The sequence below is a fragment of the Burkholderia sp. RF7-non_BP4 genome (assembly GCF_001521935.1).
Classification (GTDB): domain Bacteria; phylum Pseudomonadota; class Gammaproteobacteria; order Burkholderiales; family Burkholderiaceae; genus Burkholderia; species Burkholderia diffusa.
Genome location: NZ_LOTA01000001.1, coordinates 57,672 through 115,342 on the forward strand (window position 1 = coordinate 57,672; position 57,671 = coordinate 115,342).

Below are 57,671 nucleotides of genomic sequence, written 5' to 3' on the forward strand. Positions count from 1 at the left end.
TCGACACCGAGATCGACGATCCCGTCGAACGGCCCCGACTGCGCGACGAACGCGCTCGCGGCGGTCGCCGGATCGATGCCGTCGGCCGGCGCGAACACGCTCGGCTTCGCACAGGCGCGCGTGAGCGTCGCCACCATGCGCTCGACCGTGCGACCGAGGCCATTGACGATCGCGATCCGCTTGCCGCTCAGTTCGGCCGCCGGCAGGTCGGGCAGCGGCTCGATCTCGACCGGCCGCCATGTGAAGCGGTGCGTCGGCGTCGCGTCGGTGCATGGCGGCGCTTCGTCCGCGATCGCGTCGCGCTGCAGAAAAGCCAGCACGTCCGGCGCCAGCGCGGGGCCGGCCGAACGGACGGGCGTCGGCGATGCCGCATGCGCCGGTCGCCCGGCGTCGGGGGCCGGCGCGGGCGCTTGCTCTTGCACTTGCGTTCCCGCTTGCGTGCCCGTGAACGGGCACACCGACGCCCGGGCAACCGGCACGCTTGCGTCCCGTCCCGTCTGTCCCCTCGACACCCGCTCACGCGATCGCGGTTTCGCGATCAACCGGATGCCGTCGCGCGGACGCAGCGAGATCGTCGCGCCGGTGTCGAGCGAATGACCGGGCACCGCGCTCAGATCGACGTGTTGCGCCACCACCGCGATCAGCACGCGCATCTGCAGCAACGCGGTCTGGTAGCCGATGCATTTGCGCATCCCGCCGCCGAACGGAAAGTACGCGTACTTGTGACGCGCCGGCGCGTGCGATCCGAAGTTCTCCGGATCGAATGCGTCGGGGTTCGCCCACAGCGCCGGATGACGATGCGTGACGTATGGCGACATGAACACCGACGAGCCGGCCGGCACGTGATAGCCGCCGATCTCGTCGTCGTCGACCAGATCGCGCGTGAAGCCCCAGATCGGCGGATACAGGCGCAGGATCTCGTCGACGGTCTGCACCAAGTATGGCAGGCGTTCGAGATCGGCCGCGTCGGGCGCACGGCCGCCGAGCACCGCATCGAGCTCCTCGCGCAGGCGGCGCAACACGTCCGGATGCTGCGCGAGCGCGTAGAGCCCCCATGCCATCCCGCTGCCGGTGGTTTCGTGGCCGGCGAGAAACACCGTCATCACCTCGTCGTGCACCTCGCGCTCGGTCAGCGGCACGCCCGTTTCCGGATCGCGCGCGGCGAGCAGCAGCGAGATGACGTCGCTCGTTTCGCAGCGCCCCGCGCGATGCTCGGCGACGATCGCGTCGACGATCGTGTCGATCCCGCGGCGGGCATGCGCGATCCGGCGATTGAACGGCGTCGGCATCCAGCGCGGCACGAAATCGTTCAGGTTGCCCTGCGGCATCATCGCCGCGATGCCGAAGCGCACGGCCGGCCCGACGTCATCCGCATGCCGCGAGATGTCCGCATTGAACAGCATCAGCCCGAGCATGCGCAGGCTCACGCGCATCATTTCCTCGACGACGTCGAACGGCGCATGCGTCGGCTGCTTCAGCCAGCGCTCGACGAGCGCGAGCGCCGCATCGCCGAGCGCGGCCGTATGCGACTCGACCTGCTTGCGGTGAAACAGCGGCTGCACCACGCGGCGATGACGCCGCCAGAACTCGCCGTCGGTCGTCAGCAGGCCATCGCCGAAGAACATCTTGAAGTTGTCGTAGAAGCGGCCGCGCACGTAGTTACGGTGGTTGTCCTGCAGCACGTGCTGGACACCGTCGGGATGCGCGAGCGCATGCGTGAGAAACGGGCCGAGACGATTGCGCGCGATGTCGCCGTACTGCTGCTGCAGCTTCAGCAGCATCGTGACGGGATTGCGCTTGTACTCCGCGAGGTTGCCCATCACGACGCTGCCGCGCGGGCCGGGCGCGAGTCGCTTCATGGTCATGCGCTCACCTGCTCGGAAGGCGCGGGGCCGGCGAGCTGCGCGTCGACCTCGCCGCGCGCGGCGAACGCGCCGGTCAAGCGATGCACGTAGCCGATCACGATGCCCGTCACGTCGCGCATCTGCATCAGGATCCTGCCGTCCGGGCGCACCGCGACGAACCGGTTGCCGCTGCTCGCCGGCCCTTCGAGCGCGAACGCGCGCGGCGTCACGCGCAGCGCGATCGACGCGTGGCGGTTCGACAGCTCGCAGTCGTTGCCGGCTTCGTAGATGTCGATGCGGCCGATCGACATCGGCGCCGCGAGCGGGATGTAGTCGTCGGCAACGTGATCGAGCGCGGCCACGCGCGCGAGCCCGTCGAGCAGGATGCTTGGCACCACGAAACGTGAGAACACCGGATCGTCACCCGGCACATTCAGCCGGAAACGCGCCTGCTTGCCCGCGTCGCTCATGCCGGTATCGGTCGTCGACACGAACATGCCGGTCAGCCGCACCGGCGCCGCGTCGAAGTGATACGGATCGGCGACGGGCGTGAACGTCGCCATTGCCGGTTCGTGCCACACCGGCGCCGGCGCATATGCGTCGGCCAGGCGAACGGTGATCTCGAAGTGCGGCTTGTCGCGCACGAGCACCTGCCCGCCCGGCGCCAGCACGTCGCCGGAGATCCGCACGTGCACGTGCACCGCGTCGCCGTCGCGCGACGCGATCCGCGCATGGATGCGCTTCACGCTCGGCCGCTTCGCATCGTAGACGCGCAGGAAATGCAGGAACGCCGCGTCCGCGAAGCCGATGACCTTGAGCCCCGGCACGAGCCGCAGCGCGGCCTCGGCGGCCACCTCGGGCACGAAGGTCCCCGGCAGCGTCGGAAAACCGTTGACGACGTGATGCTGCAGATACGCGTCGCGTTCGAGGTCGAACACGCGCTCGAACGTCACGCTGTCGTCGGTGCGCGCGAGTTCCGCGCCGAGATAGAAATCCGGATCGCGCGATGCGTCGGCGGCGGCCGGCGCGCTTTCGTCAAGATCGAAGTAACCGGGCAGGTGCGTCTCGATCGCGCGCCGCTCGGCCTCGCCGAGATGCACGGACATCGCCGCGCGCTCGCCGAGACCGAGCTCGCGCATGAAGTGATGCTGCCCTTCCGCGGTGCGCATGCTCGTGAACAATCCGCTCTTCTCGAGAAACGCGCGCGTGACCGGATTCGCGCCGAGCCCGACCGAGCGCCACAGCGTCCAGCCGATCGTGAATTCGTCGTGACCGAGCGCCGCGCGGTGATACGACGCCTGCGTGTTCAGGAAGTCGTTGCCGGACGCGTAGTCGGTTTCGCCCGCCTGCCCGGTCAGCCCGATGAACGAGCCGAAGTTGCACCACAGGCGCGGCTGCCGCGTGCCGAACGCGCCGCGCAAATTCCAGTAGCCGCGCACCTTGATGTCGCGCACCGCGACGAAATCGTCCAGCGACTTCACGCTCACCGACGCCGAACGGTTCAGCCCGGCCGCGTTGACCAGCAGGTCCACGCGCGGCTCGCGCGCGAGAATCGTGTCGATGGCCGTCTTCACGCTGTCGGGATCGAGCACGTCGGCGCGCAGGTAGGTCACGCGATGCGCGCCGCAGAACGCGCGCATCGCCTCGATGTTCATGCACGCCGTGCGCGCGTCGGCACGCCGCTCGAAGGCGCGGATGATCTCCGGCAACGGCCGTTCCGGATGCCGCGCCTTCTGCTGGCGGATGTAGTCCGGGCGGCTCTTCGCGAACGTTTCGTCGTCCATCGCGAGCAGGTCCGCGTCGATCGCGTCCAGCGCACTGCTGCCGATCAGATACAGCGTCGGACGCACGTGCGCGGCCAGCGTTTTCATCAGTTCGCCGGTGATCCCGCGCGCACCGCCGACCGCGACGACGACCGAATCCTGACCGAGCGACAGCCGCTCGTCCGCGCGCAGTTCGCCCGCATCCGCGATCACGCGCGGCGTGCGGCGACGACCGCCGCCCAACGCGACGACCGGCAGCCAGTGACGTGCACCGCTTTCGCGCTCGGCATCGCGCAGCGCGTCGGGCAGCGCGCACGTATCGGTCAGCACGGCAACCGGGCGCGCTTCCGGCATCTCGATCGCGAGTGCCTTCACGAGGCCCGTGAACAGGCCGGCATCCGGATGCGGCACGTCGCCGGCGAGCGCGTCGAGCAGCAATGCGATGAAGGTGCCGCCGCGCTCGAGTGCCGCATGGCAGCGCTTGACCGCGAGGAACGCCAGGTCGTGCAGTGCGAGCCGCTCGGGCGTGGCCGGCGCGGCGGCGCCCGTGGCGAGCGTGCCGGCGTCGAGCGACGTGAGCACGCGCACGTGGCCGATATCGTCGGGCACGATGTCGAGCGCCGCTGCGTCGATCCGCTCGATCCAGTGCCAGCCCGGCCGGTGCGCGGCGAACGGCCGCGTCGACAGCACCACGCAGCCGGGGCCCGGATTCGCCTGGGCGGCCAGCGCGTCCGGCATGTCGGTCACGATCACGCAGCGCGGCGCGATGAACGGCGTCGACCGGCCCGCCGGCCGCCACGGCGCGTCGCGCCATTCGATCCGGTAACGCGCGACGCCGAGCGGTTCGCCGTCGGCCGCGACGCCGGTCCGGCGCAACGTGCCCGGTATCAAGGTTCCAGGTTCAACGGGTGCGGCCGCAACGGTCGTCGATGCGGCCGGTTCGACGGACGCAGCGACCGGAGCCGCCTCATGTGTCGGCGGCAACGGCCGTGCCTCGCGATCCGGCTCGCGCGGCGTGGCCCGTTCGCATGCAACATGCAGCGCGTAGCGCGCACGATCGCCGCCGCCGTCTCGCGTGAGCGTCGTGCCGGCTTCTCGCGCGACGATCGCACGCAGCACGTCGATCGCCGAATCGGCACCCGCATACGTGACCGCCCGCCCCATCGCGTCGCGCGGCGCGGCCGGTTCGACCGCGGCTCGCGCGTCGCCGCCGCCGACCACCGCGAGCACCGGCAGCCCTTCCGTGTGCGCACGCCGCACCGTCGTGACCGCGAACAGCACGATGCCCTCCGCGAGCGGCAGCCCGAATGCCGGGCGCACTTCTTCCGCCGAGTTGCCGTTGATGCCGCCGACGATCGCCATGTCGAGTTCGCCGCTGCACAGGAAGCGTTCGGCCGCCTCGAACGCGGCCAGCGTCGATGCATGGCCCGCATCGACCGTCATGTTCATGCCGTGCAGGTCGTGATAGTTGGCGACGCGCGCGGGGATCACGTTCGGCATCATCCCCGGAAACGAATTCTCGGTCGTCGGCGCGACGAGCCGCTTCGTCGCCGCGCGCAATGCCTCCAGCACGCGTTCGGTTGCCGCGCGTTCGTCCGGCCGCGTCGCGTCGAGCACCGCGGTCGCGATGTCGTCCAGATAACAGCGGCTCGCGTAAAGCGCCGCATTGCGCGTCGGCCCCATGTGCCCCATCACGAGGCCGATCGTATCCGCGTGCTCGCGCCAGAATGCGCCGAGGCGTTCGCGCAGGTCGTGCGCCGCATCGAGCGCCATCAGCTGGCAGCGATCGAGCGCGCGAAGCACCGCCGGCGGCATCTTCACGCGCGCGAAGCTCGGCAACGGGTAGCCGATCCCGAAGCTCGCGTCGGGCGCGCGGCCTTCGCCGCGCAGCCACGCGGCAACCTGGGTGTCGTCGTCGAGGCCCGGAAACTTTGCGGACCATCCGACGATCGCGAGCGGCTCGCGCTCGAACCGGCCGTTCGCCTCGCCGGCGGGCAGATCCGCGCGGTATTCCGACACGATCAGGTGGCCGTTCGTGCCGCCGAAGCCGAACCCGGACACCGCCGCGACGCGTGCCGAATCGCGCCGGACCGGCCATGAAACCGGCGCCACCGGAATCCGCAGGTTCGTCCCGGCGATGTCGAATTCCGGCGGCGGCTCGCTGAAGCGGTGCTGCGGCGGGATCACCTGATGCCGCAACCCGAGCAGCACCTGAATCACCGACACGACACCGGCCGCCCAGCCCGTATGCCCGACCAGCGACTTGTTCGACGTCACCTGCACCGGGCGGTCGCGCCGGATTGCATCGCGCAGGCTCTGGAACTCGGCGAGATCGCCGGCCGGCGTGCCCGTTGCGTGCGCAACCACCCAGTCGACGTCGGCCGGCACCGTCGCGGTGCGTGCATACGCGCGATCGATCGCGATGCGCTGGCCGGCCGAGTTCGGCGCGTAGATCGCCTTGCCCTTGCCGTCGGACGACGAGCCGAACGATTTCAGCACGCCGAGGATGCGGTCGCCGTCGGCGCGCGCCCGCGCGACGCGCTTCAGGATCACGACGCCCGCGCCGTCCGCGAACAGCACGCCGTCGCAGTTGCGGTCGAGCGGCCGCACTTCGCCGCTGCGCGACAGGCCGTGCAGCTTCGAGAACAGGATCGAGCCGCGCGGCGCGAGCGCGAATGCGCCGCCGCATGCGACCACGTCCTGCTTGCCGAGCAGCAGCGCCTTGATCCCGAGATCGATCGAATACAGCGACGACGAGCACGCGGTGTCGACCATCATGCATTGCGCGTCGTCCGGCAGCACGCCCTTCATCGCGTTCAGGCCGACCCGGTGCGGGAAGAACGATGCGAGATCGCCGGCGCCGCGCGCATAGCGCGCGCTGAGCACCGCATCGATCGCGGCCACGCGGCGCTCGCGCTCGGCCGCGTCCATGCCCGCTTCGATCAGCACCGCGTTCAGGCGCTCGCGCGCGGCGGCCAGCACCATCGCTTCCTCGAGATGCTGGCTGCCGTCCGCCGTGTAGCCGACGAGGAACGCCACGCGATCGGCATCGCGCAGCGTCACGCCATCGAGCGACTGGCATAACGCGTGACGCAGCCACAACGTCGTCAGCTCGCGCGGCGCGATGCCCGCGTCGAGCTCGGCGCGCACCGTCGGGCACGGGTCGAAATGCTCGATGAAGACCGAGCGCGACTGATAGCTCTTGTCCTCCGCCGACGTGTCGGACGAATAGAACGAGCGGTAATCCCAGCGATCGGGCGGTACGTTGCCGAACAGCTCGGGGCCGTCGAGCAGCGCGCGCCAGAATGCGTCCGGGTCGCTCGCGCCGGGCAATGCGAGACCCATGCCGACCACGGCGATGTCGTCGCTGTCCGGCGCGTCGTCGGGCGATGCGGCGGGTCGACCGGTCAGCGCCGAGGCCGGTGGCTGCCGGGTCGTTGCAGGCGCCGTCGGCACGGCAGCGGGCACGGTCTCGCTCGCGGCACGCTCCGCGCTCGCCCATTCCGCGCGCGGCGACAGCCCCTCGCTGCACAGCGACAGCCCGCCGTCCGCGACGACCACCTGACCGGTGATCCAGCGCGCCGCGTCCGAGGCGAGAAACACGACGAGATCGGCGAGGTCCTCCGCCCGTGCGAGCCGCTTCAGCGGCGTCGCCGCGATGCTCGAACGCTTCGTGTTCTCCGGGTCCGGAAACTGCGCGGCGACGTCGCCGTCGATCAGCGTCGACGATGCGCCGTTCACGCGAATGTCGCGGCCCGCGTATTCGACCGCGAGATAGCGCGTCAGCGATTCGAGCGCCGCCTTCGCGGTGCCGACGACCAGATAGTTCGCAGGCACGAGCGTCGCGCCCACCGACGACACGTTGACGATCGCCCCGCCGCCCGAGCGCGCCATCAGCGCCGCGGCCCGACGCGCGCACCAGAACGCGCCCTTCAGGTTGGTGTCGAGCGCGCGATCGAAATGCTCGGCGCCGATCTCGTCGACGCCGAGCAGCGCACCGGACGCCGCATTGTTGACGAGCACGTCGAGCCGGCCGTAGCGCCGTTCGATCTCGTCGAACATCCGGTCGACCTGCGCCTGCTGCGCGACCGACGCGCGGATCACGTCGACGGTCGCGCCGAGCGCGCGCAGTTCGTCGGCCGTCTGCTTCGACGCGTCGAGCGAGTGGAAGAAATTCAGGATCACGTGCGCGCCCTGCTCGGCGAAACGCCTGCAGATCGCCTTGCCCACGTTTTTCGCACCGCCCGTCACGAGAACGAGCTTGCCGCGCATGCTGGTATTCGACATGGATCGCCTGCCTATCGAGAACTTGTCATTACGGGCAGGGCCCCCCCTGCCGACCAACGTTTCGGCCAACGGCCGTCAAGCGACTGCTTTTCCCTGGTTGTCGTAGACGAAATCGACGATCTGCCCCATCGCCTTGAAATCGCCGCTGCGGAAATTGGCCGGCAACGGCGGCAGCGCGTAGCGCGCGGTAATGCGCTGGATGATCTCCGTCTGCTTGACCGAATCGATGCCGAGTTCGGCTTCGAGCTCGATCGTTTCGGAGAACACCTCGGCCGGATATTCCATCGCTTGCGCGTAGATATCGACGAGCTCCGCGAACAGCCGATCGCGCGGCACGTGTGCGGGCTTCGCCGCCGCGAGCGGCTCGTGCGGCATCGACGGCGACGGTACCGCCGTCAGTGTCGGCGCGGCCACGGCCACCGCCGCAAGACGCGGCGCGCCCGCACCGAGCGGCTCGGCCTGCGGCGCGAATGCGGCGACCGTCGGTGCCGCGGCCGGCGCGGCGCCGGCCGATGCCGTGCTCGCCGCGTCGAACGCGTGACGCAGCTCGCCCTTGAGCCAGTCGACGATGTGCGGCCCGCGCGCATGCCAGAACGCGTCGAACCCGGAGCCGGCGTTGCCGATGCGAATATCGTCCTTCATGATGTTGTCCTCCTGGAAATAACGGGTGATCGTCGTGACGACGCTCGATTCCTCTGCCGCGTTCGACGGGCCGCCGAACGTCCTGACCGTGCCGGGCCCCGCGATGCGCACGACGATGCGCGCCAGCGCGTTGAGCGCGCCGCATTCGACATAGCGTCCGATGCCGTCAGCGCACGCGGCGCGAATCGCATCCGCGAACCGCACCGGCAGCACGAAGTGCGACGCGAGCCGCGCGCCCGGATCGTCGGCGCCGCTGTAGCGGCGGCCGAGGATCGGCGAATACACGGGAATCGCGAGCGGGCCGTGCCGATACGCGGCAAGACGCACGGCGAACTGCTCGCGCGCGCCGGCGAGATCGGGGTGATGAAAGCCATACGGAGACCTGAGCGTCTGCGCGGCGACGCCGCGTGCCGCACAGGCCGCGACGAAGCGCTCCACCGCATCGCGCGGCCCGGACACGACGGTCTGCGACGGATGGTTCTCGACCGCGACGCACACGTTGCGCACCGCATGCGTGACGGCGCTCGCGTCGATCAGCTCGCGCGTCGCGTCGGCACCCGCGGAGATCGCCGCCATCATCCCGTCGGGCGGCGCCGCGGCCTGCAACGACGCGATCCGGTCGCAGACGATCCGCGCGCCCTGCTCGATCGAATACATGCCGCCGCACACGAGCGCCGCGATCTCGCCGAAGCTGTGTCCGATCAGCACGTCCGGCACCACGCCGTGCGCACGCAGCACGCCGAACATCGCGACCGATGCGCCATAGATTCCGAGCTGCAGCAGATCGGGCGCTTCATGCAGCCACGCATCGAGCCCGGCATCGTCGCGCCACAGCGCGCCCGTCAGCGGGCGGCCCAGGCGCTCGCTCGCGACCGCGTCGAGCATGTCGAGGGTCTGCTGCACGCTCCCGTGTTCACGTGCGAGCTGCCGCAGCGCGCCCGCATAGAACGCCCCCTGCCCCGGGAACAGGAACGCGCATCCGCGCGCGTGCGGCCCGGCGTCGTTCAACCCGCGTCGTTCCATAATCCCAATCTCCCAAGGCTCTCGGCCAGCTTCAGTCTCGCGATCCGCCACTTCGACACCGCGAGCACGCGCTGCCGCCGCGCATCCGCGAGCGCCGACTGGGCATTCAGCAGTTCCGTGAACGTGCCAACGCCGGCCTTGTAGCGGCCACGCGCGATGTCGAGCGAATGCAGCGCGGTGTCCAGCAGATGCCGCGAGTTGTCCAGGTTCGTCGTGTCGGTCTGCAGGCTCTGATAGCTCTTCCATACGTCGAGCGACACCTTGAGTTCGGTGTTGCGCACGTCGGCTTCCTGCGCGTCCGCCTGCGCCTTCGCCTCGGCGACGCGGTAGCCCGACGCGAACCCTTCGAACAGCGGAATCGAGATCTGGATACCGATCGAGTTGCTGTGACTGCTCTGCAACTGGAGAAACGACGCCTGCTGCTGGTATGACGGGTTGTTGCGCGCGAGGCTGCCCATCAGTGAAACGGTCGGCAGCGACTGCGCGCGCACCGCGCGCACTTCGTCGCGCGCCGCTTCGAGCTTTTCGCGCGCGGCGATCAGTTTCGGGTGATGGCGCTTCGCTTCGGCGATCAGGTCGGCGACGCCACGCGTGAAGTCGTCGCGATCGGGCGACGGTTCCGCGTCGGCGATGCGCAGCGGCGTATCGGCGTCGGCGCCGAGCGTGGTCGCGAGCGTGCCGATCGCGCTCTGCAGGTCGCCTTCCGCGCTCACGCGATCGAGCAGCGCCTTGCGGTAGGTGGTCTGTGCCTGCAATGCATCGCCGAGCGTGCCGGCGCCACCGTCGTGCCGCGCGCTCGCCTCGGCCAGGCTTTCCTGCGCCGCGTGCTCGACCGCCTGCGCGGCGGCGAGCGCCGCCTGCGCGTCGCGCAGCGCGTAGAACGCCTGCGCCGCATCGTAGAAGACGCTCTGCAGCGCATCGTCGTGCGCCGCGTTCGCCGCGCGCAGCAGCGCGCGCGCACGGTCGAGCGTCGCGCCGCGCTTGCCGAAATCGAACAGCACCCAGCTCAGGTTGAGCATGCCGTAGCGGCTGGTGCTGCGCTGGTCCTGCGAGTAGCCGCCGCTGTAGTTCGTCGTCAGGTTGTCGCGCTCGATACCCGCCGTCGCATTGAGCGTCGGCCAGTACGCGGCCTTCGACACGCCGACCTCCGCCGCCGCCGCGCGCGCATCCGACCACGTGCGACTCAGTTGCGGATGCGAGCAGATCGCGAGCAGGATCGCGTCCTCGAGCGCGAGTGGCCGCTCGTCGACATGCCGCGCGCCGCATGCCGTGGCCGACGCCATCGACCCGGACGGCGTGGCCGCGACATCATTGCTCGTGCCGTAGACGTCGAGCATCTGCGCGCATGCCGTCGGCACGCACGCAGCGAGCGCGACGACAGCCAGCACGGTAGCGAGTGGACGCTTCATCGCTCAACGCCCCGCGACCGGTTCCGCGGCGCCGGCGTCATGCGTCGTCGGTGCCGCCGGCGCGCTGGCGGACGTTCTTGCCGCCATCGCCGTGCGCATCGCGGCGGTCGACTGGTCGAGCACGACCTTGCCGCCCTGCAGCATGATGACGCGCTGCGCCGACGCGATCGTCTCCGGCCGGTGCGCAACGATCAGCCGCGTCATCGCGAGTTGCGTGACGGCCGCATTGACCTGCATCTCGCGCTGAATGTCGAGATGGCTCGTCGCCTCGTCGAGCACGAGAACGCCCGGCCGCTTGTACAGCGCGCGCGCGAGCAGCACGCGCTGCTTCTGCCCGCCGGACAGCACCGTGCCCATGTCGCCGACCAGCGTGTTGTAGCCCATCGGCATCGCGGCGATGTCGTCGTGCACGGCGGCGATGCGCGCGCATTCGGCGACCCAGCGCGGGTCCGCATCCGGATCGAAGAAGCTGATGTTGTCCGCGATCGAGCCCGCGAACAGCACGTCGTCCTGCAACACGGTGCCGACGAGCCCGCGCAACCGCTCGATGCCGAGCCGGCCGACCTCCAGCCCGCCGATCCGCACCGTGCCGCCCGTCGGCTCGTGGATGCCGAGCAGCACGCCGATCAGCGTCGTCTTGCCGCAACCCGACGGCCCGACGATCGCGACCGACTCGCCCGCCGCGATCTTCGCGCTCACGCCGTCGAGCACCAGCGGCTCGCCGTCCGCATAGCGGAACGACAGCCCGTCGATCTCGATGCTCGCGTCGAGCGCATCGGCCTCGCCCGGCACGCTGCGCAGGCTCGCGTCCGGCTCGCTTTCCGCGAACACGATGTCGGCCAGCCGCTCGCCCTGGAGCTGCAGCATCCTGACTTCGAAATACTTGTCGATCAGGCTGCCGACCCGGCTGTCGAACTGGTTCTTGTACGCGTTGAACGCCATCAGCACGCCGACCGTGAACTGACCGTCCATCACCATGCGCGCGCCGAGCCAGATGATCAGCACATTCTCGATGCCGAACAGCAGGCCGTTGAGCTGCTGGTAGAAGATCTGCAGCTTCTGCACGTGCAGGCTCGCATTGACCTGCTCGACCAGCAGCGTGATCCAGCTCGCGCGGCGCTCCGTCTGGCGGTTGAACAGCTTGATCGTCTTCACGCCGCGCACCGTTTCGAGGAAATGGCTTTGCTGCTTGGCCGCGTGCACGATCTGGTCCTCGGTCGCGCGCCGCAACGGGCCGTACCACAGCCACCGGACGAGCGCGTACAGCGCCATCGTCGCCAGCGCGACGAACCCGAGCACGCGGCTGTAGACGAACATCATCGCGAGCGTGACGACCGTCATCAGCCCGTCGATCACCGCGCCGAGAAACGACGTCGTCAGCGTCTGCTGGATCGTGTCGATCGAACCGAAGCGCGACACGACGTCACCGAGATGGCGCCGCTCGTAATAGCGCACCGGCAGGCTCAGCAGGTGCGTAAACACGTTCGCGCGCCACTGGATGTTCAGCGTGACGCCAACGTACATCAGCGCCCACGCGCGAATCGTGCCGGTCGCCTGCTGCATCAGCAGCAACAGGCCGAAGCCGAGCGCCAGCACCGTCAGCAGGTCGCGATCGGCGCTGACGATCACTTCGTCGATCACCCACTGCAGGAAGAACGGCTGCACCAGCATGAAGACTTCGAGCGCGACGGCGAGCGCGAGGATCTGCGCCAGCGAGCGTGACAGCCCCGACACCGGGCCCAGCAGCTCGCGCAGCTTCACCGCCGGACGCGCCGCACGCGGCGCGAATCCGGCGGCCGGCCACAGTTCGAGCGCGACGCCGGTAAACGCACGCGACACTTCGGCGAGCGGCACCTTGCGAATGCCGTGCGACGGATCGTGAATCGTCGCGCTCTTGCCGTTCACTTCCTTCAGCACGACGAAGTGGTTGAAATTCCAGTGCAGCAGGCACGGCAGGCGAAGCTGGCCGAGCTGCGCCATGTCCAGCTTCACCGCGCGCGTGCCGAGCGAGAGGCGCTGCGCGACTTCGATCACGCGCCCGAGTCCCGCGCCCTTCAGCGATACGGGGAATTGTCCGCGCAGCGTCGCGAGATCCACGTGATGGCCGTGATAGCCGGCCACCATCGCGAGACACGCGAGCCCGCATTCCGCGGCTTCGGTCTGCAGGATCATCGGCAGCCGGCGGCCGAGGCCGAACGAGAGTCGATCGAGTAATGCCATGCGCGACCTCGTCAGAGTTTGCCGGTCAGGCTGTAAAGCGGCTCGAGCACCCACTCGTACAGGCGCCTGCGCTCCTGCAGGATGTCTGCCTGCAGCGTCATGCCGGCCTGCAACGGTTGCCGCGCGCCATACGCGGTGACGTGCTGCGCATCGAGCGCGACGATCACGCGATAGAAGGTCGCGTCGCGCCCCTCGCCCGGCGTCGCCGCCGGGCCGCCATCGTTCGCGAGTTCGGCCGCCGACAGCGCCGTGCGCGCGATCGACACGACCACGGCGCGATACTGGCCGAACTTCTGATACGGGAACGCCTGATAGCGGATCAGCACCGGCTCGCCGACCCGCACGAAGCCGATCGCCGTGCTCGGCACGAATAGATGCGCCTGCCAGCGCGCGCCGCCCGGCACCACGCTCGCGAGCGGCCGGGACGTATCGACCGACTGGCCGACGTCGGCGATCGCCGCCGTCACGACACCCGTTTCCGGCGCGGTGACGACGATCCGGCGCTTCGCCTCGCTTTCGATCAGGTTCTGGTCGACGTCGATCACGTTGCGATCGATCTGCGCGAGCTGGTTCTGCTGCTTGAGGTCGAGGCCGGCCAGCTGGTTGTTCGCTTCCGTCAGCGACTGCGCCGTCGACGCGCGCTCGCGCAGCAGCCCGTTCAGCTTCGACTGCTGGTCGAGCAGGTCGGCCTCGCGCTGCTGCGCCTGATCCTTCGAAATGTAGTCCTGGGCCAGCAGGCCGCGATACCGTTTCGCGCCGTCGGCCGCGATCGACGTGCGCAACCGCTGCGCCGAAAGCTGATCGTCGATCTGCGCAAGCTCGCCGCGCAGGCTCGCGATCTTCGCGCGCACCGTCGCGCGTTCGTCCTGCTGCAGGCTGCGCGTCTTGTCCATTTCCGCGAGCAGCGATGCCTTGCGTTGCCGCGCCTGCGCGATCAGCGCGGCCTGCGTCGCGCCTTCCGCCGCGCTTTGCAGGTCGGTGGACACCGTATAAAGCGTCTGCCCGCGCGCGACGTGCTGCCCTTCCTTCACGTCGCGCTCGACGACGATACCCGGCTGCAACGCATAGACCTTCACCAGCCCCGCATCCGGCATCACGACGCCGCTGACCGTCGTACGACGCGTGTAGGTGCCGAACACGAAGAACAGCAGCACGCATGCGGCCATCGCGACCGCAGACGCCGCCAGCAGCGTCAGCGGCACGGGGCGCGCCAGCACGATCTCGCCCAGCGCGCCGGCGCGCTGCGCCTGTTGCGCTTCGTGCCGGAAGAGAGAAGTCGGGTTCGTCAAGATACGGGATTACAGACAGTCAGTTGGGTTCGACGGATGCGTCCCGGTTGCCCGGGAAGATCGCCGCGGCGCCCCGCTCCGGTGCCGCGGCGATCCGCGATTCACGCGATGGCGACGCAGCGCGCGCCATCGCACGGAAATCGCGTCCGGCTTACGCGTGCTGGCCGGTCAGCAGGCCGAGCAGTGCATTGCCCGTGCCGACGACGGCCGTCGTCAGTGCTTCGCCGACGTTGTAGAGCGTCTGGCCGTACAGCTCGACCACGTTGCCCAGCGTGTCGAAAATCGAGCCGCCACTGTAGTAGCCGCCGGAAACTTGTGCGATTTCCTGTTGATTCAGTTCTTGCATTGCGTTTCTCCAGATTGAGAATGCTAGATAACCCATCTAGCGAGGCATCGAACCACGCCGCGATCGCGACGCAGATCAATACGTTAAATATGTTAAATTCTCTGGCAAGACGATTGCATCGCGCAGTCACACTTCATTAACCAAGTCGACAAAACGGCGCACATCGCTCCGTCCACTCGAATATCTCGAGCTACCTTTTCGCAATACTCGCGAGGTCAATCCGCATTCGATAATGCATTCCGCTTTCGATATACCGTCAATTCCTGCGACACCGGCCATCCGGCTCGGCGGTTTCGATCTGCAGACGAGCGGGCGCTACAGATCAGGCGCCACCATAGCTGGAACGCCATGAACCGTCGGAATGAAAACGATAATGAATGCCCGCCTTAGGACTGACCGGTAACAAGCATGCGCCAAATGCCCCACCCAATCGGTCATTACCGAATGGCTGAATCACGCCCGATTTTTCTCATTGAATTTTTTACAAAATTGAATTCGACGCGCCAATGATCCGACAGTTTCCGGTCGCTCTTTGTACGATACCGCACCATCGGGCAAACCCGATATCCGACGGCAATTGATTCTATTTCCACGGGGAATTACGGGCTTGAATGCCGAGATTGAATTTCCGTGGTTGATTCTGGAAAGCAGTTGTCCCGGCGGCCGAACGGCCGGGTGGTCCCGTTGAATTTATATGCAAATGAAATGCATGAATGGATCGCGTGCAATGGCCTGGGTGTGCGAGCGAATGCGCACCGGGCCATGCAGACGGCCCGGCGCGCGGCACCGCATCACCCCGCTTTCGGCTTCGCGAGTTGATCCGCGACGGGCAGGCTGCGGATGCGCGTACCCGTCGCCGCGAAGATCGCGTTGGTCAGCGCCGGCGCGACCGGCGGCAGGCCCGGCTCGCCCACGCCGCCGAGCGGCGTCGCGTAGTCGTCCGGCGCGACAAGGTGCACGCGGATTTCACGCGGCGCCTCGTTCATCCGCAATACCTGGAAGCCGTTGAAGTTGCTCTGCTCCGGGCGTCCGTCCTTGAACGTGATCTCGCCGTGCAGCGCAATGCCGAGCCCCATCACCACCGCACCTTCGAGCTGCGAGCGCACGCGCTCCGGGTTGACTTGCGGCCCGCAGTCGATCGCAATGTCGACGCGCGGCACCGCGATCGCACCGTCCGCGCCGACCTGCACTTCGCACACGGCCGCCGTGTACGACACGAAGCTGCGATGCGCGGCGATCCCGAGCCCGTGCCCCTTCGGCAGCTTGCGCCCCCAACCGGCTTCGCGCGCGACCGTCTCGATCACGCGCCGCAGCCGTCCGGTATCGACCGGATACAACGCCGGATCCTCGCCGTAGTTCACGTTCTTCACCGTGATGTGCGGTTCGAATCGTCGCGCCGGCCCGATCAGGTCGAGCAGGAAATCCTTCGGATCGCGGCCCGCCGCATGCGCGAGCTCGGACACGAAACTCTGAATCCCGAACGCGTGCGGAATGTTGTACACCGAACGAAACCAGCCGATCCGCGTGTGCGCTTCTGCGGCCGGATTCTCGATCCTCACGTTCCGGACTGCGAATGGAAGATCCGCGATGCCTTGCGCGAGCTCGCCCGGCTGCTCATGCACGACGCCGGCCCTGAAAGTCGACTGGATCGAAGGCGCGACCGTGCGATGCTGCCACGCGACCACCTTCCCCGCCGCGTCGAGGCCGCCTTCGAACGCCTCCAGCGACACCGCGTGGAAATAGTCGTGCGCGATGTCGTCCTCGCGCGTGAACGTCAGCTTCACGGGCGCGCCGACCGCCTTCGACAGCAACGCGGCCTCCACCACGTAGTCCGGCTTCGACTTGCGGCCGAAGCCGCCGCCAAGCAGCGTCACGTTGACCGTTACCCGCTCGGTCGGCAACGCGAGCGCCTTCGCGATCTCGTCGCGCGTGGTCTGCGGCGCCTGCGTGCAGGTCCACACCTCGCAGCGGCCGTCGGCCACGCGCGCGACTGCCGCCGGCGGCTCCATCGTCGCGTGCGCGAGATGCGGAACGTAGTACGTCGCGCGCACCCGCTTCGCGGCGCCCGCGAGCGCCGCGGCCGTATCGCCGTCGTTGCGGATCACGTCGCCCGGCTGCGCGGCCGCCGCTTCGAGCGTCTTGCGGTAGGCGGCCGAATCGTAGCCTGCGTGCGGCCCGTGCTTCCAGTCGATCTTCAACTGCGCGCGCGCCTGGATGGCCGTCCACGTGTCGCGCGCGATCACGGCCACACCGCCCAGCGGCTGGAACCCGGACGGCAGCGGTGCCGACGCAAGCTGCACGACCTTGACGACACCCGGCAGCTTCTCCGCGGCCGACGCGTCGAACGACGCGACCGTATCGCCATAGGCCGGTGGACGTGCGACCACCGCATACAGCATGCCGTCGAGCCGCGTGTCGATCCCGTAGCGCGCGCGGCCACCGACGATGTCGCGTCCGTCGATCAACGCCGTCTTGCCCTTGCCGATATAGCGGAACTCGGCCGGCGCCTTCAACGGCACGCTCTTCGGATCGGGCACCGGCAGCGCGGCTGCCTTCGCGGCCAGTTCGCCGAAGCCGAGCTTGCGTCCGGTTTTCGTATCGACGACCTCGTGGACCGCCGCCTTCACCTGACGCACGTCGACGCCCCACGTCGCCGCGGCGGCCTGCTCGAGCATCGTGCGAGCAGCGGCGCCCGCGCGGCGCAGCGCCGCGAAACTCTGGCGCAGGCTGCGCGAGCCGTCGGTGTTCTGGTTGCCGTAGCGCGGCTCGTCGCCGACCGCCTGCGCGACCTTCACGCGCGCCCAATCCGCGCCCAGTTCGTCGGCGACCACGAGCGCGACGCTGGTGCGTACGCCCTGCCCCATCTCGGAGCGGATGCAGGTCACCGTGACCGTGCCGTCCGGCGCGATCGCGACGAACAGGTTCGGATCGTCGCGCAATCCGTGCGGCATACCCGCGCCGCCGTACTGCGGATTCGGGCTGACCGGCGGCTGCACCGGCGCGGCCGCGCGCGCGAGCGACGGCACACCGAACGCGAGCAGCAGCCCGCCGGCGGCGAAGCCGAGCAGCAATGCGCGGCGGCTTTCGTTGTGGACGGAGAGTTCCGGCGCGTTCATGCGGCACCTCCACGGCGCACCGCCAGCCGGATCGCCGCGCGAATGCGCGTATAGGTGCCGCAGCGGCAGATGTTGCCGGACATCGCGTCGTCGATGTCGGCATCGCTCGGGTGAGGATTGGTCTTCAGCAGCGAGGCGGCCTGCATGATCTGTCCGGACTGACAGTAGCCGCATTGCGCGACGTTCAGTTCCTGCCAGGCTTGCTGCAGCGGGTGGGTCAGGTCGGTCGACAATCCTTCGATCGTCATCACGCGCTTGCCGGCGGCGACCGCGACGGGCGTGATGCATGCGCGGATCGCTTCACCGTCGAGATGCACGGTGCATGCGCCGCACAGCGCCATCCCGCAGCCGAACTTGGTGCCCGTGTGACCGAGGACGTCGCGCAGATACCAGAGCAATGGCATCTCGGGATTGCCGTCGAAATGCTGTTCGCTACCGTTGACGGTCAGCGTGATCATCGTTCATCTCCTGTTGGCGGCGCCGCGTCGCGCGGGCGTCGTGTGGGGATTTGAACGGCGCTGGGCACATTCCGAACGACCAGGTGGGCCTGACGCCGTTTCGTTTCCGGATTGCATCGGGTGGCGATGCAATCACGGCGATGGAGCCGTCTGGTTGCCCGTGCAACGGTTCGGCGGGATTCGGGCGATTGCTCGTAGCGGGGATCGCCGCAGGTATTATCAGACGAATTCGCGATTGTCGTCGGGTCGGGTGATTCAGGGGGGTTGTGTGGTCGGTGCGGCACGACCTATCACGATTGAGCGTCGCCACATCCTGCTTCTGGTTCGCCTTGTCCGTGATCGTGATGTTGCCGGCACTGATCGCGCTCTTCGTGGTTGCATTGCTGCTATCGCTCTCGCTCACGTAGAGCGGCAATGCACCGCCTGCATTCTTACCGCTCGCCTGGCCGTGCGTGGCGTAGTTATTCCCACCGTCGCCAACGCCGCCACCGGCACCGATCCCAAAGCTGCTCGCGTTGTAGCTCGAGCTGTTCTGAATATCCGAGAAGGACAGCGTCCCGGTCGTCAGCTGGTTCTTGTCCGGCGTCGCCGTACTTGCGATGTACGCACCCTTCAGGTCCGTATTGCCTTTCACGCTGATGTCGAATCCGCCGTCGCCAGCCTGGATACCGGCCTGCTCGTTCACGCCCGCGTAATTGCCGCTCGCATGACCGCTCTGCGCGCTGAAACTCGCGCTGCCGCCGCCTTGACTGACGCTGAACCCGCCGCCCGAACTGCTCTGGTGGGCCTCGCTATGGCTCGTATCCTGCACCGACGCGAGATTCAGGTTGCCGCCCGTCGCGATCTGCGTGCCCGTATCGCCACCTGCGTGTAAATCTGCATGCTTGTCAGTTGTGCGTGCCCCAACATCACGTGCACGAACCGCACGTCCGCTCCGTTCTCCAGCATCTCCGTCAATTACCGCTTCCAGCAATTGACCATCTCCCCGATCACCGCTACCGGATCGGCAATCGCGAGATGACCGAACAGGAGATTCAGGACTGCATCCACCACGACGAACAATTCGCCGTTGAACAATAGCCTCGACGTCGCTCTCGCTCCCCGCGTTCATAAACACCGAGCCCGGCATCCGCCAGGCTCGGTCGTTCAACTAAAGAAAAGGTTCTTCAGCACCACATACACAATGAAACTCATCATCGCGGCAAAACAACACCACCAGATAATTTTCTGTGCCCGCGTCTTCGGTGTTTGGCCCGGGAAGCTCATCATAATTACCACCTGACTCCTGTTTTACCCTGATCGACTGTATAACCCGTTCCAACCGACGCCGGATTGGAAGTCTTTCCAAGATTTGCACCAGCACCAACGCCAATGACCGTCGCAGTTCCATTGCCCGGTGAATACACAACACCGCCACCAACGGCAGAGAATGCAGCCGTTCCATTACCAGCGTACCCAGATAAAAAGTTGTTGGTCTGTCCAGGTCTTACCGAAGCTTGATTAAGCCAACCAAATTGCATGCTCGCCGCAGCATTAACAGAGTTCGGCACTGCTTTGTTCACGCCATAACCAAAATACGAGTTCCCATCTCGAGAGAACGTCCCCCACGCACTCCCAACGAAGTAATCAATCTGGAAGTTCACGAAGTCCGGCAACCTGAACAAGCCCGGATTCTTCCCCGTCGTCGTCACCTGATATGAGAACCCGCTACCCTGCGCTCCCTTCACAATATACGCCTGCAAATCAGGATCGCCCGGACCCAACGATTGCGTCCACACCGTCTGACCCGCCTTGTTCACACCATACCGCGTCCACTCCGTACCGTCCTGCGGCATCTCTCCCGACGCTACTCGAACATTGCCCGGCAACACCCCTCCATCACTCATCACCAGATCCATTTGCGCCATCTGGTCTTGAATCTGCTGCACCGTGTATTTCCCGTCGCTTTCCGCTGCCAGCTTGTTCGCCAGCGTCTGCTCCTTCGCCTTGCTGTCCTCGTGCAACTGCCGATTAAACCGGATTTCACAATGGCATCACGAATCATTTTTTTCGCACAAAAGCCACCGTTGCGAAAACGCAAAAAACAAGCCCCAACAGAATGCCATTCACTAAAACGAATCTCGTATCGTTGCTCGCCCACAAGAAACCACCACCGTAAAAATAGGCCACAAAAATCATTACAAATGCCTTGATGGAGGCAAAGCACAGAAACGACAGCAAGAAAGCAGCTAAATATAAGGCAATCAATCTAAGCATTTCTTCATTTCCCAATCCGATATTTGGCATCGTTTATCGCTTTCGTTCCTGCCTCAGCGCCGGCAGCCCCCCCTATATCGGCACCAATTGCAGGAACATTGTTCGGATTGAACAGATTTTGTCCTGATGATCCCGCCCAAACACCAGTCCCGGACCACCCAAAACTACCCATCCCGGACTTCGACAACGCGGAAATTAGATTTTGCATGGCGAGTCCCGTACCATAACCGATAGCCGCCGCACCCGCGTTCACCGCTGCACCGGTTGCAATGCTATCGTGTTTGCCAGAGATTGCATTATTAGTGACGGTATCAAGAGCACCTGTCACTGCGTTTATTACGACATTCCCAAAGAATTTGGTGTAAGTGCCAGATCCACCGGCCAATGCCGCATACCCAACATCGACTGGATTCACTGTGCCATTCTGGATGTATTGCGATGTCGCGTTTACACTGCCAGTTAGGACGCCAATCCCAATAGGCGACGCCCACGCGCTGGACCCCAAAGCTCCGGTCGAACCAAAAATTGGCGCGCCAGGGATAGCGGCTAACCCGGCAGCAATCTCTGGTGCCAGTCCGGCAGTTACCAACCCTCCGGCAATGACGAGGCCGGCCTTTGGATTAGCCACCGCGCCAGGCAACGCTCTCTGCTCCGGCGTCAGCGAACCATCCTTGTTCCCAGATAAGAACGGACTGTTGTACTCTGCCGACGTCGCATGGAACAGCCCGCCACCATTCTGACTGATATAGGCCACCGCGGTTGCGTCCCCTCCCGGCCCCTTGCTTGCCGCTGCATCCACCAAACGATAGCCGTTTGCCAGCAACATATTCTGCGCCTGATCCGCGGTGAGTGATTTACCGGTTTTTTCTTCGTAGAACTTCGCGAAGTCCTTCGCCTTATCCTTCGCCCACTGCCGCTCATCAGGGTGCAGTTGCCGGTTGAACCGATCCACACTCGCCCCGCTCAACGCCCCCGTTCCACCACCCACCAAAGCACCCGCACCGCCCGCCAGCACGTTCGACGTCAGGTTCCCCAGCAGTTCATCCACGTTCTTGTTGCCCGTTGGCCCCGCATCCTTGATCGACTGCGCGATTTCATTCAGTTGCGGTGCGAGCTTCGCTGATATTCCCGCGCCCGCAGCCCCGCCGACAGCACCCAAGCCACCACCGGTCAACCCGCCGGTCAGCGCCCCTCCGGCGATATGCAGCGCAACACGGTTGTCACCGCCTTCAGCCCAACTGTCTGCCCTGCGTTCTTGTCACCCGTCGCCACGAACGCGGCCGTACCGCCGGCCTTCACATTGCTGCCGTTGTTCTGCGTACTGTCCTCGGTGAACGTCGACTTGCTGTGAGACGAGCCAAAGCTCAGTTCAACCTTCGCCTCGACCTTGCCCTTCGGATCGTTCAGCGCGTTGGTCATGTTGCCGGTCGCACCGACCAGATCAGCCATGCCGCCCGCTGCCGCGATCGCATGCAGCGCTGCTGCCCGCCCGTCCTGGCTACTGGCGGCACCCTTTGCCTGCTGATTCACGTTCTGGATCGCATCGATCACCGGCGACTTCACGGCGAGCGTGAAACCCGAACTTTTCACCTCGTGAGTTTCTTCGTGATGACGATCCGTTTGCGACGCATCGATCGTCACTTCCTTCGCGACGCCGGTCACGTCCTGGCCCGCAACGATGTCGGAACCTGTCACATGGAGCTTGTTGCCCGCCACCATCGACACGCTACCGTCCGTGCTGCCGATCAAGTTGCCCTGCGAACCCTTCGGGGTTTCGACGGCGAGACGATGCTGGCGGCGGCACGTGGCTTCTACTGGCGCAACGAGCTACAGGCGCCGATTGGGCAGACGGGGCAGATTCCCGAACTTATCGGTCATAACAGTCACCACGGATGTAGGCTGAAATTTGTCGAACTTATCCGTTCCAATAGATCTTCCTGTATCGACTTCACGGATATACCTCGGCCCTGCCGGCGTTTGTACCTCTTTCGTGATAGGAGTTGAAACCGTATTCGGATCTTGAAGCAGCCTTCTCAAATCACTTTCGCTAATTGTAAACTGACTCGCATTGACGTTTGAATCAAAGTGACGGTCGCCAATGTGCTCAATACCATCGTTCGTAATGTTGATACGTGACTGAACTCGGCCCGGCGTGGAACCCGTGCTTTCACCCGACTGTTGATCGTTGCCGCTCGACAAAATAGGCCCACCGGGCGTCACGACAGGGGCAACGTTCACAGTCGGACACAAGACACCCGGTCCACACGGTACAGCACCTACTGTAACCGTAGCCCCTGCTGGCCCGCTCGGCGTCTTCGGCCCGCCACCATTCGGGTCGATTTGCGGGTTCGCATCGCCCTGCTGCACGTCGGTCGGCAACTTCACGTGTGAATTCGCCACGTCACGCGGCAAGTTCTTCTCGTCTTCTCCGAAACCCAGCACGCCGCGTTTGAACTGGTCGAACTGGCTCAGCCCCAAGTCCTTGCCCTGCTGAATCAGCGTGTAGTCGAACAGCCCCTTTTTCGCCTTTTGAAAACCCGACCACTCCAATTCATTGAATTTCCCCGGACCTCTTCAGATTAATGAGCTCCATTAATGCATAATCAATACACTCCCCCATTTCATCCCCATCCATTCTGACAATCCCTCTTTGCAAATCCGGAGCATTAAAAATTACAGTGAATCTCTTGGTCGCGCGCTCCCCATCAAATTTTATTATGAAAAACGCCCGATTTGCTGCCGCTGCCGCTTGCAATACTCGCATAGCGTCGTCGAGCGCACAAACCTCCGGCACACTTAAACCATAAAGCGAGCCAAGCTCATCAATCGCCATTTTGTTCATTTAAGACCTCTTAATGCATTTGAAATATCTTTTACCTCACGAAGCTGCCCAGTTGCAACTCTATCCACCACCGACCAAATCTGTTCAGGGGGAGGTCCGTCGACCGAATTTCTCTGAATCAAAGTTTCAACAACCTCAACAGCCGTTCGTTTATTTCCATTATCAAAGAGATGCCCTCCTGCAATATCACGAATTATAGATGCACTCTTGTCATAGAAGCCGTTATAGTTTGCAGCATTACTCAAAACATTATCAACATCCCGGAACGAAATGCTTCCGCCAAATTTCTGATTTATATCCGAAATCTCCCCCGCCAAAATACCTTTCGCAAATCCGCCGGAATCTCCACCTTTATTCGTCGCACCACCACTCCCGCTATCGGGGCCACTTGACAAAATAGGCCCACCGGGCGTCACGACAGGGGCAACGTTCACAGTCGGACACAAGACACCCGGTCCACACGGTACAGCACCTACTGTAACCGTAGCCCCTGCTGGCCCGCTCGGCGTCTTCGGCCCGCCACCATTCGGGTCGATTTGCGGGTTCGCATCGCCCTGCTGCACGTCGGTCGGCAACTTCACGTGTGAATTCGCCACGTCACGCGGCAAGTTTTTCGCGTCTTCTCCGAAACCCAGCACGCCGCGTTTGAACTGGTCGAACTGGCTCAGCCCCAAGTCCTTGCCCTGCTGAATCAGCGTGTAGTCGAACAGCCCCTTTTTCACCTTCTGGCTATCGATCCACTGCAACTCGGGCGCGAGGTCCTTCGCGTCCATCGGGTCCACGTAGTTCGCCAGCCACTGCGGGCTGTTCGGCGAGAACTCCGCCCAGCACTGAACACGATAGCAAGCGGCCTGCGTCAGGCGCTTTTCCTCGTCCGCGTTGCCGTTCGCCTTGTCATGAATGGCCTTCTTCTCGTCCTGATTCAACTGACGGTTGAAACGATCGACCGCTGCGCCTGTCAACGCACCCGTCCCGCCCCCCACGAGCGCACCCGCGCCGCCGGCCAACAGGTTCGACGCGACGTTGCCCAGCAGCTCGTCGACGTTCTTGTTGCCGGTCGGACCCGCGTCCTTGATCGATTGCGCGATTTCCGTCAGTTCCGGAGCGAGCTTCGCCGACAGCCCGGCACCAGCTGCACCGCCTGCCGCACCCAGCCCGCCCGCCGTCAATCCACCGGTGAGCGCACCGCCTGCGATGTGCAGAGCAACACGATTATCACCGCCTTCAGCCCAGTTCTTCGCGTCCTGCAAATATTGCGCCTTGAGCGCAGGATCGTCGGTCGCGGCAGCGGCATCGCGTGCGGCTTTCTCCTTCCTGTCCGCGTAGCTGCCAATCTGCTTTGCGATCGCCTCCGACGCCGCCTGCGCCGCGTTGATGAGATCCGACTGATTGCTCAGGACCTGCTGCAGATCCGGCGTCTTGTTGACCGTGCCATTCAGGCCCGACGCATCACGATTCAGCGTCGCCACATCCTGCTTCTGGTTCGCTTTGTCCGTGATCGTGATGTTGCCAGCACTGATTGCGCTCTTGGTGGTTGCGTTACTGCTATCGCTCTCGCTCACGTAGAGCGGCAATGCACCGCCTGTATTCTTACCGCTCGCCTGGCCGTGCGTGGCGTAGTTGTTCCCACCGTCACCGACGCCGCCACCCGCACTAATCCCAAAGCTGCTCGCGTTGTAGCTCGAACTGTTCTGGATGTCCGAGAAGGACAGCGTCCCGGTCGTCAGCTGGTTCTTGTCCGGCGTCGCCGTGCTCGCAATATACGCCCCCTTCAGGTCCGTATTGCCCTTCACGCTGATGTCGAATCCGCCGTCGCCAGCCTGGATACCGGCCTGCTCGTTCACGCCCGCGTAATTGCCGCTCGCATGGCCGCTCTGCATGCTGACACTTGCGCTGGCTCCGCCCTGGCTGACGCTGAACCCACCGCCCGAACTGCTCTGGTGGGCCTCGCTATGGCTCGTATCCTGCACCGACGCGAGATTCAGGTTACCGCCAACATTCGCGATCACCTTGTTCGCGTTGACGTTCGCGCCGACGATATTGGTGTCGCCTCCGCTGATGATCGTTGCCGTGTTACTCGCGTTGATGTGCGTATTGTTCTGCGTCGCTGCATCCGAGTTCGCATCGCCGTGCGCGCGTGACATCGACGCCGACACGCCAAACCCACCCGTGCCATACGACACGCCCACGCTTGCACTCTTCGACTCGTTCGTGCTGCGCGTGCTGTCGGTATCCGTGCTGTTGACCAGATTGACCTTGTTCGTTGCCTGCAACAGCACATCCTTCGCGGTCACGTCCGATCCCTGGATCGTCACGTTACCCTGCCCGGCGTTCTTGTCACCCGTCGCCACGAACGCCGCCGTACCGCCGGCCTTCACGCTGCTGCCGTTGTTCTGCGTACTGTTCTCGGTGAACGTCGACTTGCTGTGAGACGAGCCAAAACTCAGTTCAACCTTCGCCTCGACCTTGCCCTTCGGATCGTTCAGTGCCTTAGTCATGCTGCCCGTCGCACCGACCAGATCCGCCATCCCACCCGCCGCTGCGATCGCATGAAGCGCCGCCGCGCGACCGTCCTGACTGCCGCCCGCGCCCTGCGCCTGTTGATTGACGTTCTGGATCGCATCGATCACCGGCGACTTCACGGCCAGCGTGAAACCCGAACTTTTCACCTCGTGAGTTTCTTCGTGATGACGATCCGTTTGCGACGCATCGATCGTCACTTCCTTCGCGACGCCGGTCACGTCCTGGCCTGCAACGATGTCGGAACCTGTCACATGGAGCTTGTTGCCCGCCACCATCGACACGCTACCGTCCGTGCTGCCGATCAAGCTGCCCTGCGAACCCTTCACCGTATCGCGGCTGGTGTCGATCGTCTGGTTCGTGCCATACGAGATCCCGGCGCCCGCGCTGCCGAGGCCGGACTTCTTCACGTCCTTGTAGTGATACTCGCTCGAAGCCGTATCCGCTGTCGTGACCGTCAGGTCGTGGCCGGCAGAAAGGCTCACGTCGTTGGTCGCCGCGATCGTTGCGGCCTTCGCCGTCAGGTCGTTGCCGGCCTGCACCGCAACCGTGCTGCCCGACAACGTCGTGCCGACCGCATTCGTATAGCTGCTCGAATCGATCGTGTGCGTCGACTTCGACGACAGGAAGCCGTTCTCCTTGCGATAGTGCTCGTCGTTCGCGCTCGCGCTCTGCTCGCCGGCGTTCAGGTTGACATCGTGCCCGGCGCTCATGCCAATTGCGCCCTGCGCGTTGGCGTACGCAGCCGTCGCATTCACGTCATGGCCGGCGACTATCGCCAGGTTGCCGCCCGTCGCGATCTGCGTGCCCGTATCGCTCGACGCCGAGTGTTCGGCGTGATTGCGGGCATCCCACTTCACCGCGTCCTGACTGCTCTGGCGAACCGCATTCAGATTGACGTCGTTGTTCGCTGCCAGCACCGCGTCGCCGGTCGTCGCGATAACAGCCGCATTGGCGTTCAAGTCCCGACCGGCAACAGCCTGAAGCGTGCCGGCATTGACCGTCGATACGCGATCGATACCGGTCGCGCTGCCATTCGCCGCTTTCGCCGAACTGGTCGTGCTCGTCAGGTTGAGGTCACGGCCGGCCGACAGCGCTACGGTATCGCCTTGAATCAACCCGCCAAGATTATTGAGATCCTGGTTCGCGCTCGCGAGCACGGTTCCGCCCGACACCGTACCGCTGTTGTCGATCGAATCCGCATGGATGATCGTGACGTTGCGGCTTGCGATCGTGCCCGAGTTCTTGTACGCGCCGTTGGCGTCGACCGTGACGTTCTTGCCGGAGATGATCGTGCCTTCTCCCGTCACGTCCGCCGCGTTCGCGTGCAGATACACCTGCGGCACCAACACCGTTTGCCGGCTACCGTCCGGCAACGTCACCGTCTGAATCACGAGCCAGACGATGTCGCTCGTCAGCTCGGCCATTTGCGCGTCGGTCAGTGCCGTACCAATGTTCAGCCCGAACTGCTGCGACGCCTTCACCCCGCTCGCCATCAATGCCTTGTATTGGCTTTGATTGTCCGTGTAGTCGCCAATGAAACGCTGGCCGGTCGTCTGGATGATCTGTTGCTGAATCAGTTGCTGCTCGTAGAAGCCGTCGCCGATACGCTTGAGAACCGTATTCGGGTCGACCTTGAGCGCATCCAGCATCGTGTCGCTCGACAGCCACTTCCGATAATCGGTAAAGCGCGGGTCCGTCTCGACCAGGAAATGGCTACCTGGATCGCTCGTGACCTGATACAGCGCGTTGTTGGGCAAATGCGTGTTCGGCGTCACCGTGCGCACGACAACGTCGCCCACGTTCGCCTTCACGGCCGATACCTCCCCCACACCGACACCCGACACACCCGAGCCAATCGACACTTGGCCGCCGACATCCTTGCCCGCCACCGGCGTCACGCCCGTACCGCTTGCGCCCTGCGCAACGGACGTCGCCGCGGCCACACTCTTGATCGGATTGGACGGTTTGCTCGGATCGGTCAGCACCACCGGCAGATCGATCGTTTGTGACGGAATGGCCGGCGAGTAGTTGGTCGTGGAGGTTGCACGTTCGTCACCACTGAAGGCACCGCCCGACTGGACCCAGGTATAGATTGCCTTGCCCGAGCCCGTGAAGGTCTCGGTGCCTGTCGCACCGATGTTCTGCACGTTCGCCGGATTGTTGCCGTCGCCGGCTACGATCTGACTCTTGTCGTTGACGCCGGAGGGCGTGTTGATCGTGATATGTCGGCCAGACGTAATCGTGCCGGGTTGCGAAGCCGTTACCACGTCCTTTGTCGATTTCACGTCGACCGCGTAGACGGTATAGGTCTGGACGAGCCGGCTCGCAACGTCCCCGTTATACGCAACGAGCGCCTGGTTCAGGTTCTGGTAGGCGGTAACGGTCGCCTTGTACCACTGCTGGAAAGGCGCGCAAGCCGCATTGGTCGAAGTCAGGCACGACGGGCTCTGTGGGTCGAAGGGATTCGGTTTTGCACCCGTTACGTCCGCTTCAGTGGGGGCCTTGATGGAAAACCAGTTGCTGCCGACGCCCCTTCGTCCGAAAATTAGCGCGGCGGGCGCCGTCATGGCGAACGGCCCCTGCGTGACCCACGCCGGGTTTGCGTCGGGTGGTGGCGCCACACCGAACGTCGTCCAAATGTCGCCCGGCACCGTACGATATGCACCTGTCTGTGCCGCCGCCGCCCCCGAGCCAAAGTAATTGGCGGCATACGCCGTGTTATCGATCTTGCCCGCCACACCGTTCATCGTGTACTTCGCATACTCGGCAAACGGATATTTGGTCGACGGCAACAGAATGAACTTCTGGTCGTCATCCAACGCCCACTGGTAGTCCGTGCCCGGATGAATTTCCTGACTGTTCTTCTGGTACAGGTAAACAGTGGAAGGATCGATCTTCTCGGTCGAGCCGGGGACCTGGTACCACAGCTGGTTACCGCTGTCGGTCGTGACCGTAGAAGTCTGGAAATTCGAATTCAGGTTTTCGAACCGGGTTGCGCTGATCGTGATGTCACGACCCGCGTCGATCTGCGCGCCGTTGTTCGTCACGAGTTGGGCGCTGCCGGTTGCCTGATGGTTCGCATCCAGCGCGCCGCCGACGCGAATGTCGTTGCTCGCGTAGATCAGTGCATTGTTCTGGTTTTTGAATGTCTGCGCGCCAATGTCGAGGTCGCCGCGCGACGCAATCACACCGCCCACGCCTTGGGCGTTCTGGTCGTTCACGACTGTGTTCGCGCCCACCGCGACCGTATCGCCATAGATCCGGCCACCCGCATTCGTGATGGTGTCCCCCGCCGTCACCGTCGTGGTACCGCCGTCGATCAGACCTTCGTTCGTAATCGACTGGTTCGCGTGGACGTTCGTAGCGTTCCCACCGAAAATCTCGCCTGTCGCGCGGTTCTGAATGGAATTGGCGTTCACATTGGCAACATTGCCTGCCGACAGTGTGCCGCTGTTGTCGAGCGTACCGCCAGCCGTGGCCGTCAGATCATGGCCCGCCAGAATCTGGCCGGTGTTGGTCAGATCGCCTTGCGTCGTCACATTGACGTCGCCGGCCGATTGGAGCTTGCCGCCGTTGTTGAGCGTCCCGGTCGAGACCGTCAGTTGCTGGCCGCCGTTGATTTCGCCCTGGCCGTTGATCAGCGTATTCGACGCTGCCAATGTTGCCGTGCCTTTCGACTGAATGCTGCCCGACGTGTTGTCGATAGTCGGTGCAGTGAGCTTCGCATCCTTGTCCGCGCGAATCGAGCCGGACGTATTGTCGATCGCCTGGTTGGCGTTGAGCGTAACGCTTGCGCCCTCCATCCCGGCCGTCAGCCCCGGCACGCCCGCCGTCGTCGGCAGCGTCGAATTGGCGGTCTGTGCATTGCGAATCGTATCGCCCGTCACCGACAGCGCACCGCTCGCGTGCATGGCCCCGCGCGTGTTGTCGACCGTCGTACCGGAGACCGTTACGTCCCGGTTGCCGCCGATCTGGCCGGCCACGTTCGACACCGTACCGGTGCTTCGCACTGTCAATGCACCGTCCGCCACGAGCGACCCCGTATCGTTGGTCACGGACGCGGCATTGACGGTCGCGGCACCGCTCGACGAGATGGCGCCACCTGCGTTGTTCAGCGCTCCGGTTGCCAACGTGACGCCATTGCCGAGCACTTGACCACCCGCCGACTGCCCCGCCATCACGCTGTTGTCGATGATCTGGCCGTGCGTACCGATGTCGACGGCGCCCGTTGCCTGCACCAAACCCGACCGGTTATCGAACGCCCCCGACCGACTCGTCAGTGATTGGCTTGCCGCCACTTTACCGAGCGTGTTGTCAATCGTCCCCTGTCCGGACGCGAGCGTGACGTTCGCCCCCGTGACCGTGCCGCCCGAGTTCAGCAATCCCGCATTGGTCAGGGTCGTGTCGCCCGATGCGAGCAGCTTGCCGCCAGCGTTGTCCGTCGTACCAGATGTCGCCACCGCCAACGCGCCGGAAACCGAACCGATGGTGCCGCCGTGGTTCGACACGGTCTGCGCCGTCACGGTCGTGTCGTGTGTCGCCGCGATCGTACCGCCCGCATTCGTCAGTGCGCCTGCTACAGCGAGCTTGGTCGCATTCGCCGACACTGTGCCTTGCGAATTGTCGAACGTACCGGCCTGCGTGTTCAGCGCGCCAGCTGCGGTAATCTTGCCCTGCGTATTGTCGAGTGCCTGAACGACGGTCAGCGCCATGTCGCCGGTGGACGTGCCGATCTGGCCTGCACGGTTGCTCAGCGTGCCGGCGGTTGCCGTCAACCCGGTCGCCCCCACCAGCTTGCCGCTATCGTTCGACAGCGTGCGCGTGGCCGTCAGCGACAATGCATCCGATGTTGATCCGATCTGGCCGCCCGCGTTGACGAGATTCCCCGCCTGGATTTGCGCACCGTGCACGGCCGTCATACTGCCGTCCGTGTTGTCGATCGTGTCGCTTGCGACGGTGAGTGCATTGGCCGAGCTCACCGTGCCGCCAGTATTCGTCAGCGACTGCGTCGCACGCAGCGTCGTGTCGCCAGCGGCCGATCCGATCGTGCCTGCCGCATTGTCAATGCTGTTTGCCGTCACCGACAGACCGTTGCCGCCGACCATGGAGCCCGACTGATTCGAGACGTCGCCCGTCGCCGCCACGGCCAGTGCGTCAGTGGTGCCGATCTTGCCGCCCGTATTCACGACATCGGCCGCTGTGATCTGTGCGGCATGTGCGCTGATCGATCCGGCCGAGTTGTCGAGATGGGCCGTGTGAATCGACAGGTCGTTACCGGACGCAAGCTTGCCGTTTGCGTTGTTCAGCGATTGCGTGACGTCGAGCGAGGTATTGCCCGCCACGGAGCCGATCTGACCCTGTGCGTTGGAAACCGTATTCGCGGTCAGCGTGAGACCATTGCCGCCTGCAATCTTCCCGTTATCGTTCGCTACGTTCCCGGTCGCCGTCAGTGCCAACGCACCCGTCGACGTGCCGATCTCACCGGCCACGTTCGTCAGGTCGGTTACAGCGATCTGCGCCGTGCGCGCCGTGATGTGCCCTTGGGTATTGTCGAGCGGACCGGACGAGTTCAGCGACAGCGCATCGGCCACCACCGTGCCGGACCGGTTCGATACCGATTGCGCGGTCACGTTCGCCAAGTTCTGCGAACTGATGACGCCCGAGTCGTTGACCAGTTGCCCCGCATTCATCGTCACGTTCTGACCGCTCATCGTGCCGGCGACGTTCGACAGCGTGCCGTTCGTCGCGACATTGATTGCGCTGGCCGCATTCACGGTCCCTTGGTCGAGCGTGACGTCGTTTGCGAACAGATTGACGTTATCGCCCGCTGCCAGCGTGCCGCTGCTCGTCAGATTCGCAGCGCGTGCCGTGACGGAGCCACCGCCGACGAGATTACCTGCGGAATCTGCCCCCGCGTATGCCTGCCCGCTGTTGTTGAGCGAGGCTGCCGCAGTGAGGTTCGTGTTGCCGCCCGACGAAATCGTTCCGGCGTTCGACAATGCCTGCGACGCGTTCAGATCGGTGGTCTGCGTACTGACAATCGTGCCTTGCTGGGCGACGTTGGCGCCATCGATCCGGGTGTTCGCGGCCGACTGCAGACGCGCGGTCGGCGCAATCGTCACATCGCCGTTGTTCGAAACTTGAATATCGCCGGTCAGCGACGTGACAACACCCGCGTCTCGCACGCCCACGCCGGCCTCGGTCCCGATCATCCGGACGCTATTGGCGAACATGCTACCCAGTGCCTGCACGTCGATCGCGACGCCTGGCGCCGCGCCGGTGCCGGCCTGGGCCTGCGCGGCGTTGCTCGCATAGTCGACACGGTTCGCACCGGCGACCGCATTGATCGAATCCGCCCACACCTGACCGTTGATCGTCATCGCACGCGAAATCAGGTCGATCGCACTGCCATGGGCATCGAGCCCCGCACCGGCAATGCCGATCTGCCCTTGCGTCACATTGAAACCCGCCAACGTGCCGTCCGGATTGAACGTCGGCACGCCGGTCGTCAGCGTGACACGCGGCACATTCAGAAAACCGCAACCCGAACAGGTGATGCCTGCCGGGTTCGCGATCACGAGGTTCGCACGATTGCCCGCGATCTCGGTCGGTCCGAGCAGCTGACTGGGGTTACCCGACGTGACCTGGTTGACGATCACGCGGGCCGAGCTGTTGCCGAGAAATGGATTGCCTTGGATCCAGCCGGCGAGCTGCGTTTGCGAATTCTGGCCGCTGTTGACCAGCACCGCGCCCTTCGTACCCACGTTGTACTGCGTGAAGTTGTTCAGCGAGACGCCGTTTTTCGGTGCGGTGATGTTGACGAGCGGCACGCCTGATGCCGACACGCCGACGACCGGATGGGTCGGACCGCTACGATCAGGCGTGATCGGCAACGTAGCCTGCGCTTCGGCGATGAGGGGCTGCATGCCGAACGTACAGAGTGCGGCAAACGCAGTTGCCCGGGCCGCGAACCAGATCGAGATTCCGGAATCCTCGGCCGCAGGACGAACCGCGCGCTGTACACGGGAGCGCTCGCCGCCCCCATGCGCCGACGCGTTCTCGTCAACTGCCACCAGCATGCCGCGCACGGCACTGAACACCAAGCGAAAGATTCCGGAATTCATGATCGTTTTATTCTTGAATGCATGTCAGGCCGGCATCGCGCACATCGCGCAAACGACCGGCCCCACTCACGTTACTTGCAGCTCAGTGCCACCAAGCCGTTGATGTTGCCCGTCGTCGTTGCCGGAATACCGTACGACACGATCAGGTACGGTTGCTTCGCATCCGAACCCATGACCGTGCTCATCAGCGTCGACTTCGTTTTGGCGCTGAGTTCGGTGAGGCCGACCGAGGACGTTCCTACGAACAACTGGTTCTGGTCATTGCCGATCGAGTACTGCAGATTCAACGTGTAGTTGATGGCCGTATTGCCGAACGTGTTTGTCCCGCTCGTCAGCGTCGCCGTGGCGCCAGTCAGCGAACCCGGCGCCGTATTGCCATCCGCCGACGTCGGACGTGTAGCAAAGGCGAGCGAACATTGCATCTGCACAGGCGAGGTCGCATCAATTGCAACCGGTACGCCGACTGCCCAGACCTGGCCTTGATTCGCGTTATACGTAACGCCCGACGAATCGGTGCCGTCCGCCCAGCGGCCGATCGCAATGTCGCCATTTCCAGCGAGGTCCGTCACGACGCCCTTCGTCAGCGTCTTGATCGTGCCCGACGAACCATACGGAATCGCGATATACGCACCCGGCGCCTGCTCCTTGAGCGTCGACACAGGCTGAGAAAGGGCCGCCAGCGTGTAATTCCCGTTCGGCATCTGCCCGCCGTTCCACGACGCGGGCGGCATCAGAACACGAACCGTCGAAACCTGGCTCGAGATCGATTGCGATTGCCCTTCCACACGAATCCCCGACGAAGGCGACGCGCTGCCCGACGGCGCTGCGTTCGACGACGCGCCACTCGATGCGGCACTGCTACCGCTGCCGCCATCGTCACCACCGCCACATGCGCTCAGGCCAAGTGCGGCCACCACCGCAAACGTTGTCGTTACGGCTTGAAAAACACGACGCTTCTCGTACACGTTCTGCATAGTCTTTCCTTCTGCTCTTACTACTCGATCGACAAAATCACCGAGTCGCAACATGTCGTTGCGCTCGGTTCACCCCTACTGCTTAGAACAACGTGCTGACCTGGAACAGCAGCGTCGGCGAACTCGTCTTGAAGCCCTGCGGCTTCGACAACGGGAAGCCAAGCGACACGTCGTAGTTCAGTGCGGCACCGAGCACGTTCTTCGGCGCGAGATTGCCGCGCACACCAACTACGGCGCCGACCAATGTTTCGCCAAGCAGGTACTCCGCGGCCGGCCCGCGCACGCGTCCGGCATCGACGCCGGCATAAAGCGCCTGCGTGCCAAGCGGCGTCGGCACGTACCAATCGAGTTCGTTGGAAACGACCCAGCCGCTCTCTGCAGCCAGCGTCAGTTGCTGATCGAAGCCGCGAACGGCGTAACGCGTACCGATCGTGAAATAGTCGGAAGGGGTCAGTGGCGTACGTGCGTTCTGCATGTTCCAGCCGAACTGGTACGAGAACGTCTGACTGCCGATCTTGAAAGGGACTTGGGCGCTGAGGCTCGCCAACTCCACCTGTGTCTTACCGTCGAAATCGGGTGTGCCAACCACCGTGCCTGAATTACTGGACAGGCCCGGAAGCGATGCGCGCCAGGCGAACGAGCCGTCGAGGACAACGTTTCCGATGTATTGGCGATGCGCGATGCCGAGTTCGTAGCCGATGATGTCGCGATGCTGCACGGGAAGATCGACACCATCCAGCGAGTTGCGGCTGATTTTGTGGAACAGGTTGCCGTGAAGCTCCGTACGCGCGTGCGCGTTGCGATAGATCACGCTCGACAGGCCGGCCTGAAGCTGCGACTGCACGCCGCTGTATTCGATCGGCGCATCGAAGCCGGCCACCGTCTGCTTATAGCGGGAGCGGCTCGCGTTCAACGTCAGCATCGCATAGCCAACCGGCACGCTGTAGTTGGCGGACACCGACTGATTGCCCTTGTCGGATGCGCCAAAGTTGGCATTCGTCGTGCCGGCAATTTGCAGTTGGTCGTAGAGGTGAAACGGCGAGTCGAACGTGAACGAGCCGGACAGTTCGTACTTGCCCGTGGAATCGAGGCCCGCGTTGTCCGTGCCGATAACGGCATGCCAGCGCTTGCCGGTTCCAGGGTGAAAAACGAGTTCGGAGTCCCCAGGATTCAGACCCGGCACGATGTCGAACGCGGCATCGGACTGGGATTGAAGACGACGCAGGTTCTCGAGCCCTTGATCGATGTCGCGCTGGTTCAGCAGCGCCCCGGCCGAAACGGGTAGCGCCGCGCGCAACCAGCCAATCGTGGGCCTGTCGGCTCGGACATCGCTGATGCGCCCCGGCACAACGCGCAGCGTCAGCGTCCCCGATTGCAACGATTGCGTCGGCACGAGAACACGAGACGTCACGTAACCGCGCTCGATCAGCGCATTGTTGGCTGCATCCTGGATCTGCTTGAGTGCGGTCTTGCCGACGCACTGGCCCACGACCGGTTGAAGGAAACGCGCGAGCCAGCCGAACGCATTGTCTTCCAGCGCGATTTCCTTGATCGGAAAGCACGGGTTATCGAGGGGCAGGCTCGTGACGCTGGGCACCGAAGTCTTTTCTCCGGTGGGTGTCAGCACATTGGGACGCGGATTCAGTTCCTTGGTGGCCTCGAGTTGCTGCTGCTGCAAACGCTGAATTTGTGGGCCGGACGTAGTTTCGGATGGCGGAACGCCCTGGGCTAGCGCAGAAACGCTCGCCAACGCCGAAATCAACGCTGCCGAAGTTTCTCGTTTCTTCACTTGTTAGCGGCGTAATGATTGGTCTCTCACGCCGAAATTTATCGAAATAATCGCCCGTGCATTGTCAGGGATTGCAAAAGCATCTGATCGCTTGACCGTTCAACTCCGATGATGTAACAGCCTCCTCTCTTGGGCCGAGATCGTTCGTTTCAGCACTAGGAATCAACCAATCAAACTTGACAATTAGAAACACTTATATAGGTTAATCATCCGAACACTCAAAGGCACTAAAAATGCGATTCCTCCCTGCTGATTTCGGTGACTCAGAGCACCGAAACACGCATCCCTTCTCTTCAATTTTTCTGCAAAATCAAGACTCGCCGTTACCGAGCACCAATTCCCCGAACAAATTTCCGGGTAGTCACCGACTGGTCCTTCCCAGCTAATTCGATCGCTTAGACGACGATTTCGCTCAAAAAATAATCTTGACTAAATTAAACATTTTCAGCCGTTTTGTTATGCAATGAAATGCAGTTTCATTCACGATAAACGCACGCGTCAGCGTGTCGCGTATCTACAACGGATTCTGCAAGGGCACCCGCGCACGGGGCTTATGCGTACGAGCGAGTGACGTAACTACCCGCAAATAGGCGTATCAAATTTGCTTCCGGTTATTTCCGTCGTGCAGACCCCAGCGAGCTTCGGGCCGCAACTTCTCACGGAAACCTCGTCAATCTTGATTCGCTCGGTCCGACACCATCCCCTACACTAGCTCGTACATGGGAGACGTGAGCTACGGCAAGGCATGGCAGGAGGTACGTCACCGTTTCTTCGCCGCAGACTGGTACGGCGTGTACGCACGGGTGCGTCTAAGGGGCAGCGGGGACAACTCGGCGCGCAATCGGCGCTGAATGCGCCCACAGATAAGCGCAGTGAAATTGGGCCCGGCGCGCCGGTACAATCAGCGCCAGTGTGCACAACTACTCGAGAGGGCAGCTTGGGACTGTTGAACAAGGACGGAATGATCCGGGCCGTGCTAGTCGGGGTGTTGGTCACTGTAAGCGGTGCAGCCGTGATTGCACTCGCACACTACTTTGGCTTGACGCCTCGCGCCTTCGTAGAGTGGCTGAAGACCGTTGGCCGGTTCTTGGTCGCCGACGTTACGCTGCCTCGCTGGTGGTTCTGGTTATGGGCTGCAATCTCGGTCACCACAGTCGTCCTAGTCGCTCTGCGCATTCGTTCTAAACTAGCGTCGCCAGCTTGGCTCCGGTATCGAAGCGACATTATTTTCGGTCTACGCTGGCGGTGGAACCTTTCCGAGAATGGTGCCGTGCATTCTCCGCAAATGTACTGTCCAGAGCCGGCGTGTGACCACCAACTCAGCGATGCCGTTTTCAATTACGCGAGGCCGAACGCGAACGGCACTGTTTGGGACGTCCGTTGCGATAGGTGCGGCCATGCGATGACGGTGCCCTTTGCCCCTGACTTGCGCCGTAGGGTCCAGTCCGAAGTACAGCGCCGACTGCGTACCGGCGAATGGGAGAACGCCCAATAACCTGCACAGCTTGCAGGTGGTAGGGCGGCTCGCCCATACTGCCGACTGCCCCACAACCCGTATCCACATGGGGATGTGTAGCAACGCCAGAGCCGTACTGGGCGGTACTTTGACGAGGTTCAAATCCTCCCGCCCCCCCACTTACCCGCATCATCCGGAGCTTGCACACGGCTCCGCGCACGGGGGCGCACGGCCGCGAGCGGGCGGCGTAACTCCGCACAGATAAGCGCATCAGATTTGGGGCCGGGGCGGGCGGCGAACTACGATCGCGGTGTCACAACGCAGCCAACACCGGTCGTCTGCTCGGAAGGCATAGAAATACATGCAAATGCGCCGCCGCGATTGAATGACGAAACTGACTTGCCGATGGACACGTCATCATCGCCTCTCATGAGATTTAGAGACGCGAGAAAGTCCGTGTTCGCCTTTTCGTCTTGGCCCGGGTTCAACATATCGTTGACTACCCCCATCACACCGACAAAATGCATGAGATTGACGGGATCGGACCGGTCGCCCACCACGCCAATTTTTGTAATGGTGCCCGCACTGCCAACGGAAAGGAGAATTCCAAGTCGGCTCTCGAAGCGCCCATTCGCCAAATCGAGCTTCTTCAATTCGGCTATCCCGTGCTGAAATCGCTCGTCATTAAGTGTCACCTCGATCCCATCCTTTGTCTTGCGCATCCGCCTGATCGTGTCATCACCGCGGGCCTTTGCAAGTTCGTCGTACCGCGTTCGGAACGTTTCCGGGTTGAGACCGGTCCACACATCAATTGGCTGCGGCTGGGCACTAACGTTCGCACCTACCGGTGCATTAGGACTGGACACTGGCGGTACTGCCGTCGATTGGTCAGAATTTCCGCACGCAGTCAGAGCGACCACTGCCGAACAAGTCAACATCAACGCTTTCATCATTCCCCGCAATGTGGTTTTGGAATTGTCTGCCCGCAGTCTGACCCAATCGCGCAAAATACTGCAACTTCCAATTCACGGTCGGGAGGTAACGATGGCGGACAGCAATGCAGCGTTGATAGCGTTCATTGGCGTGCTGGCAGGCGGCTACGTCAACAATTTCTTAGCAGAAGACTATCGCCGGTTTCGCGACGGTGCGGCTCTGGGCGGTGCCCTAGCTGGCGAATTAGCCTCGCACATGGCAGCGTTCCCGCTGCTGCGGGACATGTTGAATGGCATGATCACGGCGGCTGGGCAGGGACAGCGGCCTTAGACTGCGGCGCTTCGACCCTCCCAATGACCCGGTTTATGAAAGCAACGTCGGCAAGCTTGGTTTGCTCCCAAGCAAGGCGGCAGAAGACATCGCGTTTGCATACCAACAAATTCGAGCGTTCCGCTTGAACTTTGCCATAGTGCTTTCCGACTACGAGCAGATGAACAACGACGAAATAAAAGCTCGGCTTACAGGATGCCTTGATGCAGTCAACAGAGGAGACATGCGCCTTCAGGAACTGATCGCAGATCTGAAGATGCTCGCCGAGCAGCGGTATCTGGATGCCATGACGAGACGCCTGCGGCCCATGTTCTCGCCAAAAGGATAATTGCGTCCTGCCGTTAGTACGCAACGCCCGACCATGCGAGCTAGAATGCGAGCACACTCCGAGCACAGCGAGTGCAGTTCCGCGTGCCGATCGGAGTGCAATCAAGCAGTGCGCTCTACTCGCAACCCATTGATCTTTCAGAGAATTCTGGCCCGCCCTACACGATTCGAACGTGTGACCTACGGCTTAGAAGGCCGTTGCTCTATCCAACTGAGCTAAGGGCGGTCGAGGAGAAAAGACACGGCCACACGACCCGGGCCGCATTTGACGCGAAAGGCTTCGAGCACAAACCACACAACCCGCACTCAAAGCCCCGAAACGAAACGGGCCCGGCATGAAGCCGAGCCCGAAATTATACCCGATCATCGCGTCATATCATGCGCGACGCGCGACCGGCGCCGCAACCGTCAAACCGGCTGCGGATGCAGCATGAACCACCCAAGGCAAAACACCCCGGCAATCACGCAATACAGGCCGAACGAAGCCAGCCGCCCGCGCCCTTCGAAATAGCGCATCAAGAACCGCACACTCAGATAAGCGGCAATCGCCGTCAGCACGCCACCGAGCAGCGCGTCCGCGAGCTGGTCGCGCGCATGGAACAGCTTCGGCAGTTCGAGCACGCCCGCCGCAAAAATGATCGGCGTGCCAAGCAGGAACGAAAACTCCGCCGCCTTCTCCGCCGTCAGCCCGGCCGCGTTACCGGCGATCATCGTCAGCCCGCTGCGCGAGAAACCCGGAATCAGCGCGCCGATCTGCGCGAGGCCCACGAAGAACGCCTGCTTGAACGTCATCTTTTCGGGCGGCTGGTGTGCACGGCTGCGCTGGATCCGATCGCCGATCCACAGCAGCACGCCGTTGATGATCAGCGCGATCGCGACGATCCGTAGATCGTGAAACACGCGCTCGATGCGCTTCTCGAGCAGCAGACCGACGATTCCGGTCGGGATCGTGCCGATGATCAGCGCCCACATCAGGTGCCCGTCGTCGTTCTTGCGGCCGCCGAGCTGCGCGAAGAAGCCGCTGATCAGCGCGATCCAGCGCGCGCGGAAATACCACAGCAGCGCAAGCGCGGTGCCGAGGTGCAGCGCGACGAGGAACGGCAGCAACTGCGGCGCGTGCTTGTCGATGTGCATGCCGAACAGCGCGGGCACGAGCAGCGTGTGGCCGAGGCTGCTGACGGGGAAGAGTTCGGTGACGCCCTGCAGGACGCTCAGGAATACCAGAAACCAGAGACTCACGCGTCGGTCCTTTTAGTGGTGATCAATCGGGTAGAAAAGCGGACGACGCATCGCGCGTCCGAAAAACGCGCCCCGATTATGCCCAGCCAGGATTACTGCGCCAAGGCATTTGGCTGGTTATTGCGGCAATGCACACAAACGCTTGCAACTTGTAAGCGGGCAGAAAGCAAAAAGCCCGCCATTTGCATGGCGGGCCTTTCGATTCCGGCAGAAATTGCCGTCAGCGGCCGAGCTGATAGAAAAACAATACCGTGCTGCCGGTGAACATGCCGAACAGTGCGATTCCCATTGCCATTGCCAGATCCATGGCCCCCTCCACGAAGTGTCATGACCCGGCAACATCACCGGTTTACAGGCATTATCCAGACCGTCGGCAGTCTGAAAAACTCGCGATTTCCCGAGAAGGGTTTTCCCCGACCGCGTCGCGGCCCGATAATGGAGCGCGCCATCGCGCACCCCGCCCACCCGTTCATACCGATTCGCCATGCCGATCTTCCAGCAGCACGACATTCATGAACTTCACGCCGGCTCGTCACTCGTCCGGGTCGCCCCGCAATTCGGCGGCCGCCTGCTGTCGTGGCACGTCGACGGCGAGCCGGTCATTTTCTGGCCGGAAGCCGCCGACTGGAGCAACCTCGCACGCGTGCGCGGCGGCAACCCGCTGCTGTTCCCGTTCCTCGGCCGCCATCGCGTCGACGGCGAACTGGGCCGCTGGCGCGATGCCGCCGGCGTGGTTCGCGACCTGCCGATGCATGGTTTCGCGCGCGACCTGCCGTTCGCGGCACAACCGTCGGCCGACGGCGCCGCGCTGTCGATGACGCTCGATGCGAACGACGCGCTGCGCGACGGCTATCCGTTCGATTTCCGGTTCGAGACGACCTACCGGCTCGCCGACGCCCACACGCTCGACGTCGCGCTCACCACGACCAATCGCGGCGACACGCCGCTGCCCTACTACGCGGGCCACCATTTCTATTTCGCGCTGCCGCACGGCGAGCGCGCGCAAACCACGCTCGAACTGCCGCCGACGCGCCGCTGCATGCAGCGCGCCGATGGCTCGATCAGCCCGCTGGAGCCCGGCGAAGCATCGTACAGCCTCGGCGATCCGGACATTCTCGACCGCTTCCACTGCCTCGACGGCGCGCCCTCCGCGCCGGTGCGCATCGTAATGCCGGGCCGCCGCCGCACGATCGAGATCGCGCTCGACGTCCCTGGCTCGATCCCGTGGTACGCGGTCACGACCTGGACGGAAAAGCCGGAATCGGACTTCTACTGCGTCGAGCCGTGGCTCGGCCTGCCGGACGCGATCCACAACGGCCTCGGGCTTCGCATGCTTGCACCGGGCGCGACCGAAACGGCGACGCTGCGAATTCGCGTGCTGCCGCTCGCCGGCTGACGTCGGCCGCACCGGCGAACCGGGGCGCGCCGGCCGCGCCCGCGGCCCGAAACTGCGGTGCTCGGGTCGAACCCGTTAAAATCGGACGTTTTGTATCGCCTGCCGCGTCGCGCGCGGCGGGGTTTTGCGAGGTTCAATGTTCGGAACAACAACGAAGCGGCTCTTCGCGGCCGCCTGCGCCGCGCTGCTCGTCGCGTGCGGCTCCGCACCCGTCGGCCCGGGTTACTACCGCGTCGAGCGCGGCGACACGCTCTACAAGATCGCGCGCGAGAATCGCACGTCGATGGCGAACATCGTGCGCTGGAACCAGATCACGAATCCCGACGCGATCGAGGTCGGCCAGGTGCTGCGCATCGCGCCGCCGCCCGGCACGACGACCGCGTCGACCACCGGCACCGGCAGTGCGGGCCGCAGCCGCCCCGCGCCTTCCGCGCCGGTCGAATCGGCCGTCAAGCCGGCCACCAGCATCGCGCTGATCTGGCCGGCCGCCGGCAACGTGGTGCGCAGCTTCGACGGCTCGAAATCCAAGGGCATCGATATCGCGAACGCCACGGGCACGCCGGTGCTGGCCGCCGCGCCAGGCACCGTCGTCTATGCGGGCAACGGATTGCGCGGCTACGGCAACCTGATCATCCTCAAGCACAATGCCGATTACCTGACGGCCTACGCACACAACCGTGCATTGCTCGTGAAGGAAGGCCAGTCGGTCACGCAGGGGCAGACGATCGCGGAGATGGGCAACAGCGACAGCGATCGCGTCGCGCTGCACTTCGAGCTGCGCTACGGCGGCCGCTCGATCGATCCGGCGCGCTACCTGCCGGCGCGCTGAGCGCGCCACCGCCGAAGGAGGACGACACGCGATGCCGGCATGCATCGCATGTCGTCGCGAGGGAAATCGGGAAGGTCGTGTCAGCGCTTGCGCAGACGGCCGGTGAACCGGCCGGACAACGGATCGACGCAGCTGGCAAACGCCACCAGCGCACCGATTCCGAACAGGCTGAACCCCGCAGCTATCAGAAGCAAATCCATGGTCATATCACTGTTTTGTCATGATCTTATGCGTCATAGCGGAATCGTGCACTGAGCCGCCCCCGTTGCACGAGTCCGCACATTCCCCTATCCATCAGGCGCCATTGTGGTTTCGGTCGCGTGAAATGCCGATGTAATCCATCGGCCGATGCCGACGATGGACGCCAAGGAGACTTGCGATGCTGCCCGCCGCCGACCGCTACGACAACCTCCTCTCCCGCTTCGCGTGGGACGTTCCGGCCCGCTACAACATCGGCGTGGATGTCTGCGACAAGTGGGCCGACGGCAGCGGACGGCTCGCGCTGATTCACGAGACGACGCAAGGCGACGTGTCCCGCCTCACGTTCGACGACCTGAGGAATGTTTCTAACCGTTTCGCGAACAGCCTCGCGCGGGCGGGTCTGCAACGTGGCGACCGCATCGCGATCTTCCTCGCGCAAGGTCCGGAAACGGCGATCGCCCATCTCGCCGCGTACAAGCTCGGCGCGATCGCGGTGCCGCTGTTCACGCTGTTCGGCGCCGACGCGCTCGAATACCGGCTCGCGAACAGCGAAGCCGCCGCGCTCGTCACCGACGCGGCCGGTTACGCGAAAATCGCGCCGCTGCGCGCACAACTGCCGGCGCTGCGCACGTGCTACTGCATCGGCGACAATGCGCCCGATGCGCCCGGCGTGCTGCGATTCGACGCCGCACTCGCCGCCGAATCGCCGGATTTCATGCCGGCGGACACCGCCGCCGACGACCCGGCGGTCATCATCTACACGTCCGGAACGACCGGAAAGCCGAAAGGCGCGCTCCATGCGCATCGCGTGCTGCTGGGCCACCTGCCGGGCGTCGAGATGTCGCAGCAATGCTTCCCGCGCGACGCGCGCCTGTTCTGGACACCCGCCGATTGGGCATGGATCGGCGGGCTCCTCGATGTTCTGCTGCCGTCATGGCACCACGGCGTGCCGGTGCTCGCGCGCCGCTTCGAGAAGTTCGACGGCGAAGCCGCGTTCGCGCTGATGGCGCGGCATGGCGTGACCCACGCGTTCCTGCCGCCGACCGCGCTGAAGCTGATGCGCGCGGTGCCCGCGCCGCGCGAGCGCCACGCGCTGGCGCTGAAATCGGTCGCGAGCGGCGGAGAATCGCTCGGCACCGAGCTGACGGCGTGGGGACGCGACGCGCTCGGCGTGACGATCAACGAGTTCTACGGACAGACCGAATGCAACATGGTGCTGTCGTCATGCGCGGCGCTGTTCGATGCGCGGCCCGGTGCGATCGGCAAGGCTGTGCCCGGCCATGCGGTCGCGATCGTCGACGAGCACGGCACGCCGTTGCCGCCCGGCGTCGAGGGACGCATCGCGGTGCGCCGCCCGGACCCGGTGATGTTCCTCGAATACTGGCGCAATCCCGCCGCGACGCGCGACAAGTTCGCGGGCGACTACCTCCTCACCGGCGACACCGGCACGATCGACGCCGACGGCTTCGTGCGCTTCGTCGGCCGCGACGACGACGTGATCACGAGCGCCGGCTACCGGATCGGCCCGGGGCCGATCGAGGACTGCCTGCTCACGCACCCGGCGGTGCGGATGGCGGCCGTCGTCGGCGTGCCCGACCCGACGCGCACCGAAATCGTCAAGGCGTTCGTCGTGCTGAACCCCGGCCATGTCGGCGACGACGCGCTCGTGCAGGCGCTGCAGGCCCACGTGCGGACGCGCCTGGCCGCGCACGAGTACCCGCGCGCGATCGCGTTCGTCGACGGCCTGCCGATGACGGCAACCGGCAAGATCGTGCGCCGCGCGCTGCGCGACGCGTGAACCGGGCGCGCGCCGCCATGTCGGGCGGCCGGCCGCGCGCCCGGATGGTTTATAGTGGCGCCCACGCAGTCTTTTCAGCACACCACCGATGTCCTCCGACCAACACGAATCCGCCGCGGGCGCGTCGCACAGCCCGCTCTACGCCAAACTCCTCGGCGAAACCGCCAAGATCGACTGGTGCGATCTCGAGCGCTTCTTCGCGCAGGGCAAGCTGCTGTCGGTCGCACGCGATCTCGATCTCGTCAGCGTCGCGGAAGCGATCGCCGGCGACGACGCCGACCAGGTCACGCGCTGGCTGTCGTCCGGGCTCGTCGCGCGCATGCCGGCGGAAACCGCCGCCGATTTCGCGGCGCGCAATCCGGAGCTATGGGCGGTCGTCGTGTCGCCGTGGGTCTGCGTGCAGGAACGCGCCTGACGCGTTCGCCATGTTCGAATCCGCATTACCGCAGGGGGCCGGCACCGGATCGGCTGCCGTCTCGCACCGGCGCGTCCTCGCGCTCGCCTTCCCGATCGTCCTTGCGAACCTGACCCAGCCGATCCTCGGCGCGGTCGACACGGCCGTCGCCGGCCACCTCGACGGCGCGCAGTACCTCGGCGGCGTCGCGCTCGGCGGACTGTTCTTCAACTTCGTGTTCTGGGGCTTCGGCTTCCTGCGCATGGGCACGACCGGCCTCGTCGCGCAGGCGCACGGCGCCGGCGACGCCGCCGGCATCCGGCTCAACGTGCTGCGCGCGCTGATCGTCGCGTTCGCGCTCGGCGCCGCCGTGCTCGCGCTGCAGGTCCCGCTGCTGTCGTTCGCGCTGACCGCGCTGGGCGGAAGCGACGCCGTCCGCGCGACGGCGCTGACCTATGGCCACGCACGTATCTGGAGCGCGCCGTTCGCGCTCGCGAACTACGTCGTGCTCGGCTACCTGCTCGGCGCGCAGCGCGTGCGGCTCGCGCTCGTCACGCAGGTCTTCATCAATGCAGTGAACATCGGTGCCGTGCTGTTGTACGTGTACGGCTTCGGCTGGGGCATCGCCGGGATCGGCGCGGCAACCGCGACCGCGGACGCGTGCGGCTTCGCGCTCGGCGCATGGATGCTGTGGCGGCTGCGCCCGCGCGGCCTCGCGCCGCTGGCCGCGGGTGCATTGGCGGATCGTGCGGCGCTCAAGCGGCTGATCGCGCTCAATCGCGACATCTTCCTGCGCACGCTGTGCCTGCTCGGCGCATTCGGCTGGTTCGCGCACCTGGGCGCCACGCAGGGTGACGCGACGCTCGCGGCCAACGCACTGCTGCTGAATTTCCAGACCTTCATGGCTTACGGGCTCGACGGCTTCGCGCATGCGGCCGAGGCACTCGTCGGCGCCGCGGCCGGCGCGCGCGACCGCACCGCATTCCGGCAGGCTGTGCGGGTCACGCTGCTGTGGTCCGCGCTCGGCGCGCTGCTGTTCGCGCTCATCTACTGGGCGGCCGGCGGCTGGATCGTCGCACGGCTGACCGACCAGGCGGGGATCCGCGCGGTCGCGCTGCAATACCTGCCGTGGGCGGCAATCTCGCCGATCGTGTCCGTGTGGGGGTTCCTGCTCGACGGCGTATTCATCGGCGCGACGCAGACGCAGTCGCTGATGCGCGCGATGGTCGTGTCGTTCGCGATCTTCATTGCCGCGACGCTGGCGGCAGTCGGCCCGTTCGGCAACCACGGGCTGTGGTTCGCGCTGCTGCTGTTCATGCTCGCGCGTGGCGCGACGCTCGCGCGCTACTTGCCGGCGCTGACACGGCGGATCGGCGCCGACGCACCCGCAGCCGGCACCTGACGGCCGCGCACGCCGGCCGGTTTCGTTATTGCGCGGATGCGGGTGCCGACGGCGCCGGCTCACCGAGCATCGACGGCGGCGTCATGTCGGTCGGCACGCCGTGATAATCGGCCGGATCTTGCGGCGGGTGGCCGCGACGAGCCTGGCGGGGATCGCTGGAACAGCCGGCGAGAATGGACGCGGCCAGCACGGCCAGCATGAAACGGGTCATCGGTGAGGCTCCGGAAAACGGCGCGCCCATCGCGCGCCAGGACCGCGCCGAGTCTAGCCGAATTCCGGGTTAGGGGTTGTCCCGCGCATGTTCTACCATGTAGCAGATGGCGCTGTGCCGTTGAAAGGAGGCTGCCATGTCATCTGAAGAGATCGCCGGCCTGATCGGCCTGTTCATCGGTCTGATGGTGCTCGTCGCCCTGTCCTATTTCGAGTCGCGCGAATACAAGCGCAGCCACGGCGGCGAAGGAATGATCCATCACTGGATGGCCGAACATCACCTGCTCGACTGGCGGCGCAAGCACTAGGCAAGCCCGCCCCGTTGTCCGGGCCGCCCGCGCGGCCCGCGTCGAACGTGCGTCTGCCGGCACGGTGGGCAGTGCATATCGCCCAAATTAACAGGGCCGGATAAAACGCCTTCCTCGGAACGAACAAACGCCATCGCGCGGCAATCTGCCGCGCGATGGCGTTCGCCTGCGTGCGCGCCTGAGCAGCGCGCCGCGATCGGGATGGCTCAGCCCAGGAAGTGCCGGGCGTAGCGCGCGTTGATGTCCGACAGCCGGAACAGCGTCAGGAAGTCCGCGCAGTTGAAGTCGGGATCCCACGCCGGCGCGCCGCAAATCTTCGCACCGAGACGCAGGTAGCCCTTGATCAGCGGCGGCGGTGCAACGACGGTGCCCGTCTGCAGTTCGTCGACCGGCAGCGCCGTATGAGGGAACGCGCGATATTCCGGCGCCGTCAGCGAGTTGGCCGGCAGCGACTGATACAGATTCGCCGCATAGTGCCCGCCGTCGGCCATCGACACGCTCGCGCAGCCGAGCATCGTCTCGTAGCCGTTCTGCATCATGTACGCGCCGAGACCGCCCCAGAGCGCCATGATGACGGCGCCGCTGCGGTAGTCGCTGTGCACGCACGAGCGGCCGACCTCGACCATCTTGCCGCGCAGGTGCGTAAGGCGCGACAGGTCGAATTCGCCTTCGGCGTACAGACGGCCGACACGCGCGGCCTGGTGCGGCGGCAGCACGCGGTACGTGCCGACCACCTTCAGCGTATCGAGGTCGCGCACCAGCAGATGATCGCAATAGGCGTCGAACGGATCGACGTCGAGACCGGACGGACCGCTGACCTGCGCGCCCATCTCGTCGGCGAACACGGTGTAACGCAGGCGCTGGGCCTCGCGCAATTCATCTTCCGTGCGTGCCCAGGCGGCACGCAGACGGTACTCGGATGTGACGGTTTCAGCAGCGCGCGGCAGGTGACGCCGCGACGTGTCGAGGGGAAGCGAGGCAAAGGGGAGCGTAGGCGTCGGCAGTTCTCGCATTAGGCTTTCCTGGTCGTAAGGAATAGGACGACATGCCAGCCAATGTAGTAACCGGTCGTTACCGTTCTGTGGCACGACCGTGTCCTTTCAATGACGTGTCGCCGAATTGACTTTAGCAGAAAGCCTGCGAAACCGTATGATCAATGCCTTCAAACCGCTTCAGACAAGGTCCGGCGTCAATACCGCGCGCAGGACGGCCTGACGGTTGCCGTCGCGCGTGCGGCTCGCGAGCCACACGATACCGCCCTTCTTGACGCTCCAGCTATCGTCGTTGCCGGCGATCAATTGCGCCGCGACGCAGCCGAGCGTCGGCTGGTGCCCGACGATCACGACCGTCGGCGCGATGCCGTCGGGCCACCCGGCGGCCGCCAGCACGTCGTCGACGCTGCCGCCCGGCGCGAGCGCATCGATGGTCCGGTACTGGTCGGTCAGCGCCTCGACGGTCTGCACGGTGCGCGCCGCCGGGCTCGCGAGGATCACGCTGCTCGACTCGAGCCGGCCGCGCAGCCATTTGGCCATCGCTTGCGCATCCTTGCGCCCGCGGGCCGTCAGCTGGCGCGCGAGGTCGCTTGCCGCGTAGTCTTCGGCTTCGGCGTGGCGCCACAGGATCAGGTTCATCATGATGTCTCTCCATGCTTCGACGAATGCTCCGGCCGCACACTCGCGGGCCGGACGATCATGCTTCGAATTGTCGCCAATCGTGAGCGGTTCGTGATGATATGCGCCGTACGCAAAAACGTGATTGACCCGGTTACCCATTAGACGATAGAATCTTTGGCTCGTCGGAGCGTAGCGCAGCCTGGTAGCGCATCTGATTTGGGATCAGAGGGTCGTAGGTTCGAATCCTATCGCTCCGACCACGAGATACACGACAAGGGTTGCAAGCCATCGCGCTTGCAGCCCTTTTTCGTTTGGTCCGCCGCCCGCTTCGGCCACCGGTGCCACTGCCCGCAGCCCGCGCACGAAAATTGCGGGAACACGCGATAATGTCCGCGACCAACCCGCAATCGCGCATGAAAAATCACGTTTTCAAGACCGCCATGCTCGGCGCGCTGCTCGCAAGCGGCACCCTCGGCGCGCCCGGCGTCGCATCGGCGAAGTCGCTCGACGACGCGCTCGACTGCCATTCGAACGGCCACAAGTTCGTCGCGCCGCTGCTCGCGGCAGGCGACATCCAGTCGGAGCCGATGCACGTCGAATCGAATTCGGTGAACGCATTCCGCACGAACCATCCGCTGACCGCCTACGGCTTCGGCGTCTATGTCGTGCTCGGCTACCAGGCGAACGATCCGATTTTCCAGCCCGGCGACGGCACGCCGATCGGCGACTGGGCATACGGCGTCGTGGTGCGGGGCACGAAGAGCGCGGTCGAACAGGCCGTGCGCAAGGCCGGCAGCGACGCGACCGTCAAGCAGGCATTCCCGTTCCTGACCGCGATCGTGTGCTCGGACTGAGCGCGTCCAAGGCAACCTGGCGGCGCGAACGCGCCGCCGCCGTGCCGGCGCGTCACGCGCCCGTATAAACCACGCGGTACGGAATGCCGACCTTCTCCCACTCGGCCGCTTCCTGGCTGAGGCTGTAATCGGTCAGCGGGTTCTGCTCGACCCATGCGCTCGGCAGGCGCACTTCATACCCGCCCTTCTTCATCTGCGACACGGAAATGTCCGGCAGCCCGGCATCGGTCCGGCGCCGGCAAAGCAGCGCCGCGAGCCGCAGGCAGAACAGCAGCGGCCATTCGACGTCGCGCGCCTGCGACAGCTTGCCGAGCTTGCCCGCATGCCCGAGCACGAGCGCGGCAAGGCGCGCCTGGTCGGTGCGCGAGAAACCCGGCATGTCGGCGTTGCTCGCAATATAGGCCGAATGCTTGTGATACGAGCTGTGCGAAATCGACAAGCCGATCTCGTGCAACGCGGCGGCCCAACCGAGGAACATCCGGCCTTCCTCGCGTTCTTCGTCGTCGGAATCGTCGAGCTCGTCGTAGAACCGCACCGCGAGCGCGCCGATGCGCTCGGCCTGCGCGCGATCGACGCCGTAGCGGCGCGTGAAGCCCTCGACGGTCACCGCGCGCATGTCCTCGTGCTGGGTCCGGCCGAGCAGGTCGTACAGCACGCCGAGACGCAATGCGCCGTCGGTGGTATCGACGTAGTCGACGCCCAGTTCCTCGAATACCGCGAGCATGATCGCGAGGCCGCCGGCGAGCACCGGCACGCGATCGGGCTTCAGCGCGATCAGCTTCAGCCGGTTCACGTTCTCGGACTTGATCAGCGCGCGCTTCAGGCGTTCGAGCCCGCCGCGCGAAATGCCGTGCGTGATGCCCGCGTCGTTGAAGCCGTTCGCCTCGACGAGTTCCGCGAGCGCGCGCGCGGTGCCGGACGAACCGATCGCCTGGTCCCATCCGGCCTTCTTGTATTCGCTGGAAATGATCTGGATCTCGCGCTTGGCCGCGAGTTCGGCTTGCCGCATCGTGTATTCGTCGACGTTGCCGGCCGGGAAGAACGCGCGGCTATGGCTCACGCAGCCGATGTAGAGGCTCTCCATCACGATCGGCGTGTAGTGCGAGCCGATGATGAATTCTGTCGAGCCGCCGCCGATGTCGACGACGAGCCGCTTGCCCGCGCTCGCCGGCACCGAATGCGCGGCGCCCGCATAGATCAGGCGCGCCTCTTCGCGGCCCGCGATCACTTCGATCGGAAAACCGAGCGCCGCTTCGGCCTCGCCGAGAAATTCGCCCGCGTTCTTCGCGACGCGCAGCGTGTTGGTCGCCACCGCGCGCACGTGATCGGGATGGAAATCGCGCAGGCGTTCGCCGAACCGCTTGAGCGCCTCCCAGCCACGCTCCTGCGACGCGCGATCGAGCATCTTGTCGCTCGACAGGCCCGCGGCCAGTCGAACGGGCTCGCGCAGCGCATCGACGGGATAGATCTGGCTGCCCGCCGGCGTTTCCTCGACGCGCCCGACGATCAGCCGAAAGCTGTTCGAGCCGAGATCGACGGCAGCCAGCAAGTGGGGGGATGTAACCATCAGAAGGGGGCTCCGTGCGCGTTCGCCCGCGGCAGCCGGTCCGGCCACGCTGGACGATCAATCAAAGGCGACATTTTAAGCGTGGAACGCTTGCCGTTGCCACGCTTCACGGGCATGTACACGGGTAGATTGTATATGGCCGAAACATTTATGAGACGAAACGGTTCAGGCGTAGAATTTCCCGATATAAATACATTATCGTCATCAGCACGTCATCGTACCGTGAGAGTTTCCGAGCGTCCTTTCGAATCATCGCCCGAATCATCCCCTACTCTGCCGATGTCCGTCCGTTATCCGCTTCTCAATCGTGAACTCGGCATCCTCGGTTTCAACGAGCGCGTGCTGGCCCAGGCGGCTGACCCGCAGATTCCGTTGCTCGAACGCCTGCGCTTCATCTGCATCACGAGCAGCAACCTCGACGAATTTTTCGAAGTCCGGATGGCCGGCCTTCAGGAACAGATCCGCGACAACCCCGGCGCACTGACGCCCGACGGCATGTCGTTGCAGCACGCCTATGACCTCGTCGTCGAGCGCGCGCAACGGCTCGTGCACCGCCAGTACACGATGCTGCACGAAACCGTGCTGCCCGCGCTCGAACAGGAAGGCATCTACTTCCACGCGAGCGACACGTGGAACGAAGAACAGCTCGAATGGGCGCGCCGCTACTTCCTCGATGAACTGCTGCCGGTGCTGACGCCGATCGGCCTCGACCCCGCGCACCCGTTCCCGCGCGTGCTGAACAAGAGCCTGAACTTCGTCGTCGAGCTCGAGGGCCGCGACGCGTTCGGCCGCCAGGCGGTGATGGGCATCGTGCAGGCGCCGCGCGCGCTGCCGCGCGTCGTGCGCATGCCGCAGGCGCTGTCGGGTTTCGAGCACGGCTTCGTGCTGCTCAGCTCGTTCATGCAGCGCTTCGTCGGCGAACTGTTCCCGCAACTGGTCGTGAAGAGCTGCAACCAGTTTCGCATCACGCGCAACAGCGAGCTCTTCGTCGACGAGGACGAAATCACCAACCTGCGCGTCGCGCTGCAGGGCGAACTGCCCGCGCGCCACCTCGGCAACGCGGTACGGCTCGAAGTGTCGGCCGACACGCCGGCGCATATCGTGCGGCGCCTGCTCGAGGAAAGCCTGCTCGGCGAGAAGGACTGCTATCGCGTGGCCGGCTCCGTGAACCTCGTGCGGCTGATGCAGATTCCCGATCTCGTCGATCGCCCCGACCTGAAGTTCTCGCCGTTCACCGCGTCGATCCCGCCCGCGATCGTCAACACGCCGACGATGTTCGACGCGATCGACGACGGCGACATCCTGCTGCACCATCCGTACGAAAGTTTCCAACCGGTGCTCGAACTGCTGCAGCAGGCCGCGAAAGACCCGAGCGTCGTGGCGATCAAGCAGACGATCTACCGCACCGGCACCGATTCGCCGCTGATGGACGCGCTGATGGAAGCCGCGCGCAACGGCAAGGAAGTGACCGTCGTCGTCGAGCTGCTCGCGCGCTTCGACGAGGAAACCAACATCAACTGGGCGTCGCAGCTCGAAGCCGTCGGCGCGCACGTCGTGTACGGCGTGGTCGGCCACAAGTGCCATGCGAAGATGATGCTGATCGTGCGGCGCGTCGTGCAGAACGGCAAGGCGTCGCTGCGCCGCTACGTACACCTCGGCACCGGCAACTATCACCCGCGCACCGCCCGCCTCTACACCGACTTCGGGCTGATGACGGCCGACCAGAAGATCTGCGAGGACGTCCACCACGTCTTCCAGCAACTGACCGGGATCGGCGGCGAGCTCACGCTGCACGAGCTGTGGCAGTCACCGTTCTCGCTGCATCCGCGCATCATCGAATCGATCCGCGCGGAAATCGACAACGCGCGTGCCGGCAAGCGCGCGCGCGTGGTCGCGAAGATGAACGCGCTGCTGGAGCCGTCGGTGATCGCCGCGCTGTACGAAGCGTCGCAGGCCGGCGTCAAGGTCGACCTGATCGTGCGCGGCGTGTGCGCGCTGAAGCCCGGCGTGCCGGGGCTGTCGGAAAACATCACGGTGCGCTCGATCGTCGGGCGCTTCCTCGAACACCACCGCATCTACTATTTCCACGCGGACGGCGCCGAGGACGTCTATCTGTCGAGCGCCGACTGGATGGACCGCAATCTGTTCCGCCGTGTCGAAGTCGCGTTCCCGATCCGCGAGCGCAAGCTGAAGCGCCGCGTGATCGCCGAAGGGCTGTCGGTCTGTCTCGGCGACAATCAGTCGGCCTGGCAGATGCTCAGCGACGGCCACTACCGCCGGCGTCGTGCGGGCAAGACGATCCGCAACGCGCAGCTCGGGCTGCTCGCGAAGTTCTGTTCGTAGACACGGGGCGGCGCGCGGGTTCGCGTGCCGCTTCACCAAACGAAAAAGCACAGCCCGAGGGCTGTGCTTTTTTATTTGCGGCGGGATGCCTGCGTGAGGCGCCCGATTCGCGTCATGCGCTCACGCTTCGAACGTCGCCGGCCGGATCGCGATGATCCGCGACGCCGGGAAGCGTGCGGTGAACGTGCTGCCGCGCCCTTCCTCGCTCTGCACGTACAGGTGCGAGTCATGCCGCTGCAGCACGTGCTTGACGATCGCGAGGCCGAGCCCCGTGCCGCCCGTATCGCGCGAGCGGCTGCGGTCGACACGATAGAAGCGTTCGGTCAGCCGCGGCAGGTCGGCCGCCGGGATGCCGAAGCCGCTGTCGGTGACGGAAAACACGCCTTGCGCGCCCTCGCGCCGCCACGACACGAGGATCTTGCCGCCATCCGGCGTATAGCGGATCGCGTTGGTCACGAGATTCGCGAACGCACTGAACACTTCGGTCTGCGCGCCCGTGACGCCGAGCGTCTCGTCGATCGTGAACGTGATTTCGTGATGCCCGTTCGACAGCGTCTGCGCATCTTCCTTCAGATGGTCGAACACGGCACGCATGTCGATCGCGTGATCCATCGGCGGCTTGCTTTCGCCCTCGAGCTTCGCGAGCACCAGCAGATCGGTGACGATGTGCCGCATCCGCGACGCCTGCTGCTCCATCATCTCGAGATAGCGCGCGCGATCCTCCTCGTTCAGCGGCAGTTCGCGCATCGTCTCGAGGAAGCCCGACAGCACGGTGAGCGGCGTCTTCAGTTCGTGCGACACGTTCGCGACGAAGTCGCGCCGCATCGCGTCGGTCCGCTCGAGCTCCGTGATGTCCTGCGTGAGCAGCAGCTTGCGGTTCTCGCCGTACGGAAACACCTGCACTTCGAGCACGTTCTGCCGCGAGTCGCCCATCCCGCGCATCACGAGCGTCTCGTCGTAATGCTGCGCGTTCAGGTAGCGGACGAAATCAGGATGACGAACCAGATTCGTGATGTGCTGCCGCAGGTCGCGCTTCGCGTCGAGGCCGAAATGCACCTCGGCGATCGCGTTGCACCACTCGATCTGGTCATGGTCGTCGAGCATCGCGACGCCGTTCGGCGACGCCTGGATCGCCTGGATGAAGCGCGAATGCTGCTGCTCGACCTGCCGCACCTGCGCATGCCACTGCTTCGCGAGCTTGTGCAGCCGGTAGTAGATTTCACCCCAGATGCCCGGTGCGCTCGGCACCTCGCCGTAGACGGGCGCATCGAGCAGACGCCACAGGCGTTGCGTATGGAAGGTGCTGAAGAAGCCCTGCGCGACCAGCATCACGACCGCGAACCCAAGGCCCGCGATCGGGCCGGCGAACACGCCGACCAATACGCTGATCAGCACGAGCAGCACGAGCGACACGAGAAAGCGCGCCCAGATGATGTTCATGATTCAGCGCCCGAAAGAATGAACGGCATGCCGTGGCACACGGCATGTCCGGATACGTTACGCGTGCTTGGCGAGCCGGTAGCCGCTGCCGCGCACGGTCTCGATCATCGCATCGCAACCGGCCGGTTTCAAGGCCGCGCGCAATCGTTTGATATGGACGTCGACGGTGCGCTCCTCGACGAACACGTGATCGCCCCAGACCTGGTCGAGCAATTGCGTGCGGCTGTGCACGCGCTCCGGATGCGTCATGAAGAAATGCAGCAGGCGGAATTCGGTCGGGCCGAGATCGAGCTTGATCTCGCTGCCGTCGCCGTGCGCGGCGACCCGATGCGTGGCCGGATCGAGGCGCAGCCCGTTGATCGACACGACGTCCTCGGTCAGCTGCGGCGCGCGGCGGCGCAGCACGGCCTTGATGCGCGCCATCAGTTCCTTCGGCGAGAACGGCTTCGTCACGTAGTCGTCCGCGCCGATCTCAAGGCCGAGCACCTTGTCCTGCTCGTCGCCGCGCGCGGTCAGCATGATGATCGGGATGTGCTTGGTCCGTTCGTTGTTGCGCAGGTCGCGCGCGAACGCAATGCCGGACTTGCCCGGCAGCATCCAGTCGAGCAGCACGAGATCGGGCAGCACGTCGCTGATCAGGTTCTGCGCCTGCTCGGCGTTGTACGCGCGGATCGGGCAGTGACCGGCATGCTGGAGATTCACCGAGATCAGTTCGGAAATCGCGGGCTCATCTTCGACGACGAGAATGTTGCTGGGCATCGGCACCTCTGTTCTTCCTTACGGAGTCGATTAACTGTTGGCTTCGCGATCGAGCGTGTCGCGCGGCTGGTGCCGCACGTCGGTGCCCTTCACGATGTAGATGATGAATTCGGCGATGTTCTTCGCGTGGTCGCCGATCCGTTCGATCGCCTTCGCGATGAACAGGTACTCGAGGCCGACCGAGATCGTGCGCGGGTCTTCCTGCATGTACGACACGAGCTTGCGCACGAACGCGCGGAATTCGAGGTCGATTTCCTTGTCGTCCTTGACGATCTGCGCGGCCGCGACCGTATCGAGGCGCGCGAACGCGTCGAGCGCGCGGCGCAGGATCGTCACGGCCATCTCGCCCGACACCTTGATCTCGGCGATGTTCACCGCACGCGCGGCCGGCTCGTCGATCAGGCGGCGCACGCGCTTCGCGATCTTCTCGGCCTCGTCGCCGGCGCGCTCAAGATTCGTAATCGTTTTCGAAATCGACATCAGAAGACGCAGGTCGCGCGCGGCCGGCTGCCTCCGCGCGATGATGTTGCCGCACTCCTGGTCGATGTCGACTTCCATCGCGTTCAGAGTTTCCTCGGCCGCGATCACCTTCTCGGCCGTCTCGCGGTCGAATTCGTTCAGCGCATGCATCGCGCCGACGATCTGCGACTCGACGAGCCCGCCCATTTCCAGCACTTTCGACGACACGGCATTCAGGTCCGCGTCGAACTGGCTCGACAGATGTTTATCCGACATGGTTGTGATTCTCCGTCATCAGCCGAAACGGCCGGTGATGTAGTCTTCCGTTTCCTTGCGCACCGGCTTGATGAAGATCTTTTCGGTTTCGCCGAATTCGATCAGCTCACCCAGGTACATGTAGGCCGTGTAGTCCGAGCAGCGCGCGGCCTGCTGCATGTTGTGCGTGACGATCACGACCGTGTAGTCGCTCTTCAGCTCCGCGATCAGCTCCTCGATGCGGCCCGTCGAGATCGGGTCGAGCGCCGAGCACGGCTCGTCGAGCAGCAGCACTTCCGGACGGATCGCGATACCGCGCGCGATGCACAGACGCTGTTGCTGGCCGCCGGACAGCCCGTAGCCGCTCTGGTTCAGCTTGTCCTTCACTTCGTTCCACAGCGCGGCCTTCGTCAGCGCCCACTCGACGCGATCGTCCATCTCCGAGCGCGTGAGCTTCTCGAACATCTTCACGCCGAACGCGATGTTGTCGTAGATCGACATCGGGAACGGGGTCGGCTTCTGGAACACCATGCCGATCCGCGCGCGCAGCAGCGAGATGTCGCGCTTGGTGGTCAGCAGGTTCTCGCCGTCCATCAGGATTTCGCCCTCGGCGCGCTGCTCCGGATAGAGCGCGTACATCTTGTTGAACGTGCGCAGGAGCGTCGACTTGCCGCAACCCGACGGACCGATGAACGCCGTCACCTTCCCTTCGGGAATGCGCAGGTTGATGTTCTTCAGCGCGTGGAACTTGTTGTAGAAGAAGTTGAGGTTGTTGACCTCGATCTTCGCGTTCAGCGGCGCCAGCGGACGGCCATGTGCCGCATCTTGCGTGCCGGCGGGCGCAGCGGTGCGCTCGACGGGATTCAGGTGGCTTTCTGCCATATTCATCGGATTGCTCCGCCGTTACTTTTTCGAGAAGATCGAACGCGCCAGGATGTTGAGTCCGAGCACCCCGAGCGTGATCAGGAACACGCCCGCCCATGCGAGCGACTGCCATTCGGCGAACGGGCTCATCGCGAACTTGTAGATCGTGACGGGCAGGTTCGCCATCGGCTGGCTCATGTCCCATGAGAAGAACTGGTTCGACAGCGCGGTGAACAGCAGCGGCGCCGTTTCGCCGGCGATCCGCGCGACCGCGAGCAGCACGCCCGTCACGATCCCGCCGACCGACGCGCGCAGCGTGATCTTCAACACCATCCGCCACTTCGGCGTGCCGAGCGCGACGGCTGCTTCGCGCAGCGCGTTCGGCACGAGCTTCAGCATGTTCTCGGTCGTGCGGATCACGATCGGAATCTGCAGCAGCGCCAGCGCGATCACGCCGGCCCAGCCCGAGAAGCGCCCCGACTTCGCGACGACGATCGCGTAGACGAACAGCCCGATGACGATCGACGGCGCCGACAGCAGGATGTCGTTGATGAAGCGGATCGTGCTCGCCAGCAGGTTCTTCTGGCCGTATTCGGCAAGATAGACGCCCGCGAGGATGCCGATCGGCGTGCCGACCAGCGTGCCGAAACCGCACAGCAGCAGGCTGCCGACGATCGCGTTCGCCAGGCCGCCGCCTTCCGTGTTCGGTGCCGGCGTCGATTCGATGAACAGCTGCAGCGACAGACCGCCGACGCCGAGATGCACCGTGGTGTAGAGAATCCACACGAG

The 57,671-nt window shown here is 64.6% G+C and carries 39 protein-coding genes, 2 tRNA genes and 2 pseudogenes (2 of these 43 cut by a window edge); 12 read left to right on the plus strand and 31 right to left on the minus strand.

Annotated features, from left to right (window positions below):
- From WS49_RS00245 to WS49_RS35895, 14 genes and pseudogenes are all read right to left on the minus strand, one after another.
- Positions 1-1,865, minus strand: the start of a protein-coding gene (locus WS49_RS00245) for a cytochrome P450 (RefSeq protein ID WP_059523388.1). Its footprint begins 2,158 nt before the window's first position; only the first 1,865 of its 4,023 coding nucleotides appear in the window; it begins with the start codon at positions 1,863-1,865; its stop codon lies off the left edge, out of view.
- Positions 1,862-7,894 (minus strand): SDR family oxidoreductase, encoded by a 6,033-nt coding sequence (locus WS49_RS00250; protein ID WP_059523390.1) that lies wholly within the window; start codon positions 7,892-7,894, stop codon positions 1,862-1,864. The genes WS49_RS00245 and WS49_RS00250 overlap by 4 nt, the downstream gene beginning before the upstream one ends.
- Before the next feature lie 75 nt (positions 7,895-7,969).
- Positions 7,970-9,559 carry an acyltransferase domain-containing protein gene (locus WS49_RS00255; protein ID WP_059523392.1) on the minus strand — a complete coding sequence of 530 codons (1,590 nt, stop codon included), beginning with the start codon at positions 9,557-9,559 and terminating at the stop codon, positions 7,970-7,972.
- Positions 9,541-10,968, minus strand: coding sequence for a TolC family protein (locus tag WS49_RS00260; RefSeq protein WP_059523394.1), 1,428 nt, complete (start codon positions 10,966-10,968; stop codon positions 9,541-9,543). The genes WS49_RS00255 and WS49_RS00260 overlap by 19 nt, the downstream gene beginning before the upstream one ends.
- A gap of 3 nt (positions 10,969-10,971) precedes the next feature.
- The gene (locus WS49_RS00265) at positions 10,972-13,188 is read right to left on the minus strand and encodes a peptidase domain-containing ABC transporter (RefSeq protein ID WP_059523395.1); all 2,217 of its coding nucleotides are present in this window, start codon (positions 13,186-13,188) and stop codon (positions 10,972-10,974) included.
- An 11-nt stretch (positions 13,189-13,199) separates the two neighbouring features.
- On the minus strand, positions 13,200-14,477 hold the full coding sequence (locus WS49_RS00270) for an HlyD family secretion protein (protein WP_059523397.1): 1,278 nt from the start codon (positions 14,475-14,477) through the stop codon (positions 13,200-13,202).
- A 151-nt stretch (positions 14,478-14,628) separates the two neighbouring features.
- Positions 14,629-14,823: a hypothetical protein gene (locus WS49_RS00275; RefSeq protein ID WP_059449338.1), complete on the minus strand. Its 195-nt coding sequence runs from the start codon at positions 14,821-14,823 to the stop codon at positions 14,629-14,631.
- Between the two features lie 791 nt (positions 14,824-15,614).
- Positions 15,615-17,939 (minus strand): xanthine dehydrogenase family protein molybdopterin-binding subunit, encoded by a 2,325-nt coding sequence (locus WS49_RS00280; RefSeq protein WP_059523400.1) that lies wholly within the window; start codon positions 17,937-17,939, stop codon positions 15,615-15,617.
- Positions 17,936-18,397, minus strand: a complete 462-nt coding sequence (locus WS49_RS00285; protein WP_059523402.1) for a (2Fe-2S)-binding protein — start codon at positions 18,395-18,397, stop codon at positions 17,936-17,938. The genes WS49_RS00280 and WS49_RS00285 overlap by 4 nt, the downstream gene beginning before the upstream one ends.
- Positions 18,398-18,686: 289 nt before the next feature.
- A pseudogene (locus WS49_RS36615) lies at positions 18,687-19,271 on the minus strand (hypothetical protein); the annotation flags it as partial.
- Between the two features lie 397 nt (positions 19,272-19,668).
- Positions 19,669-20,400, minus strand: a complete 732-nt coding sequence (locus WS49_RS00295; protein ID WP_059523406.1) for a hypothetical protein — start codon at positions 20,398-20,400, stop codon at positions 19,669-19,671.
- Positions 20,401-20,437: 37 nt separating this feature from the next.
- Positions 20,438-20,683: a hypothetical protein gene (locus WS49_RS00300; protein WP_156441309.1), complete on the minus strand. Its 246-nt coding sequence runs from the start codon at positions 20,681-20,683 to the stop codon at positions 20,438-20,440.
- Positions 20,658-21,812 carry a hypothetical protein gene (locus WS49_RS35890; protein WP_257127755.1) on the minus strand — a complete coding sequence of 385 codons (1,155 nt, stop codon included), beginning with the start codon at positions 21,810-21,812 and terminating at the stop codon, positions 20,658-20,660. The genes WS49_RS00300 and WS49_RS35890 overlap by 26 nt, the downstream gene beginning before the upstream one ends.
- 23 nt (positions 21,813-21,835) lie before the next feature.
- The gene (locus tag WS49_RS35895) at positions 21,836-22,402 is read right to left on the minus strand and encodes a hemagglutinin repeat-containing protein (protein WP_059523408.1); all 567 of its coding nucleotides are present in this window, start codon (positions 22,400-22,402) and stop codon (positions 21,836-21,838) included.
- Between the two features lie 12 nt (positions 22,403-22,414).
- Here WS49_RS35895 and WS49_RS32885 point away from each other — a divergent pair.
- Positions 22,415-22,510, plus strand: a pseudogene (locus tag WS49_RS32885) (ShlB/FhaC/HecB family hemolysin secretion/activation protein); the annotation flags it as partial.
- On the opposite strand, the gene WS49_RS35900 reads toward WS49_RS32885, so the two are convergent.
- The 6 genes from WS49_RS35900 to WS49_RS00330 all read right to left on the minus strand — a co-directional run bounded on the left by WS49_RS35900 (position 22,481) and on the right by WS49_RS00330 (position 38,083).
- On the minus strand, positions 22,481-23,203 hold the full coding sequence (locus tag WS49_RS35900; protein WP_257127761.1) for a hypothetical protein: 723 nt from the start codon (positions 23,201-23,203) through the stop codon (positions 22,481-22,483). The pseudogene WS49_RS32885 and the gene WS49_RS35900 sit on opposite strands and share 30 nt — an antisense overlap.
- Position 23,204: 1 nt before the next feature.
- Positions 23,205-23,495: a hypothetical protein gene (locus tag WS49_RS00310; RefSeq protein ID WP_059523410.1), complete on the minus strand. Its 291-nt coding sequence runs from the start codon at positions 23,493-23,495 to the stop codon at positions 23,205-23,207.
- Complete coding sequence (locus WS49_RS00315) at positions 23,492-33,142, minus strand: two-partner secretion domain-containing protein (protein ID WP_082725448.1); 9,651 nt, start codon at positions 33,140-33,142, stop codon at positions 23,492-23,494. Before WS49_RS00315 ends, WS49_RS00310 begins: the two co-directional genes overlap by 4 nt.
- Before the next feature lie 71 nt (positions 33,143-33,213).
- The gene (locus WS49_RS00320; protein ID WP_059523412.1) at positions 33,214-34,116 is read right to left on the minus strand and encodes a hypothetical protein; all 903 of its coding nucleotides are present in this window, start codon (positions 34,114-34,116) and stop codon (positions 33,214-33,216) included.
- Between the two features lie 82 nt (positions 34,117-34,198).
- The gene (locus tag WS49_RS00325) at positions 34,199-35,905 is read right to left on the minus strand and encodes a ShlB/FhaC/HecB family hemolysin secretion/activation protein (protein ID WP_059523414.1); all 1,707 of its coding nucleotides are present in this window, start codon (positions 35,903-35,905) and stop codon (positions 34,199-34,201) included.
- A gap of 1,755 nt (positions 35,906-37,660) precedes the next feature.
- Positions 37,661-38,083: a hypothetical protein gene (locus WS49_RS00330; protein ID WP_156441310.1), complete on the minus strand. Its 423-nt coding sequence runs from the start codon at positions 38,081-38,083 to the stop codon at positions 37,661-37,663.
- A 67-nt stretch (positions 38,084-38,150) separates the two neighbouring features.
- Here WS49_RS00330 and WS49_RS34645 point away from each other — a divergent pair, with 67 nt between their 5' ends.
- Positions 38,151-38,624 (plus strand): hypothetical protein, encoded by a 474-nt coding sequence (locus tag WS49_RS34645; protein ID WP_156441311.1) that lies wholly within the window; start codon positions 38,151-38,153, stop codon positions 38,622-38,624.
- Positions 38,625-38,685: 61 nt separating this feature from the next.
- On the plus strand, positions 38,686-38,952 hold the full coding sequence (locus WS49_RS00340; protein ID WP_059596284.1) for a hypothetical protein: 267 nt from the start codon (positions 38,686-38,688) through the stop codon (positions 38,950-38,952).
- A 148-nt stretch (positions 38,953-39,100) separates the two neighbouring features.
- On the opposite strand, the gene WS49_RS00345 is transcribed toward WS49_RS00340, so the two are convergent.
- Both WS49_RS00345 and WS49_RS00350 read right to left on the minus strand, forming a co-directional pair.
- Positions 39,101-39,177 (minus strand) — tRNA-Arg (locus tag WS49_RS00345).
- A gap of 182 nt (positions 39,178-39,359) precedes the next feature.
- Complete coding sequence (locus WS49_RS00350; RefSeq protein ID WP_059506104.1) at positions 39,360-40,190, minus strand: undecaprenyl-diphosphate phosphatase; 831 nt, start codon at positions 40,188-40,190, stop codon at positions 39,360-39,362.
- Positions 40,191-40,674: 484 nt separating this feature from the next.
- Here WS49_RS00350 and WS49_RS00355 point away from each other — a divergent pair, with 484 nt between their 5' ends.
- The 5 genes from WS49_RS00355 to WS49_RS00375 all read left to right on the plus strand — a co-directional run bounded on the left by WS49_RS00355 (position 40,675) and on the right by WS49_RS00375 (position 46,210).
- Complete coding sequence (locus WS49_RS00355; protein WP_059523422.1) at positions 40,675-41,586, plus strand: aldose epimerase family protein; 912 nt, start codon at positions 40,675-40,677, stop codon at positions 41,584-41,586.
- 136 nt (positions 41,587-41,722) lie between these two features.
- Positions 41,723-42,415 carry a peptidoglycan DD-metalloendopeptidase family protein gene (locus tag WS49_RS00360; protein WP_059523424.1) on the plus strand — a complete coding sequence of 231 codons (693 nt, stop codon included), beginning with the start codon at positions 41,723-41,725 and terminating at the stop codon, positions 42,413-42,415.
- A 379-nt stretch (positions 42,416-42,794) separates the two neighbouring features.
- Entirely contained in the window at positions 42,795-44,414 is a 1,620-nt protein-coding gene (locus WS49_RS00365; protein WP_059523426.1) for an acyl-CoA synthetase, read from the plus strand.
- A gap of 88 nt (positions 44,415-44,502) precedes the next feature.
- Positions 44,503-44,829, plus strand: a complete 327-nt coding sequence (locus WS49_RS00370; protein WP_059523428.1) for a DUF2288 domain-containing protein — start codon at positions 44,503-44,505, stop codon at positions 44,827-44,829.
- A 10-nt stretch (positions 44,830-44,839) separates the two neighbouring features.
- Entirely contained in the window at positions 44,840-46,210 is a 1,371-nt protein-coding gene (locus WS49_RS00375; RefSeq protein ID WP_059523430.1) for an MATE family efflux transporter, read from the plus strand.
- A gap of 25 nt (positions 46,211-46,235) precedes the next feature.
- Here the strand turns inward: WS49_RS00375 and WS49_RS00380 are convergent, their stop codons facing one another.
- Complete coding sequence (locus WS49_RS00380; protein WP_059523432.1) at positions 46,236-46,421, minus strand: hypothetical protein; 186 nt, start codon at positions 46,419-46,421, stop codon at positions 46,236-46,238.
- A 136-nt stretch (positions 46,422-46,557) separates the two neighbouring features.
- Between WS49_RS00380 and WS49_RS35495 the strand changes: the two genes are divergently transcribed.
- Complete coding sequence (locus WS49_RS35495) at positions 46,558-46,728, plus strand: hypothetical protein (RefSeq protein WP_162840567.1); 171 nt, start codon at positions 46,558-46,560, stop codon at positions 46,726-46,728.
- 206 nt (positions 46,729-46,934) lie between these two features.
- Here the strand turns inward: WS49_RS35495 and WS49_RS00385 are convergent, their stop codons facing one another.
- Both WS49_RS00385 and sixA read right to left on the minus strand, forming a co-directional pair.
- The gene (locus tag WS49_RS00385; RefSeq protein WP_059523434.1) at positions 46,935-47,741 is read right to left on the minus strand and encodes a GNAT family N-acetyltransferase; all 807 of its coding nucleotides are present in this window, start codon (positions 47,739-47,741) and stop codon (positions 46,935-46,937) included.
- A gap of 159 nt (positions 47,742-47,900) precedes the next feature.
- On the minus strand, positions 47,901-48,362 hold the full coding sequence (gene sixA, locus WS49_RS00390; RefSeq protein ID WP_059523831.1) for a phosphohistidine phosphatase SixA: 462 nt from the start codon (positions 48,360-48,362) through the stop codon (positions 47,901-47,903).
- 162 nt (positions 48,363-48,524) lie between these two features.
- Between sixA and WS49_RS00395 the strand changes: the two genes are divergently transcribed.
- Together WS49_RS00395 and WS49_RS00400 are read left to right on the plus strand one after the other, a co-directional pair.
- Positions 48,525-48,601 (plus strand) — tRNA-Pro (locus WS49_RS00395).
- A gap of 153 nt (positions 48,602-48,754) precedes the next feature.
- On the plus strand, positions 48,755-49,195 hold the full coding sequence (locus WS49_RS00400) for a hypothetical protein (RefSeq protein WP_059523833.1): 441 nt from the start codon (positions 48,755-48,757) through the stop codon (positions 49,193-49,195).
- A gap of 52 nt (positions 49,196-49,247) precedes the next feature.
- On the opposite strand, the gene ppx is transcribed toward WS49_RS00400, so the two are convergent.
- Positions 49,248-50,762: an exopolyphosphatase gene (ppx, locus tag WS49_RS00405; RefSeq protein ID WP_059523436.1), complete on the minus strand. Its 1,515-nt coding sequence runs from the start codon at positions 50,760-50,762 to the stop codon at positions 49,248-49,250.
- 279 nt (positions 50,763-51,041) lie between these two features.
- Between ppx and ppk1 the strand changes: the two genes are divergently transcribed.
- Positions 51,042-53,105, plus strand: a complete 2,064-nt coding sequence (gene ppk1, locus WS49_RS00410; RefSeq protein ID WP_059523438.1) for a polyphosphate kinase 1 — start codon at positions 51,042-51,044, stop codon at positions 53,103-53,105.
- A 120-nt stretch (positions 53,106-53,225) separates the two neighbouring features.
- Here the strand turns inward: ppk1 and phoR are convergent, their stop codons facing one another.
- The 5 genes in view from phoR to pstA are tightly spaced (at most 57 nt apart) and all read right to left on the minus strand, a layout consistent with a single transcriptional unit that may run on beyond the window.
- Positions 53,226-54,545 (minus strand): phosphate regulon sensor histidine kinase PhoR, encoded by a 1,320-nt coding sequence (phoR, locus tag WS49_RS00415; RefSeq protein ID WP_059523440.1) that lies wholly within the window; start codon positions 54,543-54,545, stop codon positions 53,226-53,228.
- Between the two features lie 57 nt (positions 54,546-54,602).
- A complete protein-coding gene (phoB, locus tag WS49_RS00420) occupies positions 54,603-55,304 on the minus strand; it encodes a phosphate regulon transcriptional regulator PhoB (protein ID WP_006750313.1) in 702 nt (233 codons plus the stop codon).
- Between the two features lie 30 nt (positions 55,305-55,334).
- Positions 55,335-56,039, minus strand: a complete 705-nt coding sequence (gene phoU, locus WS49_RS00425; protein ID WP_059523442.1) for a phosphate signaling complex protein PhoU — start codon at positions 56,037-56,039, stop codon at positions 55,335-55,337.
- An 18-nt stretch (positions 56,040-56,057) separates the two neighbouring features.
- Positions 56,058-56,906, minus strand: a complete 849-nt coding sequence (gene pstB / locus WS49_RS00430; RefSeq protein ID WP_059523444.1) for a phosphate ABC transporter ATP-binding protein PstB — start codon at positions 56,904-56,906, stop codon at positions 56,058-56,060.
- A gap of 15 nt (positions 56,907-56,921) precedes the next feature.
- Positions 56,922-57,671, minus strand: the 3' portion of a protein-coding gene (pstA, locus tag WS49_RS00435) for a phosphate ABC transporter permease PstA (protein ID WP_059523446.1). The gene runs 144 nt beyond the window's last position; the window shows 750 of its 894 coding nt (coding positions 145-894); the start codon falls outside the window, past its right edge — the gene reads right to left on this strand; it ends in the stop codon at positions 56,922-56,924.

Excerpts from the sequence above, each read along its gene's own strand:
- ppk1 (WP_059523438.1), top strand. The coding sequence starts at position 51,042 with ATGTCCGTCCGTTATCCGCTTCTCAATCGTGAACTCGGCATCCTCGGT.
- ppx (WP_059523436.1), bottom strand. The coding sequence starts at position 50,762 with ATGGTTACATCCCCCCACTTGCTGGCTGCCGTCGATCTCGGCTCGAAC.
- WS49_RS00300 (WP_156441309.1), bottom strand. The coding sequence starts at position 20,683 with ATGCCAAATATCGGATTGGGAAATGAAGAAATGCTTAGATTGATTGCC.
- sixA (WP_059523831.1), bottom strand. The coding sequence starts at position 48,362 with ATGATGAACCTGATCCTGTGGCGCCACGCCGAAGCCGAAGACTACGCG.
- WS49_RS00400 (WP_059523833.1), top strand. The coding sequence starts at position 48,755 with ATGAAAAATCACGTTTTCAAGACCGCCATGCTCGGCGCGCTGCTCGCA.
- WS49_RS00285 (WP_059523402.1), bottom strand. The coding sequence starts at position 18,397 with ATGATCACGCTGACCGTCAACGGTAGCGAACAGCATTTCGACGGCAAT.
- WS49_RS00380 (WP_059523432.1), bottom strand. The coding sequence starts at position 46,421 with ATGACCCGTTTCATGCTGGCCGTGCTGGCCGCGTCCATTCTCGCCGGC.
- WS49_RS00275 (WP_059449338.1), bottom strand. The coding sequence starts at position 14,823 with ATGCAAGAACTGAATCAACAGGAAATCGCACAAGTTTCCGGCGGCTAC.
- WS49_RS00315 (WP_082725448.1), bottom strand. The coding sequence starts at position 33,142 with ATGAATTCCGGAATCTTTCGCTTGGTGTTCAGTGCCGTGCGCGGCATG.
- WS49_RS00385 (WP_059523434.1), bottom strand. The coding sequence starts at position 47,741 with ATGCGAGAACTGCCGACGCCTACGCTCCCCTTTGCCTCGCTTCCCCTC.
- WS49_RS00320 (WP_059523412.1), bottom strand. The coding sequence starts at position 34,116 with ATGCAGAACGTGTACGAGAAGCGTCGTGTTTTTCAAGCCGTAACGACA.
- WS49_RS00375 (WP_059523430.1), top strand. The coding sequence starts at position 44,840 with ATGTTCGAATCCGCATTACCGCAGGGGGCCGGCACCGGATCGGCTGCC.
- WS49_RS00260 (WP_059523394.1), bottom strand. The coding sequence starts at position 10,968 with ATGAAGCGTCCACTCGCTACCGTGCTGGCTGTCGTCGCGCTCGCTGCG.
- WS49_RS00250 (WP_059523390.1), bottom strand. The coding sequence starts at position 7,894 with ATGTCGAATACCAGCATGCGCGGCAAGCTCGTTCTCGTGACGGGCGGT.
- WS49_RS00370 (WP_059523428.1), top strand. The coding sequence starts at position 44,503 with ATGTCCTCCGACCAACACGAATCCGCCGCGGGCGCGTCGCACAGCCCG.
- WS49_RS00360 (WP_059523424.1), top strand. The coding sequence starts at position 41,723 with ATGTTCGGAACAACAACGAAGCGGCTCTTCGCGGCCGCCTGCGCCGCG.
- WS49_RS00355 (WP_059523422.1), top strand. The coding sequence starts at position 40,675 with ATGCCGATCTTCCAGCAGCACGACATTCATGAACTTCACGCCGGCTCG.
- WS49_RS35495 (WP_162840567.1), top strand. The coding sequence starts at position 46,558 with ATGTCATCTGAAGAGATCGCCGGCCTGATCGGCCTGTTCATCGGTCTG.
- WS49_RS00265 (WP_059523395.1), bottom strand. The coding sequence starts at position 13,188 with ATGGCATTACTCGATCGACTCTCGTTCGGCCTCGGCCGCCGGCTGCCG.
- WS49_RS00255 (WP_059523392.1), bottom strand. The coding sequence starts at position 9,559 with ATGGAACGACGCGGGTTGAACGACGCCGGGCCGCACGCGCGCGGATGC.
- WS49_RS00280 (WP_059523400.1), bottom strand. The coding sequence starts at position 17,939 with ATGAACGCGCCGGAACTCTCCGTCCACAACGAAAGCCGCCGCGCATTG.
- phoU (WP_059523442.1), bottom strand. The coding sequence starts at position 56,039 with ATGTCGGATAAACATCTGTCGAGCCAGTTCGACGCGGACCTGAATGCC.
- pstB (WP_059523444.1), bottom strand. The coding sequence starts at position 56,906 with ATGAATATGGCAGAAAGCCACCTGAATCCCGTCGAGCGCACCGCTGCG.
- phoB (WP_006750313.1), bottom strand. The coding sequence starts at position 55,304 with ATGCCCAGCAACATTCTCGTCGTCGAAGATGAGCCCGCGATTTCCGAA.
- WS49_RS00365 (WP_059523426.1), top strand. The coding sequence starts at position 42,795 with ATGCTGCCCGCCGCCGACCGCTACGACAACCTCCTCTCCCGCTTCGCG.
- WS49_RS00310 (WP_059523410.1), bottom strand. The coding sequence starts at position 23,495 with ATGAACAAAATGGCGATTGATGAGCTTGGCTCGCTTTATGGTTTAAGT.
- phoR (WP_059523440.1), bottom strand. The coding sequence starts at position 54,545 with ATGAACATCATCTGGGCGCGCTTTCTCGTGTCGCTCGTGCTGCTCGTG.
- WS49_RS00330 (WP_156441310.1), bottom strand. The coding sequence starts at position 38,083 with ATGCGCAAGACAAAGGATGGGATCGAGGTGACACTTAATGACGAGCGA.